The sequence below is a fragment of the Acinetobacter lwoffii genome (genome assembly GCF_019048525.1).
Taxonomy (GTDB): domain Bacteria; phylum Pseudomonadota; class Gammaproteobacteria; order Pseudomonadales; family Moraxellaceae; genus Acinetobacter; species Acinetobacter lwoffii_K.
In genome coordinates, this window is sequence record NZ_CP077369.1 from 2,189,499 (window position 1) to 2,247,169 (window position 57,671).

General features: G+C 43.3%; 49 protein-coding genes, 1 tRNA gene and 1 pseudogene (1 of these 51 only partly in view). 21 read left to right on the forward strand and 30 right to left on the reverse strand.

Annotated elements, in window-relative coordinates:
* Window positions 1–190 precede the first annotated feature (190 nt).
* Window positions 191–535, reverse strand: a complete 345-nt coding sequence (locus I6L24_RS10310; RefSeq protein WP_004729887.1) for a hypothetical protein — start codon at window positions 533–535, stop codon at window positions 191–193.
* A 251-nt stretch (window positions 536–786) separates the two neighbouring features.
* Between I6L24_RS10310 and I6L24_RS10315 the strand changes: the two genes are divergently transcribed.
* A complete protein-coding gene (locus tag I6L24_RS10315; protein ID WP_086044323.1) occupies window positions 787–1,812 on the forward strand; it encodes an IS30-like element ISAba125 family transposase in 1,026 nt (341 codons plus the stop codon).
* Between the two features lie 144 nt (window positions 1,813–1,956).
* Here I6L24_RS10315 and metK read toward each other — a convergent pair whose 3' ends face one another.
* A complete protein-coding gene (metK, locus tag I6L24_RS10320; protein WP_004729886.1) occupies window positions 1,957–3,123 on the reverse strand; it encodes a methionine adenosyltransferase in 1,167 nt (388 codons plus the stop codon).
* A 471-nt stretch (window positions 3,124–3,594) separates the two neighbouring features.
* Here metK and I6L24_RS10325 point away from each other — a divergent pair, with 471 nt between their 5' ends.
* The 5 genes from I6L24_RS10325 to I6L24_RS10345 all read left to right on the forward strand — a co-directional run bounded on the left by I6L24_RS10325 (window position 3,595) and on the right by I6L24_RS10345 (window position 8,098).
* The gene (locus I6L24_RS10325; RefSeq protein ID WP_004729885.1) at window positions 3,595–3,978 is read left to right on the forward strand and encodes a prepilin-type N-terminal cleavage/methylation domain-containing protein; all 384 of its coding nucleotides are present in this window, start codon (window positions 3,595–3,597) and stop codon (window positions 3,976–3,978) included.
* Window positions 3,979–4,411: 433 nt separating this feature from the next.
* Complete coding sequence (gene tkt / locus I6L24_RS10330) at window positions 4,412–6,400, forward strand: transketolase (RefSeq protein WP_004729884.1); 1,989 nt, start codon at window positions 4,412–4,414, stop codon at window positions 6,398–6,400.
* A gap of 134 nt (window positions 6,401–6,534) precedes the next feature.
* The gene (locus I6L24_RS10335; protein WP_004729883.1) at window positions 6,535–6,750 is read left to right on the forward strand and encodes a hypothetical protein; all 216 of its coding nucleotides are present in this window, start codon (window positions 6,535–6,537) and stop codon (window positions 6,748–6,750) included.
* Between the two features lie 175 nt (window positions 6,751–6,925).
* Entirely contained in the window at window positions 6,926–7,381 is a 456-nt protein-coding gene (locus I6L24_RS10340; RefSeq protein ID WP_004729882.1) for a GNAT family N-acetyltransferase, read from the forward strand.
* Window positions 7,382–7,510: 129 nt separating this feature from the next.
* Window positions 7,511–8,098 carry a YceI family protein gene (locus I6L24_RS10345; RefSeq protein WP_004729881.1) on the forward strand — a complete coding sequence of 196 codons (588 nt, stop codon included), beginning with the start codon at window positions 7,511–7,513 and terminating at the stop codon, window positions 8,096–8,098.
* 47 nt (window positions 8,099–8,145) lie between these two features.
* Here the strand turns inward: I6L24_RS10345 and I6L24_RS10350 are convergent, their stop codons facing one another.
* Window positions 8,146–8,862, reverse strand: a complete 717-nt coding sequence (locus I6L24_RS10350; RefSeq protein WP_216985960.1) for a glutamine amidotransferase — start codon at window positions 8,860–8,862, stop codon at window positions 8,146–8,148.
* Between the two features lie 239 nt (window positions 8,863–9,101).
* Here I6L24_RS10350 and yfcF point away from each other — a divergent pair, with 239 nt between their 5' ends.
* The gene (gene yfcF, locus I6L24_RS10355) at window positions 9,102–9,743 is read left to right on the forward strand and encodes a glutathione transferase (protein WP_004729879.1); all 642 of its coding nucleotides are present in this window, start codon (window positions 9,102–9,104) and stop codon (window positions 9,741–9,743) included.
* A gap of 131 nt (window positions 9,744–9,874) precedes the next feature.
* Window positions 9,875–10,816: a cation diffusion facilitator family transporter gene (locus tag I6L24_RS10360; RefSeq protein ID WP_004729878.1), complete on the forward strand. Its 942-nt coding sequence runs from the start codon at window positions 9,875–9,877 to the stop codon at window positions 10,814–10,816.
* A 31-nt stretch (window positions 10,817–10,847) separates the two neighbouring features.
* On the opposite strand, the gene I6L24_RS10365 is transcribed toward I6L24_RS10360, so the two are convergent.
* The 4 genes from I6L24_RS10365 to cysS all read right to left on the reverse strand — a co-directional run bounded on the left by I6L24_RS10365 (window position 10,848) and on the right by cysS (window position 14,458).
* Window positions 10,848–11,825: a fatty acid desaturase family protein gene (locus I6L24_RS10365; RefSeq protein ID WP_004729877.1), complete on the reverse strand. Its 978-nt coding sequence runs from the start codon at window positions 11,823–11,825 to the stop codon at window positions 10,848–10,850.
* A gap of 93 nt (window positions 11,826–11,918) precedes the next feature.
* Complete coding sequence (locus I6L24_RS10370; RefSeq protein WP_004729876.1) at window positions 11,919–12,707, reverse strand: PaaX family transcriptional regulator C-terminal domain-containing protein; 789 nt, start codon at window positions 12,705–12,707, stop codon at window positions 11,919–11,921.
* Between the two features lie 191 nt (window positions 12,708–12,898).
* Window positions 12,899–12,974: transfer RNA gene (locus I6L24_RS10375), tRNA-Gly, on the reverse strand.
* Between the two features lie 62 nt (window positions 12,975–13,036).
* On the reverse strand, window positions 13,037–14,458 hold the full coding sequence (gene cysS / locus I6L24_RS10380; RefSeq protein WP_216985961.1) for a cysteine--tRNA ligase: 1,422 nt from the start codon (window positions 14,456–14,458) through the stop codon (window positions 13,037–13,039).
* Window positions 14,459–14,890: 432 nt separating this feature from the next.
* Here cysS and I6L24_RS10385 point away from each other — a divergent pair, with 432 nt between their 5' ends.
* From I6L24_RS10385 to I6L24_RS10420, 8 genes and pseudogenes are all read left to right on the forward strand, one after another.
* A complete protein-coding gene (locus I6L24_RS10385) occupies window positions 14,891–15,934 on the forward strand; it encodes a KpsF/GutQ family sugar-phosphate isomerase (protein WP_004279959.1) in 1,044 nt (347 codons plus the stop codon).
* Window positions 15,935–15,937: 3 nt separating this feature from the next.
* Window positions 15,938–16,477 carry a KdsC family phosphatase gene (locus I6L24_RS10390; protein WP_004279958.1) on the forward strand — a complete coding sequence of 180 codons (540 nt, stop codon included), beginning with the start codon at window positions 15,938–15,940 and terminating at the stop codon, window positions 16,475–16,477.
* 33 nt (window positions 16,478–16,510) lie between these two features.
* Window positions 16,511–17,059, forward strand: coding sequence for an LPS export ABC transporter periplasmic protein LptC (gene lptC, locus I6L24_RS10395; protein WP_004729873.1), 549 nt, complete (start codon window positions 16,511–16,513; stop codon window positions 17,057–17,059).
* Window positions 17,043–17,609 (forward strand): lipopolysaccharide transport periplasmic protein LptA, encoded by a 567-nt coding sequence (gene lptA / locus I6L24_RS10400; protein ID WP_004646679.1) that lies wholly within the window; start codon window positions 17,043–17,045, stop codon window positions 17,607–17,609. The genes lptC and lptA overlap by 17 nt, the downstream gene beginning before the upstream one ends.
* The gene (lptB, locus tag I6L24_RS10405) at window positions 17,609–18,352 is read left to right on the forward strand and encodes an LPS export ABC transporter ATP-binding protein (protein WP_005104345.1); all 744 of its coding nucleotides are present in this window, start codon (window positions 17,609–17,611) and stop codon (window positions 18,350–18,352) included. Before lptA ends, lptB begins: the two co-directional genes overlap by 1 nt.
* Before the next feature lie 142 nt (window positions 18,353–18,494).
* A pseudogene (locus I6L24_RS10410) lies at window positions 18,495–20,039 on the forward strand (TolC family outer membrane protein).
* Complete coding sequence (locus tag I6L24_RS10415; protein WP_005263095.1) at window positions 20,036–22,159, forward strand: type I secretion system permease/ATPase; 2,124 nt, start codon at window positions 20,036–20,038, stop codon at window positions 22,157–22,159. The pseudogene I6L24_RS10410 and the gene I6L24_RS10415 overlap by 4 nt, the downstream one beginning before the upstream one ends.
* Entirely contained in the window at window positions 22,156–23,343 is a 1,188-nt protein-coding gene (locus I6L24_RS10420) for an HlyD family efflux transporter periplasmic adaptor subunit (RefSeq protein WP_005263094.1), read from the forward strand. Before I6L24_RS10415 ends, I6L24_RS10420 begins: the two co-directional genes overlap by 4 nt.
* Window positions 23,344–23,411: 68 nt before the next feature.
* Here the strand turns inward: I6L24_RS10420 and I6L24_RS10425 are convergent, their stop codons facing one another.
* Entirely contained in the window at window positions 23,412–24,716 is a 1,305-nt protein-coding gene (locus I6L24_RS10425; RefSeq protein WP_004729329.1) for an IS4 family transposase, read from the reverse strand.
* 149 nt (window positions 24,717–24,865) lie between these two features.
* On the opposite strand from I6L24_RS10425, the gene I6L24_RS10430 reads away from it, so the two are divergent.
* The 3 genes from I6L24_RS10430 (at window position 24,866) to I6L24_RS10440 (ending at window position 27,111) form a co-directional block, all read left to right on the forward strand.
* The gene (locus I6L24_RS10430; protein WP_005263092.1) at window positions 24,866–25,465 is read left to right on the forward strand and encodes an IMPACT family protein; all 600 of its coding nucleotides are present in this window, start codon (window positions 24,866–24,868) and stop codon (window positions 25,463–25,465) included.
* The gene (locus I6L24_RS10435; RefSeq protein WP_005263090.1) at window positions 25,458–26,075 is read left to right on the forward strand and encodes an acyltransferase; all 618 of its coding nucleotides are present in this window, start codon (window positions 25,458–25,460) and stop codon (window positions 26,073–26,075) included. Before I6L24_RS10430 ends, I6L24_RS10435 begins: the two co-directional genes overlap by 8 nt.
* A 193-nt stretch (window positions 26,076–26,268) precedes the next feature.
* A complete protein-coding gene (locus I6L24_RS10440; RefSeq protein WP_004279943.1) occupies window positions 26,269–27,111 on the forward strand; it encodes a universal stress protein in 843 nt (280 codons plus the stop codon).
* 168 nt (window positions 27,112–27,279) lie between these two features.
* Here the strand turns inward: I6L24_RS10440 and I6L24_RS10445 are convergent, their stop codons facing one another.
* From I6L24_RS10445 to I6L24_RS10550, 22 genes are all read right to left on the reverse strand, one after another.
* The gene (locus I6L24_RS10445) at window positions 27,280–27,945 is read right to left on the reverse strand and encodes an O-methyltransferase (protein WP_004729865.1); all 666 of its coding nucleotides are present in this window, start codon (window positions 27,943–27,945) and stop codon (window positions 27,280–27,282) included.
* 132 nt (window positions 27,946–28,077) lie between these two features.
* On the reverse strand, window positions 28,078–28,797 hold the full coding sequence (locus tag I6L24_RS10450; protein ID WP_216985962.1) for a D-Ala-D-Ala carboxypeptidase family metallohydrolase: 720 nt from the start codon (window positions 28,795–28,797) through the stop codon (window positions 28,078–28,080).
* A 137-nt stretch (window positions 28,798–28,934) separates the two neighbouring features.
* Window positions 28,935–29,258, reverse strand: a complete 324-nt coding sequence (gene fdxA / locus I6L24_RS10455) for a ferredoxin FdxA (RefSeq protein WP_004279936.1) — start codon at window positions 29,256–29,258, stop codon at window positions 28,935–28,937.
* A gap of 204 nt (window positions 29,259–29,462) precedes the next feature.
* Window positions 29,463–32,096: a DNA mismatch repair protein MutS gene (mutS, locus tag I6L24_RS10460; protein ID WP_005251491.1), complete on the reverse strand. Its 2,634-nt coding sequence runs from the start codon at window positions 32,094–32,096 to the stop codon at window positions 29,463–29,465.
* A 335-nt stretch (window positions 32,097–32,431) separates the two neighbouring features.
* Entirely contained in the window at window positions 32,432–34,438 is a 2,007-nt protein-coding gene (locus I6L24_RS10465; RefSeq protein WP_034436086.1) for an esterase/lipase family protein, read from the reverse strand.
* A gap of 120 nt (window positions 34,439–34,558) precedes the next feature.
* Entirely contained in the window at window positions 34,559–35,509 is a 951-nt protein-coding gene (locus I6L24_RS10470; protein ID WP_005263089.1) for an ABUW_2363 family tetratricopeptide repeat lipoprotein, read from the reverse strand.
* A gap of 117 nt (window positions 35,510–35,626) precedes the next feature.
* Window positions 35,627–36,460 (reverse strand): serine O-acetyltransferase, encoded by an 834-nt coding sequence (cysE, locus tag I6L24_RS10475; protein WP_228127940.1) that lies wholly within the window; start codon window positions 36,458–36,460, stop codon window positions 35,627–35,629.
* Window positions 36,436–37,284, reverse strand: a complete 849-nt coding sequence (locus tag I6L24_RS10480; protein ID WP_005263088.1) for an RNA methyltransferase — start codon at window positions 37,282–37,284, stop codon at window positions 36,436–36,438. Before I6L24_RS10480 ends, cysE begins: the two co-directional genes overlap by 25 nt.
* A 37-nt stretch (window positions 37,285–37,321) precedes the next feature.
* The gene (gene dnaE / locus I6L24_RS10485; protein WP_005263087.1) at window positions 37,322–40,894 is read right to left on the reverse strand and encodes a DNA polymerase III subunit alpha; all 3,573 of its coding nucleotides are present in this window, start codon (window positions 40,892–40,894) and stop codon (window positions 37,322–37,324) included.
* Window positions 40,895–41,250: 356 nt separating this feature from the next.
* Window positions 41,251–41,946, reverse strand: coding sequence for a methionine ABC transporter permease (locus tag I6L24_RS10490; RefSeq protein ID WP_004279923.1), 696 nt, complete (start codon window positions 41,944–41,946; stop codon window positions 41,251–41,253).
* The gene (locus tag I6L24_RS10495; protein ID WP_005100878.1) at window positions 41,943–42,968 is read right to left on the reverse strand and encodes a methionine ABC transporter ATP-binding protein; all 1,026 of its coding nucleotides are present in this window, start codon (window positions 42,966–42,968) and stop codon (window positions 41,943–41,945) included. The genes I6L24_RS10490 and I6L24_RS10495 overlap by 4 nt, the downstream gene beginning before the upstream one ends.
* A 76-nt stretch (window positions 42,969–43,044) precedes the next feature.
* Window positions 43,045–43,920 carry a MetQ/NlpA family ABC transporter substrate-binding protein gene (locus tag I6L24_RS10500; RefSeq protein ID WP_005263086.1) on the reverse strand — a complete coding sequence of 292 codons (876 nt, stop codon included), beginning with the start codon at window positions 43,918–43,920 and terminating at the stop codon, window positions 43,045–43,047.
* Window positions 43,921–44,522: 602 nt separating this feature from the next.
* Window positions 44,523–45,080 (reverse strand): GNAT family N-acetyltransferase, encoded by a 558-nt coding sequence (locus tag I6L24_RS10505; protein WP_005263084.1) that lies wholly within the window; start codon window positions 45,078–45,080, stop codon window positions 44,523–44,525.
* Window positions 45,081–45,107: 27 nt separating this feature from the next.
* Entirely contained in the window at window positions 45,108–45,497 is a 390-nt protein-coding gene (locus I6L24_RS16580) for a DUF4145 domain-containing protein (protein ID WP_005263082.1), read from the reverse strand.
* A gap of 465 nt (window positions 45,498–45,962) precedes the next feature.
* Window positions 45,963–47,246 carry a phosphoribosylamine--glycine ligase gene (gene purD / locus I6L24_RS10515; protein WP_005263077.1) on the reverse strand — a complete coding sequence of 428 codons (1,284 nt, stop codon included), beginning with the start codon at window positions 47,244–47,246 and terminating at the stop codon, window positions 45,963–45,965.
* 127 nt (window positions 47,247–47,373) lie between these two features.
* Complete coding sequence (purH, locus tag I6L24_RS10520) at window positions 47,374–48,948, reverse strand: bifunctional phosphoribosylaminoimidazolecarboxamide formyltransferase/IMP cyclohydrolase (protein ID WP_004646700.1); 1,575 nt, start codon at window positions 48,946–48,948, stop codon at window positions 47,374–47,376.
* A gap of 95 nt (window positions 48,949–49,043) precedes the next feature.
* Window positions 49,044–49,313, reverse strand: a complete 270-nt coding sequence (gene fis / locus I6L24_RS10525) for a DNA-binding transcriptional regulator Fis (protein WP_001086304.1) — start codon at window positions 49,311–49,313, stop codon at window positions 49,044–49,046.
* A gap of 398 nt (window positions 49,314–49,711) precedes the next feature.
* The gene (locus I6L24_RS10530) at window positions 49,712–50,587 is read right to left on the reverse strand and encodes a DUF3426 domain-containing protein (RefSeq protein ID WP_004279897.1); all 876 of its coding nucleotides are present in this window, start codon (window positions 50,585–50,587) and stop codon (window positions 49,712–49,714) included.
* A gap of 15 nt (window positions 50,588–50,602) precedes the next feature.
* The gene (gene prmA, locus I6L24_RS10535; RefSeq protein WP_004279896.1) at window positions 50,603–51,508 is read right to left on the reverse strand and encodes a 50S ribosomal protein L11 methyltransferase; all 906 of its coding nucleotides are present in this window, start codon (window positions 51,506–51,508) and stop codon (window positions 50,603–50,605) included.
* 131 nt (window positions 51,509–51,639) lie between these two features.
* Entirely contained in the window at window positions 51,640–52,527 is an 888-nt protein-coding gene (locus I6L24_RS10540) for a bile acid:sodium symporter family protein (RefSeq protein ID WP_004646703.1), read from the reverse strand.
* A gap of 87 nt (window positions 52,528–52,614) precedes the next feature.
* A complete protein-coding gene (locus tag I6L24_RS10545; RefSeq protein WP_005263073.1) occupies window positions 52,615–53,502 on the reverse strand; it encodes a bile acid:sodium symporter family protein in 888 nt (295 codons plus the stop codon).
* Window positions 53,503–53,646: 144 nt separating this feature from the next.
* Window positions 53,647–54,141, reverse strand: coding sequence for a hypothetical protein (locus I6L24_RS10550; protein WP_005263072.1), 495 nt, complete (start codon window positions 54,139–54,141; stop codon window positions 53,647–53,649).
* Window positions 54,142–54,395: 254 nt separating this feature from the next.
* Between I6L24_RS10550 and mnmG the strand changes: the two genes are divergently transcribed.
* Window positions 54,396–56,276 (forward strand): tRNA uridine-5-carboxymethylaminomethyl(34) synthesis enzyme MnmG, encoded by a 1,881-nt coding sequence (mnmG, locus tag I6L24_RS10555; RefSeq protein ID WP_004279892.1) that lies wholly within the window; start codon window positions 54,396–54,398, stop codon window positions 56,274–56,276.
* A 314-nt stretch (window positions 56,277–56,590) separates the two neighbouring features.
* A protein-coding gene (gene mhpT, locus I6L24_RS10560) for a 3-(3-hydroxy-phenyl)propionate transporter MhpT (RefSeq protein WP_005263070.1) crosses the window boundary here: on the forward strand, window positions 56,591–57,671 show its 5' portion. The gene runs 125 nt beyond the window's last position; only the first 1,081 of its 1,206 coding nucleotides appear in the window; it begins with the start codon at window positions 56,591–56,593; its stop codon lies beyond the right edge, outside the window.

Sequence of the window (57,671 nt, forward strand, 5' to 3'; positions counted from 1 at the left end):
TCACAATTAAGTCATTCTAATACTTGATAAGTTTTATCAATTTATCTGATTTTATCCAATTGTTTAGATAAAAGATTGATCCCATCAAGAAATAATATAATTTCAATTTAGATCATTCGATATTTAAAATCATCGCTGATAAAAAAAGCCTGCAATCGCAGGCTTTTAAACATCAAACTGAATGCTAAAATCAGTTTTCAGCTTTTTCCCGAACTTCTCCGGCACCTTCTTCAACTGCCGCTGCAGTTGCTGCAGTTGCTTTACGTGCTGCTTCCGCAGTGGCATCTGCTGCTCTAGACGTTGCAGCAGCTGCTTCGTCCGCTGCCTGAGCAGTATTTTCTGCGGCATTATTCATTGCTCGTTCGGTTTCTACCGCAGCCTCACGGCTGGCATCTTCCATATCATGACCGGCTTGATTGGCTGCATTTTCTAAATGCTCACCTGTGGTTGCACCAGTTTCAGGCGCTTCTTCTTTACTACAGCCGACTAAGGCAACAGTGGTCGCCAAACCTAAAGCAATTAGTAATTTATTCATCGAGTAATATCCTTTTGTTGTTGTAGAGCTGCAATCTAATTTAGCAGCCATTTATTTAGATTTATGCTAGCAAATAGATCAACATTTGTTGATTAACTGTAACTTTTTTCGATACTTATACTGTAATGGCTTAGTCGGAAGTTATTTTAAGTTTCATGGAATAGCGATATTCAAAGAGAGGGGAGTTTCAAAAGTATGGCAGAGTAAAACTTGAAGTGCGACATAAACCACCTAATTAATTTAAAGGGTTTATGGAGTATATAAAATTGTCATACCATCATCTTAACTTTGAAGATCGTACTGCATTAATGCTTGAGTCAAGAAAAGAAGGCTTTTCAGCCAGAAAATTTGCTGAACTCATTAAAAGACATCCTAGTACGATCTATCGTGAGCTTAAAAGAAATAGCATCAATGACGTTTATCAAGCTCGATATGCTTCTGATAACACCTTCGCTAGACGTAGACGTGGTTACAGAAAACTCAAAATTGATTCAATCCTCTGGAAATTTATTGTTGAAGCGATTCGTTGTTTATGGTCTCCTCAGCAAATAGCAAAGCGTTTAAAGATATTTCCTGATTTGGATCAAACAATGAATGTAAGCCATACAACGATTTATTCAACGATACGAGCATTACCAAAGGGTGAGTTGAAAAAAGACTTATTATCCTGTCTGCGTCATGAAAATAAAAAGCGAAAAGCTAACGGTGAACCTAAAAAAGATTCTATATTACAGGATATTAAAACTATTCATGAGCGCCCAACCGAAGTTCAAGAAAGAAAAATACCGGGTCATTGGGAAGCCGATTTAATTAAAGGTAAAGACAATAAAAGTTCGATAGCAACACTTATTGAACGAAATACACGACTCTGTATCTTGGCAACATTACCTGATGCAAAGGCAGAATCAGTGCGCAAGGCTTTAACTGAAGCTCTGAAATATTTACCTGCAGAACTGCGTAAAACGTTGACCTATGACCGTGGACGTGAGATGTCAGAACATAAAATACTCGAAGAAGATTTAGGCATAGATGTATATTTTTGTGACCCACATTCACCCTGGCAAAAAGGCACATGCGAAAATATGAATGGTTTAATTAGGCAATATTTACCTAAAGGGATTGATTTAAATCAGGCAGATCAGCATTATTTAAATCAAGTTGCCATGTCACTGAATACTCGTCCTAGAAAAGCGTTAGATTGGCTTACACCATTAGAGAAATTTGCTCAGCTTGTTGATTATCATAAGACTTTTGAAACTGTCGCACCTCATGTTTGAATTCGCCTATCATTCTAAAGGCAGGTTATAGTATGAAGCTTGGCATTTAAATATTTGTCATCAGGACCTAGAGATAATTCTAAAAATGAAAAAATAAAAGACATAAAAAAAGCCTGCATGATGCAGGCTTTTTTTAAGAAAAACTTATAGACCAGCAGACGCTTTAAGCGCTTCCACTTTGTCAGTTTTTTCCCAGGTAAATGCAGTATCTGAACCTTCACGACCGAAGTGACCATAAGCAGCAGTTTGCTTATACATCGGTTGGATCAGGTCAAGCATACGGGTAATGCCATATGGACGTAAGTCGAAATGTTCACGAACCAGTGCAATAATCAATTCTTCAGAGACTTTTGCAGTATTGAAGGTATTGATTGAAATTGAAGTTGGCTCAGCAACACCAATCGCGTAAGACACCTGAATTTCACACTTGTCAGCCAGGCCAGCAGCAACGATGTTTTTCGCTACATAACGACCTGCATATGCAGCAGAGCGGTCAACTTTAGATGGATCTTTACCAGAGAAAGCACCACCGCCGTGACGTGCCATACCACCGTAGGTATCTACGATAATTTTACGTCCAGTCAAACCACAGTCACCCACAGGACCACCGATCACAAACATACCCGTTGGGTTGATGTGGAATTTGGTCTCTGCATGGAACATGTCAGCAGGAATGATTTTCTTCACGATTTCTTCAATCACAGCTTCTTTCAGGTTTGCTTGAGTGATTTCAGGATCATGTTGAGTCGAAAGAACGACTGCATCTAAACGAACTGGTACGCCATTTTCATAAGCAAAAGTTACCTGGCTTTTTGCATCTGGGCGTAACCATGGCAAGGTGCCATTACGGCGTAATTCAGCCTGCTTTTCCATTAAACGATGCGCATATGAAATCGGCGCAGGCATTAATACATCAGTTTCGCGGCTTGCATAACCGAACATCAAGCCCTGGTCACCGGCACCCTGATCTTCAGGTTTCTGGCGGTCGACACCCTGAGCAATTTCAGGTGACTGTTTACCAATCATATTGATCACGGCACAGGTCGAACCATCAAAACCAAGATCAGAATGGTGATAACCAATTCCGTTTACGGTATGACGTACAATTGCCTCAAAATCAACATTTGCTGTCGTTGTGATTTCACCGGCAAGTACAACCGCACCTGTTTTTACAAGCGTTTCACAAGCAACCCGTGCATATGGGTCTTCTTTTAAGATTGCATCCAAAATAGCGTCACTGATTTGGTCAGCCATTTTATCTGGATGGCCTTCGCTTACAGATTCCGAAGTAAATACAGCGTACTCGCGCATAGTCCTATCACAGTTAATTTTAAAGACCCGATATGTTACATCGAGTTGCGCTCTAGGACTAGCTTAACACGACAAAATTGGTCGAAATTGTTTCAAATTATTGTGTTTTTAATTGATTAATAGAATTAAAAAAATTGATATATCTATTTAGACAGCATTATTGATTGAGGAATATGAAGCAACAATATTTTAATCCATCAGACTGTCATAAAATTAAATGCTTAGATTTCCGATTAAATCTTAAAAAATAGACGATAGAAAAAATACAAAGCTCAAAATTCAAAATTTACTTAAGCAAGTGATCATTACACCAATAAAGCAGATTCAGACTGTGCGCCTTGCGACCAACTGTCTTGTCGATGTTCGGGGATATCTTCATATTAGCCTAAGTCTTCCACATTAGCTGGTTAGGAATTGCGACATCTTTTGCTATGGACTTCTTGGAGCAAGACTGTAAGGAGATCAGAAATCATGTATCAAAAGGCATTTACCCTGATTGAAGCGCTGATCGTGCTTATCATCATCGCGATTTTAGTGACGATGGCTTTTATGAGCTATCAAGCTTATGTCGTGCGGAATCAACTAACAGAAGTGTTTGAACAAGCTGGAGCATATCGAACCCAGTTTATTGCTTCGGATCAGCACTGTGATGCCGGACGCCAGATTGGTGGGCATGGTCAATATATCGAAAAAGTCATTATTAATGCCGCTTGCCGGATAGAGTTCAAGATACGAGAGCAGGGAGTCGATATGGCCATTCGCGGGAAATCGGTTGCTTTTGATGTTCATAGTGGCAAATGTTATTCCACTGATATTCAGCAGCGCTATTTGCCTAAAGACTGTCAGGGACATTAAGTCTACCGAAGTTGAAAATTAGCCTAAGCAAATTTGATTTCACCTGTATATCAAACAATCCTGCCAATATTTTATAAAATTTAGTAAAAATTACATTATGAATGGATCAGTGAATTGTATAGATTTTCTTTAAAAATAATGATGTGAGACATATAAAATAGAAATAAAATCAGCATAAATTCAATCCTGTTTATCAGCTTAGAATCCAGATACAGACAAGAAAGTTAATTAGAAAATGCGGGATAATTCAATCTGAAGAACCGAAGCCGAAGAAGAAATGTGGAATAATTGTACGATAAGGCAAGAGACACTCAATAAACTGATAAATATTGTTGGTTAGTCTTTACCCCTCGCTGTTTTTTTAAGACAATAGACAACAGTTTTGAAAGTCTTTTCATCATTTCCTATTTCTGAATATTTTGGACTCTGATTTATGACAACCCCGCTTAATGAACGTCGTATTGCAAACGCAATTCGTGTATTGGCAATGGATGCTGTGCAAAAAGCAAACTCAGGACATCCAGGTGCTCCAATGGGGATGGCAGATATCGCTGATGTGGTTTGGCGTGAATTCATGAACCATAACCCGACCAACCCGAATTGGGCAAACCGTGACCGTTTTGTATTATCAAATGGCCATGGCTCTATGCTTCAATATGCGCTTCTTCATTTATCGGGCTACGATCTTTCGATTGAAGATCTTAAAGCATTCCGTCAACTTCATTCTAAAACACCTGGTCACCCGGAGTTGGGCTATGCACCAGGGATTGAAACGACGACTGGTCCTTTAGGTCAAGGCATCGCGAATGCTGTCGGTTTTGCACTGGCTGAAAAAACTCTAGCTGCGCAATTCAACAAAGACGACATCCAAGTTGTAGATCACTTCACTTATTGCTTCCTCGGCGATGGCTGTTTGATGGAAGGTGTTTCTCACGAAGCATGTTCTTTGGCGGGTACATTGGGTCTGGGCAAATTGATTGCTTACTATGACGACAATGGCATCTCGATTGATGGCGAAGTGGAAGGCTGGTTCTCTGACGATACAGAACAACGCTTCTTGGCGTACGGCTGGCAAGTGATTAAAGTTGATGGTCACGATGCAGATGCAATCCGTCAGGCAACTGTTGAGGCGAAAGCTGAAACTGCTAAACCAACCATCATTATCTGTAAAACCGTGATTGGTTTGGGTTCACCAAACAAGCAAGGTAAAGAAGACAGTCATGGTGCACCACTCGGTCATGACGAAATCGTCTTGACTCGTGAAGCACTAGGCTGGACTGATGAAGCATTTGTAATTCCTGAAGATGTTTATGCAGCTTGGGATGCGAAAGCCAAAGGTGCTGAATCAGAAGCAGCTTGGAACGAAACATTTGCTGCTTATGCTGCAAAATATCCAACTGAAGCAGCTGAGCTTAAACGTCGTTTATCTGGTGAATTACCGGCTGACTTCGTTGCAAAAGCGGATGCTTATATTGCAGAAGTGAATGCCAAAGCTGAAACGATCGCAACGCGTAAAGCGAGCCAAAATGCATTACAAGCACTTGTTCCATTATTGCCAGAAGTTCTAGGTGGTTCTGCGGATCTTGCAGGTTCTAACCTGACCCTTTGGAAAGGCGCGCAAGGCGTACAGGACAATCCGGCAGGTAACTACGTACACTATGGCGTACGTGAATTCGGTATGACTGCAATCGCGAATGGTGTTGCACTGCATGGCGGTTTTATCCCTTACGTAGCAACATTCCTGATGTTTATGGAATATGCACGTAATGCCGTACGTATGTCTGCATTGATGAAACAGCGCGTGATCCATGTGTATACGCATGACTCAATTGGTCTAGGTGAAGATGGTCCAACGCATCAACCTGTTGAGCAGATCGCATCCCTTCGTGGTACGCCAAATCTAAACACATGGCGTCCATGTGACACGGTTGAAGCGGCAATTTCTTGGAAATCTGCATTAACGCGTGCTGAAGGTCCAACCGCATTGATCTTCTCCCGTCAGAATTTGCCATTCCAAACCCGTACTCAAGCTCAAATTGAGAACGCTGCGAAAGGTGGTTATGTACTGGCTCAAGAAAAAGGCGAATTGAAAGCCATCATTATTGCAACTGGTTCTGAAGTATCTCTGGCAATGGAAGCTTATGCACAGCTTGAAGGCGTGCGTGTCGTGTCTATGCCATGTGCTGAAGAATTCATGAAGCAAGATGCAGCTTATCGTGAAGCGGTTCTTCCATCAAATATTCGTGCACGTGTTGCTGTTGAGGCTGCACATGTTGATTACTGGTGGAAATTTGTGGGTCTTGATGGTCGCGTAATCGGTATGACCACTTATGGCGAATCTGCACCTGCAAAAGATCTGTTCCAGTTCTTCGGTATTACTACTGAAGCAGTGGTTGCAGCTGTAAAAGAGATTACTGCATAATCAACTGATTAAGCAGTTTTTTAAAAGACGCTCCATTTTTGGGGCGTCTTTTATTTTTTCGCTTTTTAGCGTTGTTTTCATGTGGCAATCGTTAGAAAGTTCTCCCATAGTCGAAATGAAAGAGTGAGATGAACATGAGCTTGTATGAACAAATTAACGATGAAATTACTTTAATGGATGCAGGCGAACTCAAGTGGATCGGACAGGAATTACCTCTTGAAGCGATGGTTGCAGTTGATTTAATGCTGCAAGAATTAGCCGAAGAAAAGGTCATTAAAGTGCGTCGTAAAAATCATGAAAAGACGACTGGCCTAAAACAGGTTGATCGTATTCTGGTTGAAAAACTTTAAACATAATGCATGAAAAGTCCCTGATTGGGACTTTTTTTATGCCGGATGATTTTCATCTGACAGGTTGCTTATGAGCACCAGATGAGATAAAGCTAAGTTTAGGCCGCTATAAAAATTCAGCGACCACTATTGAAACGACTTAAATTAAAGAAATAAGCCAAAGAAGCAGTTAAACATGAATATACAGTGCCAGATCCAGATCAAATCTCTAGAGCAAATATCACAGCCGGAATGGCTATTTTTATGGCAAGACTATCAACGCTTTTATCAGACCCAAATTTCGGATGAGGTAAGTAAAAATACCTGGGATAAATTAACTAATTATGAGTTAGATTCAATGTACGGTTTTGCGGCCTTGATTGATGGAAAGGTCGTAGGGATTGTGCATGTCATCGAACATAACAGTAGCTGGACAGTAAGACCCTATGCCTATTTGCAGGATCTATTTACCCATCCTGATTATCGCGGACAGGGTGTGGCGCGCAAGCTGATTCAGCATGTCTATCAGGTCGCGCAGCAGCGTAATTGCGACCGGGTTTACTGGCTGACTCATGAATTAAACCATCAGGCACAAGCGTTGTATAACAAAGTCGCCAAGAAAACTGGATTCATCCAGTACCGTATGGATTAAAGCTCAAAAATTAAAAAAATAACTTACAATTTTATCGTTTCATCGCTGCAACAAAACGTTTTATCTTTAGGGCTGTAAACAGTTCCAGATTCTATACACTTAATAACATCCAAAACGTGAGATAAAAACATGAATTTCAAAACATTAGCATTAGGCTTGGCGGTCGCATCTGTAGCAACAGTTTCTATGGCAAAACCAGTGGCCTATACGATTGACCCGACTCATTCAGCAACGGTGTTCTCTTGGAGCCACTTTGGTTTCTCTACACCATCTGCAAACTTCAGTGACATCCAGGGTACGATTAATGTTGATAATGTAAAACCTGCGAATTCTTCGGTCAATGTGAATATCCCGGTTGCAAGCATTAATACGAATGTGAAAGCGCTGGATGACCATATTAAGACAGCAGAATTTTTTGATGCTGCCAAATATCCGAATATCACTTTTAAAAGTACTAAAGTTCAGGCTTTAGGCAAAAACAAATACAAAATCACCGGTAACTTAACCGTAAAAGATGTCACTAAACCTGTGGTACTGGACGCAGTTTTAAATAAACAAGGCGTGCACCCAATGACAAAATTACAAACGATTGGTTTCAATGCAACCACTTCATTTAACCGTTCAGCCTTTGGGGTAGGCGGTTATGTTCCAAATGTGGGCGATAAAATTACAGTAAACATTACTACCGAGGCTTCTGTACCTGCTCCGAAAAAATAAGCATGACAAATTAAAAAAGCACCCAATTGGGTGCTTTTTTATTACGGTTATTTAAGTTGCAGGTTTTCTAAATAATGCATCAATACCGAACTGGCTGCCTGTTCAAGTGCGGGCGCATAGCTTTGATGATCCACACGCAATGCAGGGATATTGATCTGGGCTTTGCGTAACTCACAGGTATGTCCAATCAGCCATTTTTCTAGACTTTCACTGGCCACTTCAGCATGGAATTGTAGTGCTAGAATATTCTGTCCTACCTGAAAAGCCTGATTTGGATAAAGGTCAGAGCTGGCCAGTAATTCTGCCTGTTCAGGTAGGTCAAATGTATCACCATGCCAATGCAGGACGTCGATATTTTCGAGAGCTTTTAGTGGATTATTTTCAATAGAAGCAAGACTGAGTTTAGACCAGCCAATTTCCTTCACATCTCCTGGATAGACTCTGGCATCCAATGCAGCAGCAATTAACTGCGCACCTAAACAAATGCCTAAAGTCGGTAAATTCTTTTCTAAGCGAACTTTAAGTAAGTCTATTTCTTGTTGTAAAAAAGGATAATCCTCTGTTCCATAGACTGCAATCGGGCCACCGAGAATGACCGTTAAGCCGGAGTGTTCAAAAGCCTTGCTGAGATCATCGATACCAGCTTCGAAATAACGCACACGTAAGCCGAGCTGATAAAAAATATCTTCCCAAGCGCCTAAGTCTTCAAAAGCCAGATGTTGAATGGCATACACGGTATCGGGGAGGTGGGCTAAGTTCAGCATAGTTTTTTGATATCAAGAGAATGATTTAATTTAACGTGAATCAAAAGCAAAATAAAAGGCTTTATCTACCGATCCTGTGCAAAATAGAAAATAATGAATATCGCTTCGCTATCGGCAACTGTATAAACATTTTTGTGTGATCGCTACATGAAGTGGGTCATTTTCCTTTTGTATAGGAAAGAGAGTAGAGTAAGACTGCCGTACTGAATAAAAACAACAAGCCTATCAGGAACAAGGATATGCAAAATATACGTTTATATGTCGATAAAAATAGAATCAGCCCTTATGCCATGTCGGTCTATGTTGCCTTAAAAGAAAAGGGTTTAGATTTTCAGGAAATCGTGATTGATTTAGATCAGCAGCAACAGAAATCTGCGGCTTATCAAGCCATTTGTCCAAGTGCTAAAGTTCCGTGTTTAATAGTAGATAACTTTAGCCTGTTTGAATCATGGGCGATCACTGAATACTTGGAAGATGCCTTTCCAGCACCTAATTATCCAGCCTTATATCCTAAGGAAATTTATGCTAGAGCTAAATGTCGGGCCATACAAGCCTTGGTCAAAACCGATTTTATGCAAATCCGCCAGCAGATGCCTTCCGATTCGGTATTTCATCTAGCAAAAATGTCTATACCTCTTACAGCTCCGATCACTGAAGAAATTCAGCGCTTGGTGAATGTGGCAGAATATATGCTGGAGGACATATGGTTGACTGAACACTGGTCAATTGCAGACTTTGATCTGGCCTTTATGTTGCATCGTTTGTTGAGCCATCAGGTGAAACTTCCTGTGAAAATAATAGAATATGTCGAGCGTAATTTTAAGCGTGCTTCGGTACAGGCCTGGCTGGCAGAACATGAAAAAGCTAAAACTTTAATCTAATGTCGACTGATAAAACAGTTCATAAAAAACCTACTTAAATAGGTAAAATTCAAGCGTAATATGAATCAGAACAAAACTTGAAAAGATGCTGAGGATACAGTCCTCGTTGAATAAGAAGGAGGGAGGGGCCGGTGGGGAATTCACATCATCATGAACATAGTCATGTCGCCGTGACTGCAAAAAATGCCAAAAAATTATCAATAGCGTTGGCATTAACCACGACTTTTTTAATTGTGGAAGTGATTGCTGGTTTTCTAACTCAAAGTTTGGCCCTACTTTCTGATGCTGCACATATGTTTACCGATGCTGCTGCACTGGCTATCGCTTTAGTCGCTATCAAAATTGGGCAAAAACCGGCAGACAATAAACGGACATTTGGTTATCAGCGCTTTGAGATTTTGGCTGCCCTGTTTAATGCCGTGATGCTGTTTGTGGTTGCGATTTATATTTTGTTTGAAGCTTATCAGCGTTTGAGTTATCCGCCAGAAATCCAGAGCTTGGGCATGATGATCGTGGCCACCTTGGGGCTGTTCATTAACCTGATTTCCATGAAAATTCTGGTGTCTAGCAGTCAAGAAAGTCTCAATGTCAAAGGCGCTTATCTGGAAGTGCTCAGTGATGCACTGGGATCAGTCGGGGTGATCATTGGGGCGCTGGTGATTTATTTGACTGGCTGGATGTGGGTGGATACGCTGATTGCGGTATTGATCGGATTTTGGGTGTTGCCAAGAACCTGGATTTTGCTGAAACAGAGCATCAATATTCTGCTTGAAGGTGTGCCGGATGAAATTGATATTGAAAAATTACGCCACGATCTTTTGGCGCTCGAAGGGGTTCAGGACATTCATCAGCTCAAGGTTTGGGCAATTACCTCCAAAAAAGTCATGCTGACTGTGCATCTGGTTGCGCCGAATGTGGATTATCAGAAACTGCGGCATCAGGCCTTTGAGATGCTCCACCATGAGCATCATATTACCGAGATGACCTTGCAGATCGAAGCGGAAGACTGCCCACTAGAACATCGGGGACAATCCTCACATCCGCATTTACATGCCGAAAGCCATCCACATTGAAATTGAATAGTCTCAACCGCAGAAATATTTTTTATTTTTTTAAAAGTGAGCGAATCACATCCAGATAACTTGGCGGAGCATCGACATACTGACGCTCCCTTAACATCTGATGCATTTTCGCCAGCTTTTGATGCGGCACAGAGGCCATCAAATGATGTTCAATATGATAGTTCACATGAATTGGGGCTACAAAAGCACGTGCCAGCCAGTCTGCACGGGTGGTGCGGGTATTGCTAAGGGCAGAATGACTGGTTTCTAATCCGGCATGCTCAGCCATGGCTCGGATGCGGATGAACAAAGGAAATGGAGTGATATAGGCGAGAGGCCATAATAAATACAGTTTGGGATGCCCACTGGCCCAAAGAGCAGAAAAAATTGCTGCATTTGAGATGAGCATACCGGAACTGTTCTTAAATAGATTCTTTGCTAACTCTAAATTGCTGCGATCACCACGCGGAATTGGCTTGGGGTCATTGGAAACACTCCATTCCAGTAATTCAAGATCCATCAATATCCGACCAGCGAGAAATTTAAGCCCAGATTGCCCATTCAGGTCACGGAAGAATTTCCTGAATAGTGAGCTTTGAGTAATAGGGAAATTCTTCACCAACCCCAAGTCAGGATCATCAGGCTGCGAGGTTTTAGCATGATGTTTCAAATGGTAAGGACGATACTTGCTGACATCATTCCAGATCGGGCGTGCACAGAGCCAATCAGTCAGATGGGTATTTAACCATTTGGTTTTGAACAGGCTATGGTGCGAGGCATCATGCATCAAAATAGCCATCGCAAGCTGGCGTCCAGCAAGAATAGCCAATGCCAATGCACATATCAGTATTTTTCCCCACGTAGGTAAATATTCCCAGCTATAGGCTACCGTGCCAAAGGTCATGACAATTACAGTCCAGGTTGAACCTACTGCCCAGGCACCGTGCAAGTTTGAGGTCGTGGTGAGTTCTTTAATTTCATCACGACTAAAAAGTTCTGTGACACTGACCTTGCTGTTCATTCTTCTGCCTATATTTAGTTCTTATTGCTTTATTCAATATATTTGGATGAAATATTACAGTCAATTTATTTTTGTGTATAAAAAAGAAATAAATTAGACCCCTTGGTCTTTAAAATAGTGTTGCCATAAAAGTTGACCCTGTTTTTCTAATTTGCGGACCGCGAGCTCAAATTGTTGTCGGGCATCTGTGTCTATCCATTCTGCAGGAAGCAAAGGATCAGCACGTAAACTAAACAGGGCAGACTTACCTAGATAAAAGGCACTTTTTGCAGCATCTGCTAAAGTCAGATTTTGGTAATTTTCAAACCAGTCGTTGATAGCATGCTGTACTGCATGATAGGTCTGATGTAGCTCTTCGATATCCCATAAATCACGAACTTCGGTTTCACTTTCCAGTTGACTGACTTGGAAAAAACGTGCGTCAGGATCTAATCCAAACTGGATTACAGCTGTTTTTAATGGACTTAGGTTTAGCGTTAAATTATCGGGACGAATAAAAACATTTTGCTCTAGTTCCTGAAAACCATAATAACGCAGCGCTTTTTCTCTTTTAGATAAGGCAGTACGGTCTACACGTCCCAAAGTGCCGGTATAGACCAATACATATTTTCCGTTCCATGTGGTCGCCGTTTGCATATCAGGGTGTTTGTTTAAGCTGATAAAAGAAGTATCGAATTTTTTCTCTAGCAATTGATATACGCCGCGCTCTACAGCTTGAATGACATTTTCCTGATTTAATCGGGCTACAGCGACACGGATACCATTGTCAGATATACCCAATAATTCAGCAGCAGTTAATATCCGCTTAATAGACAGGGTGGAGTTTTTAGAAGCGTAGAGAAGGTCTAAAACAAGATGACGTGCATTCAGTTTATAAGTCATGAAACGATATCGTAATTAAAAGAATTGAAAGTTTTGAAGTTTATTTACAATAGCACTTTGTCATGAATAACCCAAAAAAATGTCAGGGTGAAAGAGAATGAATAAGTGATTTGAGATATGCATTTTATTAATAAATTTTTTTCAAACACAATAAAAAAACCCTTATCTTTCGATAAGGGTTTTTCGTATTCTGGAGCGGGAAAGGAGACTCGAACTCCCGACCCCAACCTTGGCAAGGTTATGCTCTACCAACTGAGCTATTCCCGCAATGAGGTGAATTATAGAGAATTCCACAGCAGTGTCAACTCTCTATAAATCTGTTTGATTAATTAATCAGCACGGCGCCAAACCGTACCTTGACGGGTATCCTCAAGAACAACACCTTGATCAAGTAAAGATTGACGAATCTCATCCGCACGTGCGAATTCTTTGGCTTTCTTGGCATCCTGACGCTGTTGAATTAAATCTTCAATTTGTTCAGGTGACAACCCTAGAGCTTCCTGACCAATGTCAGACTTGAGGAACTCTTCTACATCCTGCTGTACCAGACCGAGAATATTGGTCAGGTGACGTAAAGTTGCATAATAAATCGCTGCCTGTTCCGCATTTTCTTCTTTCACGGCACGATTCAGTTCTTTATTGATTTCGAACAATACCGCAATCGCTTCAGGCGTATTGAAATCATCACACATAGCGGTATTAAAACGTTCAACAAAAGCCTCATCCAGAGTTTCAATCAGATGATCACCATAAACCGCCTGATAGGTTTTAAACGAGTGATAGAAACGAGATAAGGTATTTTTTGCTTCTTTTAAAGCAACATCCGAGTAATTCACCGGGCTACGATAATGGGAAGAAACAATGAAATAACGCACCACTTCCGGATGGAATTTTTCAATCACGTCGCGAATAGTGAAGAAATTGCCTAAAGACTTCGACATTTTCTCGCCATCGACATTAATAAATCCGGCATGCATCCAGTAATTGACATACTGTTCACCAGTAGAAGCTTCAGATTGTGCAATTTCATTTTCATGGTGCGGGAAGGTCAAATCAGCACCGCCGCCATGAATATCGAAATGATTGCCTAGGCAGCAGGTCGACATTGCTGAACATTCAATATGCCAACCCGGACGGCCATTGCCCCAAGGAGATGCCCATGACGGTTCATTTTCCTTGGCATGTTTCCACAGTACAAAGTCAAACGGGTGTTTCTTTTCGACTTCAACATCGACACGTTCAGACGCGCCGGCTTGCATATCTTCTAATTTACGGCCAGACAGACGACCATATTTGGCAAACTTCTCGACCTCAAAGTAGACATCGCCATTATTGGAAGGATAAGCCGTACCTTTGTCGACCAGGTTGCCGATCATATCTTGCATCTGATCGATATAATCTGTTGCTTTAGGTGCAACATCAGGTGCAAGGCAGCCCAGTTTGGCAAAGTCTTCATTCATCGCATCAATAAAGCGACCTGTTAATTCTGAGATACTTTCGCCATTTTCATTGGCACGTTTAATAATTTTGTCGTCAATATCCGTAATATTACGCACATATTTGACTTTCCAGCCTTGGCTACGCAGGAAGCGGATAATATAGTCAAATGCAACCACTGTACGTGCATGTCCAATATGACAGTAGTCATAAACCGTCATTCCACAGACATACAGGTCAATCTGACCTTCAACACGAGGTACGAATTCTACTTTTTTGCGTTGCTCTGAGTTATATAGAACAAATGGTTGCATAGCTGTTCAAAAGACTTCAAATAAAAGGATGAATCATCTTAACCTAAGCATAATTATTCATAAAGATAAAAGCGTAAAAAGCCTCAGTTATTTAGGGGAGTTAGGCAACAAGAGTGATTTAGGAAGAAGAGGTTTAGGAAGTGAAATGGCGATATTGAGCTTACATTTTCAGAGGCAGTGTTTGCCAGTATGATTGAATTATATTTGAATGAGTCTGGTCTGATTTGAATCAAACCTATTTTGGATAGCGTAAGCGTGTTCCCCTAAAAAATAAAAATAAGTACATTCTATAGTTTTAAAAATGGAGCGAATGTAGAGGTGGAGATACCAGATTGCGCAAGTTGAATACAATCTGAATATATTAAAAATCCGTCGAATCTTCTACATTTAGAAAGCTTACAATTGCATAGCTATGCTAAAATTGCGAAAATTATGCCCATCAAACCAGAGTTTTTCTCTGTCCTTAGCGTAGGTAAACAGGCTTTGAATCCACAAAAAACAGCGAATCAACTAGATTTCCAGAAAGTCGCACTTGAAACACTTCGCATCGAAGAAAATGCACTACAGATTTTAGCAACACAGATTGATGACCGTTTTAGCCGGGCATGTGAAATTATTCTACAGTGTACTGGCCGTCTGGTGATTACCGGAATGGGCAAGTCAGGTCATATTGGCCGTAAAATGGCGGCGACCTTTGCTTCGACCGGAACACCGTCGTTCTTTATGCATCCGGGCGAAGCCGGTCATGGCGACTTGGGTATGCTGGTGGCTGGTGATGTGCTGATTGCAATTTCAAACTCGGGCAAGAGTGATGAAATCATGATGCTGATGCCGCTGATCAAGCATCTGGAAATTCCGCTGATTACCATCAGTGGTGATGATCGTGGTCCAATGCCACAAAATGCTGATGTAGCTTTGACGCTGGGTAATATTCAGGAGGCTTGTCCACTGGGTTTAGCGCCGACATCGTCAACGACGGCAACATTGGCTTTGGGCGATGCTTTGGCGGTAGCTTTATTGGATGCTCGCGGCTTTACCTCGGATGATTTTGCACGCTCACATCCTGCAGGTGCGCTGGGTAAGCGTCTGTTATTGCATGTGAAGCATCTGATGCGTACTGGCGCAGATTTACCTAAAGTCTCGCCAGATACCGCCATGAATAAAGTATTGTACGAAATTTCCAACAAGCGCTTGGGCTTAACCACAGTCGTCGATGAAAATGATGTGTTGCTGGGGATTTTTACCGATGGTGACTTGCGTCGCTTGATTGATAAGCAGCAAGGTTTTGATGTCAATCTGGCTATTCAGGACGTGATGACCAAAAATCCGTTGACCATTTCTCAGGAAGCACGTGCAGTGGTGGCACTGGAACGTATGAATGAGCATAAAATTAATCAATTTGTAGTTGTTGATGATGCCAATAAAGTCATTGGTGTGATTAGTATGCATGACCTGATTCAGGCTGGGGTAAATTAATAAATGGCATCTTATGTATTATTAGAGCAGGCACGTCATATTGCAGCACTGGTGCTTGATGTAGATGGTATTTTAAGTGATGGCTTTGTAACGCTGACCAATACTGGCGATGAGATCAAATCCTTTGATATTCGTGACGGTCTGGGCATGAAACTGGTTCAGCAAGCAGGGATCAAGGTGATTATTATCACCGGACGTAAAAGCAATATCGTAGAAAAGCGTATGTCGGATCTGGGTGTTGATCTGGTCTATCAGGGCCGTGAAGACAAAGGTACAGCACTTCGTGAAGCCTGCGCACAGCTCAACATTGATCCTGAAGATTGCCTGTACATGGGCGATGACTGGCCTGATCTGTCTGCTTTTGCCATTGCCGGCATGAAAGTGACCGTGCCTAATGGTCATGTTGAAGTTCGCCGCCGTGCCGATCTGGTGACTCAGGCCCAAGGTGGACGTGGTGCGGTGCGTGAAATCTGCGATATGCTGTTAATGTCCAAAGGCATGTACCAAGAGTTACTTGAAAAATATACTCGTGCGCCTTATTAATAAGTCATATCTTTTGGATTAAGTACACCGCTTATGGATACTAAAGTTTTATATATTACGGCTGTGATTATTGCCGCAATAAGTGGTGGTTATTACTATTACAGCGGCAAGGGCAACAAGCTGCAGGCAGATTCTGCGCGCAGCATGACCTATTCCGCTCAAAATATTAACTTAACCCAGACGGATGAAACAGGCCAGGTGTCGGTTCGTGCCCAAGTGGACCGACTTGAGCAGAACCTGCAGCTAGAAACTTCAAAGCTAGAAAATCTGCGAGCATCGACTTATGACAATGGCAAAGTCGATGCAACTTTCTTTGCCAAAATGGCGCATGGTTATGATGACAATACAAAAGTTGTACTCTCTCAAGAAGTGTTCGCCACCAAAATCATGCAAAATGGGAAAATGCAGTTTCGTACTGAAGAACTGACCGCTTTTCCGAAAACACGTGAAATTGAAACAGACAAGACAGTGATTGTGGAATCTCCACAGGCTGAATTTGTCAGCCAGGGTCTTAAAGCCAATCTTAATGATGGTCAATACGAATTCTTTAATATTCGAGGAAAGTATGAACCAAACTCCTAAAGCCAAAATGATGCACACTTTCCTGAAGCGTATGACGCTGGCGACTGTGGTTGGACTCGGTTCAATCGCTGCTTTTGCACTGCCATCTGACCGTAACCAGCCAATCACCTTGCTGGCTGACCGGGCGACTTTCAATGAGCGGACGGGTGTGACGACGTATTCGGGCAATGTCATCATTGAACAGGGCACCATGAAGCTGCAAGCCAATTCGATTGTGGCCAATCTGAACAATAAGCGTCAGATCAGCCTGATTACGGCTACTGGCAGCCCGGCACAGTTCCAGCAAAAAGTGGATCCGGCCAAAGGTCTTGCCAAAGGTCAGGCGCAGAAAATTGTCTACAATGCTGAAACCGGGATTATTACCTTGTCAGGCAATGCCTTCCTGCAACAGGACGGTGCCAGTATTCGTGGTGCGACTTTAAAATACAGCATGAACAAAGGCGATATCGAAGCCACCGGAACACCAAACAAAACCGGTTCATCGTCTGGTCGTGTACAAATCGTGATTCCACCCTCTAGTTCAACATCCTTCCCGGGAGCGCGTGATTAATGGAGCAATCGCAGCAGGTTCAAACCCTCACCATTAAACATCTGGCGAAAAACTATAATAAACGCTGGGTAGTGAAAGATGTATCGTTCAGCATGGAAAGTGGCCAGATTGTCGGGTTACTGGGACCAAATGGTGCCGGTAAAACCACCAGTTTTTATATGGTGGTTGGTCTGGTGCGGATGGATAAGGGAGAAATCTATCTCGATGATCTGGATCTTTCCGACCTCGCAATGCATGAACGGGCACGTAAGGGGATTGGTTATTTGCCGCAGGAAGCTTCAATTTTCCGAAAACTGACGATTTCAGAAAATATTATGGCAATTCTGGAAACCCGTAAAGATATGACCAAGGCACAACGTCAGCAACGTCTGGCGGAGTTACTGGCAGACTTTAAAATCACTCATATCAAAGATTCTTTGGGCATGAGTGTATCGGGAGGTGAGCGACGTCGTGCCGAGATTGCACGTGCACTTGCGGCCGACCCAAAATTTATGTTACTCGATGAGCCTTTTGCCGGTGTCGATCCGATTTCGGTTGGAGATATTAAGGATATTATTACGACCTTGAAAGATCGCGGAATTGGGGTGCTGATTACCGATCATAATGTGCGTGAAACGCTGGCGATTTGTGAGCATGCTTATATTGTCAGTGAGGGTGCATTGCTTGCTGAAGGTACACCAGAAGAAATCCTGGCGAATGAGACTGTGAGAAAAGTTTATCTGGGTGATGATTTCACTGTTTAAATAATCCTGCTTTCTATAAAAACCCTGCATCAGGCGCCAGTTGTCGAATGCAGGGTTTTTTTTGATCAAATCAAAGTGAAAAAGATTTCTTTTAAAGGGATTTGATATATTGTTAGGCTAAAACAAGAAACATTACATAATTATGCGATTTAGGGCAGAACACTTTAAAAAAAATCAGGGGAAAACAGATCAAAAAAGAAGGGGATTGATATTTCTTCTTTTGCCTTTATCTGTGTCTTTGGGGCATGCAGAAAGCTCACCCCATTATTTTGCCAATCTCAAGAATGGCTTGGGCCAGTTGATTGCACCCAAACCAACACGGTCAGCGCATACCATTGATATTACCTCGCTTGGTCATTATTCATTAGATACATCAAAAGTAGCTGAGCTGCCGCAAATTACCCGGCCACAGTCAGGACAGCCAGCTTTAAGTTCTACGATCACAGCTGGCATTCCACAGAAAATGAATCTGATGGAAGCCGTACATCGGGCGGTGCAGCGCCGTCCTGAAATCACCCAGAGTATTTCGACATTATCTGCGCAGGCCGCGAATATTGATGTGGCGAGATCGGGTTATTATCCGCAGTTATCCGGGGGTATCGGGACAGGTGACCTCACTTCCGGTGAACGTGGACGACAAATGGTTTCTTTGAATGCCACCCAGATGCTGTATGACTTTGGCAAAATTAAAACCAATGTCAATGTGGAAGAAGCCCGCTTGGCAGAACAACAGGCCAGGGTGCTGGTCAGTCTGGACCAGGTCGCATTTGAAGTGGCTGATGCAATAGTGAATATTAAGCGCTATCAGGAGATTACCAAGATTGCCCAGCAGCAGATTCAGGGCATTGCACGGATTGCAGAAATTGCCAATTTGCGTGCCCGCGCCGGAATCAGCAGTCAGGCCGACCCGATTCAGGCGCAGTCCAATCTGGAAGCAGCGCAATAAAATCTGATTGTACAGCAGACCCAACTCAGACAATATCAACAACGCTTGCGTACCTTGCTAGGATTTGATGTATCAGCTATTGAATGGGATATTCCTGAGCGCATTGTGGCACAGGCCGATCTTTATCAAGATCCGGAATTTACCCAGATTCCGAACATGATTCTGGCACACGCCGGGGTTAATATTGCCCGTTTGCAAAAAGATCAGGCGCGATTAAGTCCTTATCCGACTATTAGTGTTAAAGGCAGTCTAAGTCAGGCGATGAATGGACGGAATCCGAATAATAATGAAGATGATGGCTTCTATAATTCAGTCATGATTGAAGCCAGCAGTAATTTGTATCAGGGTGGTGCAACACGTTCACAGACTCGTGCCGCAAGCTATGCCGAAGAAGCTGCACGCGCACAGGTCAATACGGTCTATCTGGATGTACTGGATCAGGTGCGCTTGATCCGTGAGCAAATTGAAAATAAACAAAAGCAAATGGGGGTTTTATCCCAACGCCGAGCAACCACGGTACGCACCAAAGAGCTGTATCAAGAACAATATAAATTGGGTACCCGAACCGTAGTGGATTTGCTGAATGCAGAGCAAGCCATTCATAGTGCAGCGCAGGAAATTGAAGCGGCGCGCTATGACATTTATTCGGCGATCGTACAGTACATTCAGGTCACGGGCCGTACACGGGATATTTACGCGCTTAACAGCATTTCTATTCAGGGGTTTGAAGTTCAGCCATGAGTACTACAATAATAAATTATCAACCTTGGCTTCAGGCAGTTTTAAATATTGCCCGGCATTACCGTATTGAGCCTTCTGAGGAGCGAATTCGTCTGCAACTGGACTGGAATCAGCATCATGACATCGATGACATGCTCAAGATTGTCAGTCGTCAGATGGGTTTAAATCTCCGTAAAAATAAATTTGAGCGCAGCCTGCTGAATTCATGGCGTTTACCTTTACTGGTTGAATTCGATAGTGGTGATGTGGGCGTGATCGAACGCATCGACACACAGGGCAATGTCAGCATCCAGCTCAGTGGTGATGAAGGTTTATCTCAAAGCTTTACAGTTGAACACTTAGAGACTGGCATAAAGCATCTTTATGTGCTGCGTCCTGAATCTTCAGTGCCAGATGCGCGGGTGGATGAATATATCAAACCCTTTGAGAAAAACTGGTTCTGGTCAATTGTCCTGAATGACTGGAAGCGTTATATCGATGTGATGTTTGCGTCTTTAATTGCCAATATTCTAGCATTGGCCACGATAGTCTTCTCGATGAATGTCTATGACCGTGTCATTCCATCACAGTCCATTCCGACGTTATGGGTGTTGGCCGGTGGTGTGCTGATCGCCGCGATTTTTGAGTTTGTTTTACGTGTCTCGCGGATCTATCTGTCAGACATTATTGGTAAACGTGCGGATTTAAAAATTTCTGACCGGGTGTTTGGTCATTCATTACGGATTAAAAACAATGAACGTTCCAAATCAACAGGAACCTTCATTTCACAAATTCGCGAGCTGGTGACTTCAACCACAGTTACGGCCATTGCCGATCTGCCATTTTTCTTCCTGTTCTTGGGCATCTTCTGGGTGATCGGTGGCAATCTGTTCTGGGTCATGTTACTCGTTGTGCCCTTAATGATTCTTCCAGGGATTCTGGCGCAGAAAAAACTGGCACAGCTGGCCCAGTTGGGGATGCGCGAATCTGCCATCCGCAATGCCTTGCTGGTAGAAGCTGTAGAAGGAATTGAAGACATCAAGCTGTTAAGAGCTGAAACGCGTTTCCAGAATCAGTGGAATCATATGAATGAAGTATCAGCCGATGTCAGCATACAGCAACGTAAAATTGTCGGCTTGATGACCGCCTGGACTCAAAAAATTCAGGGGCTGACCTTTGCGATTGTGGTTTTAGTCGGGGCCTTTGCGGTGATGGAGGGTGACATGACCACAGGCGCACTGGTGGCCTGTTCGATTCTATCTTCACGCATGCTGGCACCAATTTCACAAATTACGGGTGTACTGGGTCGCTTGCAACAGGCTAAAGTCGCCAAGGCTGGTCTGGATGAACTCATGAAAAAACCAGTGGATCAGCCGGATTATTCGCACCTGATTCATCGTCCGGCACTGGATGGGCATTATGAGCTCAACGGGGTGGTGTTTAAATATGGCGATGATGATCCGAAACCGAGTTTGATGATTCCCAAGCTGGAAATCAAGCCGGGGGAGAAAATCGCGATTCTGGGCCGTAATGGTGCAGGAAAATCGACCTTGTTACAGCTTTTGTCTGGGATGCAGACACCGTTACAGGGCAAGGTCAAGCTGGATGGTATTGATCTGACCCTGATTGATCCGTCAGATGTGCGGCGTGATATGAGTTTGCTAAATCAGAACTCGCAGTTATTTTATGGTTCAATTCGTGAAAACCTGACTTTGGGTGCACCTTTGGCCACCGATCAGCAAATTCTGGAAGCCTTGCAAATTACCGGTGCACTGGGATTTGTACAGGAGAAAAAAGAAGGACTGGATCATATCCTTTTAGAGGGTGGTGTCGGCTTTTCTGGTGGGCAGCGTCAAGCCTTGTTATTGGCACGGTTATTGATCCGTCAACCAAAAAATTTGCTACTGGATGAACCGACCGCTGCCATTGATGATGTGTCAGAAAAACAGTTGATTGATCATCTTAAAGGTTATTTAACCCATCGTACGATGATCGTTGCGACCCATCGCCGTGCGGTATTGGAACTGGTGGATCGTATTCTGGTGGTCAATGATGGCAGGATTGTGATGGATGGACCAAGGGATCAGATCCTGAATCAGTCGCAAGGTGGTAATAAGCGGGTTGTGGGAGCAAGTGCATGAGTGAACTACAACAACTAAAACGTTCCAGCAAGGTCAGCTTTCAGGAGCCGCCCTTACCGAAATCAAGTATCATCATCTGGATTATCGGCATTGGCCTATTGGTATTGCTGAGCTGGGCCTGGTTATTCAAATTGGAAGAAGTATCTACCGGTACTGGAAAAATAATTCCATCATCCAAAGAGCAGGTGATTCAGTCTCTGGATGGCGGTATTTTGACTAAACTTAATGTCAAAGAAGGTGAGATTGTCGAGCGTGGGCAAGTATTGGCCCAGCTTGATCCGACCCGCTTTGAATCCAACGTCGGTGAATCAGAATCCTTGCTGGTGTCATCACGTGCCACTTCAGCCCGTTTACGTGCGGAAGTCACCGGCGCACCGTTGGTCTTTCCTGAAGAAGTGTTGAAATACCCCAAATTGGTTAAAGAAGAAACGGCCCTGTATCAGTCGCGTCGAGCCAATTTGCAAGAATCTGTTGCAGGCCTGGAACAGGCTTTGTTACTGGTGCAGCAAGAACTGGAAATGACCGCTCCCTTGGTCGCCAAAGGGGCAGCCAGTGAAGTTGAAGTGTTGCGTCTAAAACGTGAAGCCAATGACCTGCGTAATCAGATGAATGATATCCGTAATCAATATTATGTAAATGCGCGGCAAGAGCTGTCCAAAGCCAATACCGATGTGGAAACTCAGCAACAGGTGGTACGTGGCAAGTCGGATACTTTGAGCCGAACTGTTTTTAAATCACCGGTTCGCGGTGTGGTCAAAGAGATTGATGTGATGACGCTGGGCGGCGTGATTCCACAAAATGGCAAGTTGATAACCATCGTGCCACTAGATGAAAAATTACTGGTTGAAGCTCGAATTTCGCCGCGTGATATTGCCTTTATTCGCCCTGATCAGGAAGCGCTGGTCAAAATTAGCGCCTATGATTATTCAATTTATGGCGGGCTAAGCGGTAAAGTAACCATGATTTCACCGGATACCTTGCGTGATGAAGTCAAGCAGGATCAATTTTATTATTGGGTGTATATCCGTACCGATAGCGACAAGCTCAGCAATAATGCCGGGCAGGAGTTCAATATTACTCCAGGGATGGTGGCCACCGTGGATATTCGTACTGGTTCAAAAACCGTGATGGATTATCTGATCAAGCCATTTAATAAAGCCAAAGAAGCCTTGCGTGAACGGTAATATTTGCCAAGCAATTGAGTAAAACAATCGATCAAAATCAGGCCTCTCCGTGGAGTAATGCCAGTCAGTTAAGAAATTGACTGGCATTTTCTTGGGTATTTCTGTGGTTTTCCTTTCACAACTCGTGGGCAACTTCTAACCCTCCTCTCAGGCAACACATACCTCTTAGATTTCTCCAGTAAACTTTCTAGATGTTTGGGTAAATTCCCTGCGGAGTCTAAAGAGTCAAATCTTAATATATTCAGGATACCGATAGATGCAATATGAAAGCTGATTCTCAAAGGACTGACTTTTGCTCGTTGAGCCATATGTTTCATTTGTCTTCTTAGAATATTATAGGCAATGAAGACCCCCCATAATTCTTGATAAATTAAATCAGGTTGCTTGCTCCTCAAATGCTTGCCTTCCTGTAAATCACTTTTGATTTCTCGGTAACACATTTCTATTTCCCAGCGCTGGGCATAAAGCTTCGCCAAGCCTATCAGTGGATATGCCTTTGAATCCATTAATGAAGTGATATAACGTCTAATTTTCCCTGCCTGCTCAACTTCAATCAAACGCGCTTCCCAATATTCTCCTAATGATGGATTTAGCTTCCTGGCTCTAGCTGAAAGAGGCATTTTGATTTGAAAGTCATGCGGGGAATTACGTTTAATGATCTCATAGCGTAAATTATCTTTTGCTCTCATTAACCAATGACTGGCTTCTACTCGTGTTTGCCAGTCAATCAAGAAATCAGCAGAGAAATAGGCTCGATCAAACAAGGTAATACTATGCGATGGAGGACATAATCGATTTGCCAGTGTAAGTTCACCCTGATCCATGCTACCTATTTGGGCATCAATGATTTCATGGGTGCTGGTATTTACCAGGCAGGTTGCTCTCACTTGTGGATAAGGGGCTGCAGCGGTTTTACCCTTAGATGAGCCAAAGTGTTCAAAATTCTCGTCTGTATAAGGCATAGACCAAACCACCCCGTCAACAGCACATACACTAAGGCCATGAAAGTTTGAGTATTGCTGTTGGGATTCTTCAAACCAGGCTTGGCTGAGTAGAGAAAACAAGGTATTCAAGGGCTCTCGTCCTAAACGTTGTCGTGCTTGCACTGCTGCACTGGGGACACAATATTCTGTTGTACCAAACACAAGTTTTAGTTGCTCTACGACATACCCGATCGGTTGATCTCGAAATAGGGCAAGCCCAATTACCAGCCATACCACATGTTCGGCAGGTAATTTTCTTCTCCTGATAGAAGCCTTACCTGTTTGATGTAGGCTTTCTTTAATCCAGTTTAAATCAATGAGTTCACTGAAATGGCTGAGTGAAGGCAAAGAATGTTGAAGGGTGCAATCTAAATTTTCAGATAAAGTCATAAAAAAAATGAGCGTATTGGCATACACTCATTTTTACTACATTTTTCTAATGTCTGCTTAACTGACTGGCATTATCTCCGTGGAGAGGCTTTTTATTTGTCTGTGCAAAGCGGGTATACTGCAGCAGTGAGAGTTTAAAGCCTGAAGTTATGCCATTTACCATTGCCAGCCTGGTCAGTTTTGAGGAAGACATCAAAAAAAGCCGCTTTCAGGCCTTTGCCACACCTGTTGAAAATGAGCAGGACGTCAAAGATTTTCTGGAGGCTTATCGCGATCCAAGTACCACCCATCAATGCTGGGCCTGGAAAATTGGCCATCAGGTACGCTTTAATGATGATGGTGAACCTTCAGGTACTGCAGGACGCCCGATTCTGGCAACCATTGAAGGCAATGAGCTGACCAATGTGCTGGTGCTGGTCAATCGCTGGTATGGCGGGATCAAGCTGGGAACAGGGGGCTTGGTACGTGCCTATGGCGGCTGTGCTGGACAATGTTTGTTGTTAGCAGAAAAAATTGAACTGATTGAAAAGAAAAAGGTGCAATTTTCCTGTCAATTCAATGAGTGGGCCATCTTTCAATATGAGTTGAACCAGCAACAGATTGACTATCAGGAAGAATATACAGCTGAAGGAGTACAGGTCAGAGCCTTATTTCAGTTACATCAAATTCAACCTTTTGCCCTAAAAATTCAAGATGTGACCCGTGGCCGGGAACAGCTCAAAATCATAGAAGAAGCGACAGATGACTGACGTAGATCCATTACTGAAATATCGTGAGCAGCATAAACATCGCCTGAATTATATGCCTTGGCTGTACTGGTCCTTAAAGCCTAAAAATCGCGGTTGGGCAGAAGCGTGGCAAAAGGACTATCAGGCTTATCTGATGGAGATGGAAACCGTCGAGATTGGTGAAAACTGTTTTATTTCACCTCTTGCACATATTTTCGCGGAGCCGGGACGCAAAATCATTATTGGTGATAATACCTTTATTGCCGCAGATTGCACCTTGCATGGCCCTCTGGACATTGGTAATGAAGTGGCGATTAATCATCACTGTATTCTGGATGGCGGTCGGGTGGGGATTAAACTGCATGATCAGGTGCGTATCGCCGCTTATTGTCATCTTTATGCCTTTGATCATGGCATGGATTTGGAGCAGCCGATTTATCAGCAGCCAGTACGTTCGCAAGGCATCGAGATTGGTCGGGATGTGTGGCTCGGTGCGCATGTCGGTATCAAGGACGGAATTAAAATCGCAGATCAGGCCGTGGTGGGAATGAACAGTATGGTGACCAAGGATGTCGAGAAGCGTGCGATTGTCGCCGGTAATCCGGCCCAATTCATTCGCTATCGTGAATAAGCTTTTGGAAGTCAAGTGCTTGATGCAACAGCCTGACTCAGCAGATGGTTCGATATATTGATCTATATTTGTTCACATAAAAGTTAACATATTTCAAGTCAAGCCTTACAGATTTCGCTGCACATTTTTGAATGCTTATGCTAAGTTAAAAATAACTAAGAAATTTTTATCATAAATAGAAGAGAGGCTAAACATGAAACGTGTCATCGCCTGCATCGACTCATCACCATGTATAAACGCGCTGGCTGACGCGGCGGCATGGATTGCCAAACAGACTGGCCGTGAACTGGTCCTGTTACAGGTTTTGGATTATTACCCGGCCAGTTATCATCTGGGGGAAATCAGCGGAGTGATTGGCTTTGAAAGTAATGCCATGTTACTGAAAGAACTGGCTGAGCTTGAACAAAAACAAAGTGAAATTGCGCTGGATTATAGCAATAACCTGCTGCAACACATTTCCGAGCGGATTCTGGCAGAACACGGTATTCAAACCACACATATTCAGGAAAAGGGTGATTTTCTGGAGCAAAGCTTCCAGATCCTGCAGCCTGATGATATCGCGGTGATTGGATTGCTTGGTGAACGCTCGGCTGAAAAAAACAAACCGATCGGTACCAATGTGGAAAATTTTATTCGTGGGGCCAATTGTACCGTGATGACGGTCGGAGAACAGTTTAAGCCGCCGACACGATTTATTTTCGCCTATGAATATTCACCGACCTGTATCAAGATGATGAAACGGATTGCGGAAAGTGATCTGCTGCGCTTATTGCAATGCCATTTGTTATATATCGGTGATCATGCTGAGATTCTGAATGAGCCTTTGCAATATTTAAATCAGGCTGGTTTAGATGTGGTGCCACAATACCGCTATGGCGATGTCGCAGAAAATATTTTGACCTATCAGCAGGAACTCGGAATTCAGCTGATCGTGTTGGGTGCATTTAGTCACAGTAAAATTCACCAGTTCTTTTTGGGCAGTATTGCGACCACGATTTTCCGGAATTCAAAAGTGCCTTTACTGGTTGCGAAGTGAGAATTGCATATAATAGCCAAGCGCGAAGTCTAATCGTAAATTGTTACAGCTTGATTTAAAAATGACCAGAGTTATCCTCATATATTGTGGATAACTCTGTGGTTAATATTTATAAGTTAATGTTATTTATGGTAAATATGTCATTGGGTGATTTTTGTTCTTCTTGTTTTATTTCACAATCGCGAGTGCAAAACCATCATGTCCTTTGCTGCCAACCGTTTGTAAAGCAGTGCATGACAAGATACGTGGATGATTTTGAAGCGCTTTAAACATGTCACGAATGCCTTCAATACTTGGTTTATTATTGTCCGGGTTAATGATTTCGCCAGCACGAATCACATTGTCCAGAAAAATAAGTGTACCTGAGTGCGACAGGTTTAAACTGAGTTCCAGATATTCCGGATAACTCTGTTTGTCTGCATCAATAAAGATGAAATCGAAAGCTTCCGTATCTTCAGGCAGGGCTTTAAGCACATCTGCTGCACGGCCGCATTTCAGTTCGACGGTCTGTTTAAGCTGCGCGCGATCAATATTTTCCTGACCCATTGCCGCATGGGTATCACGTCCTTCAATCGTCAGGATATAGCCATCATCAGGCAAGGCACGTGCCAGCCACATGGTGCTATATGCTGCAAATGTGCCGAGTTCCAGTACACGTTTACACTGGTTCATCTGGATTAGCATCTGCAACAACATGCCTTGATTTGGTGCTACAGCCAGATGATCAGGAAAACCGTGCGCTGCGGTATTCTCAAGAGTTTGATTCAGAATGGGGTCTTCAGGAATTAAATGTGAATCAATGTAGTGATCAATGTCTGTCCACATTTGTTGCATAGTCTTAGCACCTCGATTGCGATGCGTGCATTTTAAACTTTTCGCGGCAGAGCGCAATTTATTGTTCTATAGGTGCTGATTTTTTAGGCTCTAAAAAGTCCTGGATGAACTTTGTAGAGCGGTTGTCATGACTTAGTAATTACACATCGAAGAATTACGGCCTAAATTCGGTCCCCAAGTACGATAACCTTGGGTATCGATGTGGATTTGGCCAGAAGCATACATGCCGAGTCCCATATTTAGGCTTTGACCATGCTGGACCCAGAACTGACACAATTTGAACTTGGTATTTTCAATATAGCTATAATCTTGTGCCTGAGGATATTCAGGCCCAATCCGGAAATCGATCGCAGAGTTGTAAAGATGGCGTGAAGAATTGGCACCACCGGCACACTGGTTCAAAGGCAGGTCACGATAGACTGATGTGACTTCAAAATCAGTCAGTACATTGGCTGCAACCAGATATTTAAAGACTTTTAAAGTTGGGATCTGATTGGCCCATAATTCACGGCTTGGAATCATGTATTGGGAACGGCCACACTTGGCCCAATCACGTGCAGTACGCATCAATTCGAAACTCGGAATGATATTGCCAACCCCATGACGTTCCAGAAAAACCTCATATTCACGCACGCGTGACAAATTATCCAGTGCCGATACCCAGTGGGTATACACATAAGGCACAGTTTTTGGGTGGGCTTTACGATCGTATTGAACACGTTCTTGTGGAATGTAAATCCGTTTTCCAGCAGGTGTGGTGGCCTGTCCAGGTTGTTTTGTGGTCGTGGTACAGCCCACAAAAACAAGAGGAATTATACAAAGACTCAATAATCCCTTTAACAAGTTCTTCATTTATAGAAATCAGATATTTACAAAATAGCGCTATTTTAGACTAAATATAGGGAGAAATTTGGAGAATATTGCAATGAAATGTGTGCGTTGAGTATAAAAAAGATCAGCATTTGCTGATCTTTTAAAGTTTAAACTAATTACTTTTCAAGGTATTGTAATTTGTCTGCTTTGCCATTCCATTCTTCACGGTCTGCTGGCTGGTCACCAATTTGTGTGATATTTGGCCATTTTTGTGACAGGTCAGCATTCAGTTCAATAAAGACTTCCTGACCTTCTGGTAATTCGTCTTCAGAGAAAATTGCATTTGCCGGGCATTCAGGTTCGCATAACGCACAGTCGATACATTCGTCCGGGTTAATCACAAGGAAGTTAGGACCTTCATAGAAACAGTCTACAGGGCAAACTTCAACACAGTCTTGATATTTACATTTAATACAATTTTCAGTGACAACGAAGGTCATGGCGACAGCTACCTAAAAAATATGGTTCTAATTACGAATGCTGTATTTTAGGCAAAAACAGGGGGAACTAACAATTCCTTTTATTGATATTTGTTATATATAGGGCTGTTAAATTTGAAAAAAGGTCGCATACCGATGAATTACAGCATTCATCGGTATGTTCAGGACATCGACCCTATGCCAGATGAGGTCTAGGACCGAGAATTAACTTGGCTGTTTGATCAGGTCTTTGAGCGCATATAACTGCTGCAAGGCTTCACGCGGAGTTAAACTATCTACATCAATATCTTCGAGTAAGTCCAGTGCAGGCGATTCTTTTTCAATTTCGATGATACGTTCTATAGGCTCCATAACTTCAGGCATTGCAAACAGATCATGCTGCGGGCTCAGTGGCTTGGCCTGATGCTGTTTTTCCAGAATCTTTAAGCGGTTTTGCGCTTCTTTAATCACCGCAGCCGGAATGCCTGCCAATTTCGCGACTTGCAAGCCATGACTTTGACTGGCCGGGCCATGTTGCACCTTATGCAATAAAATCAGATTACCATTCAGCTCTTTGGCCGTGACATGGTAGTTATTAATGCCACTTTCCTTATCCAGTTCAGTCAGTTCGAAATAATGGGTAGCAAATAGACATAAACATTGAATGCGTTTGGTCAGATCCAGCACACAGGCCCAAGCCAAAGACAAGCCATCATAGGTACTGGTTCCACGGCCAACTTCATCCATGAGTACCAAAGACTGGCTGGTGGCATGATGCAGGATTTGCGAGGTTTCGGTCATTTCCACCATAAAGGTTGATTTGCCGGTCGATAAATCATCGGCAGAACCAATACGGGTAAAGACACGGTCAACCGGACCTAAAGTTGCAGCTTGCGCTGGAACATAGGCACCACAATAAGCCAGCAACACGATCAATGCAGTCTGGCGCATAAAGGTGGATTTACCACCCATGTTGGGGCCGGTAATGATGGCCATGCGATGGGAAAAATCCAGTCGCGTATCGTTCGGAGTAAAGGCCGATTTACTGAGGGCTTCTACCACTGGATGTCGTCCAGCAGTGATACTTACACCGATTTCAGGGCTAAATTTTGGACGCGACCAGTTGCGTAAACGCGCCTGATGGGCAAAATTAGCAATCAGATCAATCTGGGCAATGGCGCTGCTCATCATCTGTAAACTGCCGATATCCTGACGCAGTTCATCCAGCAGCATTTCAAACAGCATTTTTTCACGGGCCAAGGCACGCGATTCGCTAGATAAGACTTTGTCTTCAAATGCTTTCAGTTCAGGCGTGATGTAGCGTTCGGCATTTTTCAGGGTTTGCCTGCGGATATAATGCTCGGGTGCCTGTTCGGCTTGTGCTCGGGTTAACTCAATATAATAGCCACTAACACGGTTATAGCCGATTTTCAGTCCCGGAATGCCGCTTTGTTCACGCTCTTTGATTTCCAGATCAATCAGGAACTGGCTGGCATGATCACGAATCTGACGCAGTTCATCCAGTTCACTGTCAAAACCTTCTGCAATGACATTACCATCACGCAGCAGGACGGGTGGATTTTCTACAATGGCTGACATCAGGCGTTGATGCAAACCATGGAAGTCGCCGAGTTCTTCATTGAGCTGCACCAAGAGCGTGGACTGTTGCTGACTCACAATCGGTTGCAGGGCATGACGTAAAAATGGAATTTGCGCACAGGCCTGACGCAGTTGTACCAGATCACGTGGGCGGGCACTGCCAAGCGCAATACGGCTCAGCACGCGTTCAATATCGCTAATCTCTTTAAGCACCAGACGTACAGGTGCTTCGTGGAAACCTTGCAGCAAGGCTTGAATGGCATCCAGGCGCTCATCCAGCAGCGCGGTATCGCGTAAAGGTTGCATCAGGGTGCGACTGAGCAAGCGTCCACCCATAGCAGTCTGACAGTCATTGATCAGTTGAAATAAGGATGTCCCATGTTCAAATAAAGGCTCAATCAGTTCAAGATTACGGCGTGTCACCGGATCCAAAGCAATAAAATCTGAACTTTGTTCTAGCTGAATCGTGCGGATATGCGGTAACGCAGTTTTCTGGGTTTCTTTTGCATAGTGAATCAGTGCCGCAGCCGCTGCTTTAGCCAAAGGTAAATGATCAATGCCGAAACCTGAAAGCGTGCTGACAGCAAACTGGTCGCATAAGGTTTTTTGCGCATTGTTCAGGTTGAAGTCGACATCGGGACGTTTGGTGACCGAGATATCCAGTTGCTGTTTGAGTTGTTCGGTCAATGTCGGATCAGTGATACTTTCATCCAGCAGAATTTCGCTTGGCATCAAACGCGCCAGTTCAATCATGAGCTGGTTAAGATCATAATCCTGCTGCTGGACTTTAAATAGGCCGGCGCTGAGATCAAGAAGTGCAATGCCGATCTGATTCTGCTGAATACATAAAGCCACCAGATTCGAGCTCTGATGTGCACCGAGCATGGCATCATCGGTCAGTGTGCCCGGCGTAATAATTCGAACTACACCACGCTCAACCGGTCCTTTGCCAGTAACCTCGCCGATCTGCTCGCAGATCACCACGGTTTCGCCTTTTTTGACCAGACGTGCCAGATAGCCCTCGGCTGCATGATAAGGCACGCCCGCCATAGGAATTGGCTGACCATTGGCTTTACCACGATGGGTCAGGGTAATGCCTAAAATCTTGGCTGCCTTGTGTGCATCTTCAAAGAACAGTTCATAAAAATCACCCATACGATAAAACATCAAAGAATGCGGATGCTGCATTTTCACCGACATGTATTGCTGCATCATGGGCGTTAAGGTAGAAAGATCAGCCATAATTTCTGAACTGGTCATTAAAAATAAATCCTTTCAACAAGAGATAAATGCAAATACTGCTCAATAGGCTATGCAGGAAAATTTAAAGCACATTTTCAATCAGGCCAATCCAACATGGTTGAGCACAGGAGATCGAAAATGTGAAATGAATCTGCTGATTCAATTCAGCTTTAAAGCTGTATTGCAGCAAGTCTATCAAATTTAATTTTTAGAAAGAAATGAAATTCCAGATGAATCTTTAAGTCAGCGCTCAGATCTGTCGCTATGGCTTCTTATTCAGCATTATTTGCAATTTTAAAAAATAAACCACCGGATGCGAACATGCGGTGGCAAGTCTCAATCAAGACGATAGTTTATTCCGGATCATAAAGACCAAGATCGGTCAGATGTAATCTGAGAATCCGGCGTAATTCCAGTACGGCTTCAGGCGTTTCCTGAATCGAGTGGCCACCCTTAATGACTTTGCTAGATACAGCACCATTTAGGTAAGCACTCTCATATGAAACGATATCATCGCTCATGAGCTTGGTGTCTTGCGTATCTACGGTATTGCCGATAATCGAGTGAAATTTGATATCTTTAGAAGGCTGAATATCCTGGGTCAACGCCGTGAATTTTGAATTTTCACTCAGATCGCTTGGGCCATTTTGAATCAGGTCATGCCCCAGTTCTTTGACAAACTCGTTTAACCCGATCTGGCCTTGCAGGGTATCGGCAAAGGCACCCAAAAATGCACCCGGTATACGGATAATTTTACGGGCCAGTTTGGTATGCCAGCGGTCGGCATATTCTGTCCCACGATGTGGTGTCGCTAAGAAAATGGCCCGAGTGAAATTTGGAATAGGCCGCATTTGCAGGCGTGCTTTAAAGAGCGGGTTATCCTTAAATTGTGCAATGCGGGTATTTTGTACCAGCTTGAATGCATCTTGGGTAATATCGGCCTGACTGACCATTAAACGGGCAATCACACCTCCCATGCTATGTCCGACCAGTACCGCATCTTTTTTGGCTGGTGCATTGTTCGCGACCTGGGCAAAGCCTTGCTGAACCAGTGCATTAATTTGAAAACGGCTTTCCAGAATCGGCATATTAGTAGAATAAAATACCTGCCAGACCTGGAAATTTTCTCTTAATACCGGATCACCCATAATGTCGTTGGTCAGACGAATCCAGGCTTCAGGACTACTGGCCAGGCCATGAATCAATACCAGCACTTTCTTGTCCGGATTATAAGGTTCCAGCATGTACAGGTGCGGCATGCTCAGACTGTCTTCGCGATTAATCAGCGTCAGATAGGCTAAACGCCCCAGATTGTTCTCGGCCAGCCATAAACCGTAAGGTGCGGAAAAGTTGGCGGCTAGCGCATATTCTTTCGAAGCTACTTTGATCTTTTCATGTTTATAAGGGTCATACAGTTTCAGGTGAAACTCCGAAGTAGATAAAATCTGTTCAGTCGAATTCGCGGATTTTGGTACAGCAGTAATGGTGGTCGCCAGATAGCGTGCTGAATGAATGTTAGGATTTTTACCATTTGGATAGTTGTGCTTGAGCGGATCGACAATATATTTTTTATCCTGCTCGGTTTGCTGTGCTTCAGGTAAAACCACTAAAAATTCTGAACCAAAACCATCACGGCGGGTGATGGAACGTAGGCCGGAAAAGTTCATGTTATAGGTAGACATCAGCTGTTCAATGGTCTGGTTTTTCAGCTGCGGAAAATTTTCCAGATCAATGGTGTATACACTGTCACCGACCTGAATGCGCTGGCCGGACTGTTTGGCTTCATAACGTTCAGCATAGCGTTGAATCAGATGAGCAATTGCCAGGTTATAAAAGTCACGAATCTGGACCTGGCGGTTATCAAAAATACGCTCTTGCGGCGCACGCTCGGTTTTAAATAGATAGGCATAGCTATAACGAATGCTTTTATCCAGCATAGTGAGCTGCTGATCCAGACATTTCTGGATGTTCTGCTTGTGTTGTTGCTGTTTTTCCGGTGATCGGGTTTTGTTTAAAATTCCGGTGTTACATTCAGCAGACTTGGCATTTTGTAAGGAGTTGGCTAGATATAATTCACTTGCTGTAGAAAGCAATTGTTCATCTAAAATCTGGGGAATACTTTTCAGATCTTCCACACATTCTTCGGGCTGATCAATACAGATCTGAGCTTCAAGACCTGTCATGGACAACACATTCAGACTGGCTTCGCTAAGCTTGTCGCGGGTCAAGATACTGTCACGCTCATTGTTCAGCGTGACATTAATCGCCTGTTCCTTAACACTGACCACCTGACAGCCGCTGAGTATGCTGGTGATGAGTAAAGTGCACAGCATTAATCTTTTATTTATTTTTTCGTGCATAAAACTTTTCACTGAATTCAAGTTATAAAGCGGGATAATGTTTTGTATTTTACTAATTTTTTCCCATAAAAATAGACCGCCGTAGCAGTCTATTTGTAATCAAATTGAAGCGAATCTTGATTATGGGGTCACCGGTGCTGTTGCTGGGTCTGTAGCCGGAGCAGGTGTTGAGCTTTGCAGAATTTGCCAAACATTCCAGCGGCCATTTTTCTCAATTTCCTGAATCAGGCGGTCAGCCACTTCAGCTTCTTGCGGATATTTCACCTTATAGTTCGCCAAGGTTTGAGTGGCATTTTTCTTCTGTTCCAATGCAATATAGTTATTGGCTGCAGAAAGATAAGCCTCCTGAACGCCAGCTTTCATGGCTTTGTCCAGATAAGCGATGGCTTCACGTTGACCACCGCCTTCAGACAGACCAAAACCAAACCAGAAGTTGACCTCAGGATCTTCTGGATTAATTTTGAGAATACGCTGGGCATAGGTCAGGGAATTGGTGGTATAAACTGAACCCAGATCCAGGTTACGTGCCATCACGCTGGCTTTAAAAGCACGCATCAACACATCAAAAGAGGCATTTGGACGGGCCGCTAAAGTATCCAGTTGTCGGGTGACTTCACGCAATTTGGCTTCAAAACCACGGCGTTCCTGACGATCGCTGAAACGTGGTGGATAATGACGTGCCTTACCTTCGACCATTTGCAGGAAATCGTCAATTTCGGTGATATCGATTTCATTTGAATTGGCAAGTGCTGCATAACGCATTGCACGTGTATTGCTATCTACCACTGGAATAATCAGTTTATTCACATCCAGGGTCAGTTGCTTGGATGGATCATTAGGATCCGTCACCACCATCTTGGTTACAGGCTGCGCTGCAGCTTTTTTCAAATGCACTTCAAATTCAGGCGGTTCATTATAATTGAATGGATTTAAAGCATAAAATGGTGGGCTCAGTTCAGGCTCTACAAAAACCACTTGGTCCACAGGTTTCTCAGCAGATTTCTGAGGAGTGGTGGAACACGCAGTAATTGTGAATGCTAAGCAAGCAAGTGCCAAGGGCTTAAAGGTCATAATAGTCATCCATTCTGTTATTTTTAAAACATCTATTCAAAAATTGCATGATCGTCAGTCTATGAAAAGTATAACGATCATGCAAGTAAACCCGTGTTACAGAGTGAAGTGTGATATTCAGGCTTTGGATTGGCTGGTTTGCGCTTCACATTCACGGCGCGCTTCTTCCAGAATCTCCAACTCTTTTTTGCTCAAAGGCTGGCCATCCTGTTGCTGCTTGTTAAAGGTCGGATCTAACAAAGAAAGACGATTGCACAAGTTGTTCATGCGTTTTTCATTTTGCTGAATGCGATCCAGCAGAATCCGCATACCTTCTAAAATCGGATCAGACTGGTCTTCAGTCGCGGCATAGGGCTGGAAACCGATACTTTCGGCATAGTCACGACGACGGGCTTCAGCATCATCTTTGGGTTTGTCTTTAGTGATAAAACGTGCCGGGTTGCCCACCGCTGTGGCGTTCTCAGGAACCGCTTTGGTGACGACCGCATTAGAACCGACTTTGGCATTTTTACCCACGGTAAATGGCCCTAGAATCTTGGCACCAGCACCGACCACCACGCCATCTTCTAGGGTCGGATGACGTTTACCCTTATTCCAGGTCGTTCCGCCCAAAGTCACGCCGTGATAAAGCGTCACGTCATCGCCAATTTCAGCAGTTTCGCCAATGACCACACCCATACCGTGATCGATAAAGAAACGGCGGCCAATTTTTGCGCCGGGATGAATTTCAATGCCGGTGGCAAAGCGGCTAAACGAAGACAACGCACGCGCAGTTCCTTTACAGTCTTTATTCCATAGCTCATGTGCCATGCGATGCATGATCAGCGCATGAATGCCAGGGTAAGTGGTTAAGACTTCTAAGGTATTGCGTGCTGCAGGATCGCGCGCAAAGACAGCTTGTATATCTTCTTTGAGCTGTTTTAGCATTAGATTTGATCCTCGTCCTGTGATGATGTGTGTGAAGATTTTTTCCAGGTACCGTTGTTCAATGCCTGAACACGGCTGAAAATACCACGAAGTAAGTGATATTCCATACGATCTAATTGTATACGTCCAAAGAGGCGACGCAAGCGTAAAGGCAATAATCTTGGATTTTTTGGATCCATAAATTCAATTTCTGCCAGCATTTTTTCCAAATGCGGATAGAATTGTTCCATCTGGGCATGGTTGACCAAGGGTTCATCCCATTCCATTTCAATGCCATCAATGACTTGCATGGTCGCTTTAGCATCACGTGGCTGTTCAATTTGACTCATCGTCGCCATGCGCATCTCATAGCAGATCACCTGAATCGCCTGAGCTACATTCAGTACGCCATAATCAGTATTCACAGGAATAGTCAGGTGATAGTTGGCCATCGCCAGTTCTTCATTGGTCAGACCACGGTCTTCACGGCCAAATAAAATCGCAACTTCCTGCTGCTCTTGAACAACAGCGGTCATGGCTTTTTCTGCGGCAGGACGCACATCTAACAGCGGCCAGGGAATGGTACGGCTGCGTGCGCTGGTACCGAATACAATCTGACAGTCTTTAATGGCATCTTCCAGGCTTTCTACAATCTCGATCTGCTCGATCAGGTCAGTTGCACCCGCAGCCAGCGCATCAATATCCGGATGCGGATAGGTTTTCGGTGCCACCAGAACCAGTTTGGACAGGCCCATGGTTTTCATGGCACGTAAGGCACTGCCGATATTGGCAGGTAAAGTGGTATTGACCATGACAATACGCACATGGGAGAGATGTGCTGAAACAGCAGCATTGTCAATTTGACTCATGAGGATTCCAATTTTAAGGTGTTTTAAAGATCAGGATTTATGAATATTGCGGTTGGGATTCAGCCTGATACATTTCCAGTGCATCATCCATGCTCATGCCTGCAGGCGGCGGAGGAATATCCACCGGCTTGGCCTGTTCATAGAACACGGCTTTGGCAGCTTTGGACTTGACCTGGTATTCAATATGCAAGGCTTCTTTACCAAAATAATCACGCAATTTGGCTAGGAGCTCATCCAGTGGGGCGACTTTCCAGTTGAGACCCAGATGCAGTTCAGTCGTGGCATACGGATAGTCCAGATATAGAATCACCGGAATATGTGCGGACATATCGACATTGCAATAAGGAGTCAGAATTTGCTGCAGGTCACGGCTCAAGCTCTTACTGAAATGCTCGGCTGTGAGGGTGATCTTGATGCTATTGGCACGTTTCTGGCGAATTTCATTCAGGCTAAATGCCTTGGTGAGGCGTCCCATCGGACGGTCAAAGCCTTCACGCTCATAGATTTCGCCTTCAATCACCACCACTTTATCGAGCTGGATAATCTCTTTAAAGCGGTTGAAGCGTTCGTGATTGGCTGAAATCTCAATCCGTGCCGTACCATCATCTAGGGTCATCATCATCCGGTTCGGGAAGTTGGCAATATCTACCACCAGTCCTGCAAACACGGTGGTTACACCACGGCGGGTCGGCGTTAGCTCATTGATCTGACTAGGCACAAAGGCTTTCAGCTCATTGCGATACACATCAATCGGGTGGCCGGTCAGATACAGACCAAGTGTGTCTTTCTCACCTTTCAGGCGAACTTCATCCGCCCAAGGTTTGACGGGTTTAGATGGCTTGCGCTGAACTTCTTCCACTTCGCCAAACAAGTCCATGATGCCGGTTTCACGGTTGGAACGTGCCTGTTCCGCAGCTTGAACCGCTTCAGGCAGTTGCGCCATCAGGTCGGCACGATCAATGCCTAAGCAATCCAGTGCACCTGAGCGAATCAGTGCTTCCAGGGTGCGCTTATTGATTTTTTTCAGGTCAATACGATGACAGAAATCAAATAAGTCACGGAATGGACCTTCTTGCGCACGTGAGTCAATCACCGATTGCATCGCCGCTTCACCGACGCCTTTGATTGCCCCCAGACCATAGACAATAGTTTGCTCATCAGTGGCATGGAATTGATACAGCGACATATTCACTGACGGCGGCAAAACTTCCAGATTATTCTTGCGACAGTCATCAATCAGAAATACCACGTTGTCGGTGTTCTGCATCTCCGAGGTCAATACCGCAGACAGGAATTCCGCCGGATAATGCGCTTTTAGCCATGCAGTTTGGTAAGCAACCAAAGCATAGGCAGCCGCATGCGATTTGTTAAAACCATAGCCGGCGAACTTTTCCATATAGTCGAAGATATGGTTGGCGGTAGCTTCATCAATGTCTTTTTTCGATGCACCTTCAATAAAGATCTGGCGCTGTTTGACCATCTCTTCCGGTTTTTTCTTACCCATGGCCCGACGTAACAAGTCCGCGCCACCGAGGGTATAGCCAGCACAGTATTGTGCAGCCTGCATGACCTGTTCCTGATACACCATAATCCCGTAGGTGGGTTCTAGTACGCCTTCAAGTAATGGATGCAAATATTCAAAATCACCACCATGCATCCGGTGAATAAAGTCAGGAATCAGATCCATCGGGCCTGGACGGTACAGCGACACGAAAGCAATAATTTCTTCAAACTTGCTCGGGCGTGCCTCTTTCAGCATCTTTTTCATGCCCACGGATTCAAACTGGAATACCGCGGTGGTGTTAGCATTGGCAAAGACCAGATATGCGTCTTTATCCTCAAGCGGGATATAGGCAATATCTAAAGGTTTATCCGCTTTGATGCGTTTATTAATATTTTTAACCGCATCTTCAATCACCGTCAGGTTACGCAAACCCAAGAAGTCAAACTTCACCAGACCTGCAGATTCGACATCGTCTTTATCGAACTGTGCCACGCGTCCGGTACCATCGGCATCACACATGACCGCAGAGAAATCGGTAATTTTGGTTGGCGAGATCACCACACCACCGGCGTGTTTACCGGTGTTTCGGGTAATACCTTCCAGTTTCAGTGCCATTTCCCAGATTTCGGCTGCATCGTCATGGTCTGGATTGGATGGATTGGTGACGATATCTTTAAGCTGGGGTTCAGCTTCTAGTGACTCAAGCAGGCTTAGACCTAAAGGCTTGGTCGGAATCATTTTCGAGATACGATCCGCCAAGCCATAAGATTTACCCAAAACGCGCGCAACATCACGAATCGCACCTTTGGCCGCCATAGTGCCGAATGTTGCAATCTGGGAGACCGCATCACGGCCATAGGTACGTGCTACATAGTCAATCACGCGGTCACGGCCTGCGATACAGAAATCGACGTCGAAGTCGGGCATCGAAACACGTTCCGGGTTCAGGAAACGTTCGAACAGCAGTTCATAACGCAGCGGGTCAAGATCGGTAATTTTTAAGCTATAGGCGACCAGTGAGCCTGCACCCGAACCACGGCCCGGACCTACCGGGACGCCGTTACTTTTCGACCACTGAATGAAGTCCATCACGATCAGGAAGTAGCCGGGAAATCCCATCGAGTTAATGATATTAATCTCGTATTCGATTCGCTCATCATAAGGCTTGCGAATCTCTGGCCAGTCTTCATCACGTTGTTCAGGCGGATACAGGAAATTCAGACGTTCTTCCAGACCTTCTTTGGACAAGTGTGCAAAGAAAGTATCAATGGTATGACCTTCAGGAATCGGATAATCCGGCAGAAAGTATTGACCCAGTCGCAATGTGACATTACAGCGTTTGGCAATGTGGTAGGTGTTCTCAATCGCAGAGGGAATATCCGAGAACAGCGCCGTCATTTCTTCAGCAGATTTGAAATATTGTTCAGGTGAATAGGTTTTAGGGCGGCGATTATCACCGAGCACGTAACCATCGGCAATACATACCCGCGCTTCATGCGCTTCATAATCGTCACGGGTCATGAAGTGCACATCATTATGTGCAACCACACCGATATTGTATTTTTTTGCCAGCTTCACGGCTTCCAGAATGAAGTTGTCTTCATCCGGACGATTGGTGCGGGTCAGGGCAAGATAAACACGATTGCCAAATTTTTCGACCCATTCTTCTAGCAGCGGTTCCGCTTTTTGCGGATTTGAACTCATCAGCATTTTGCCGACATCGGAATGCATGCCGAGCAGGGCAATCATGTCCTCAGACTGATTTAAAATCCATTGTTTTTGAACGCAGGGGATATCCAGTTGCTGACCACTGATAAAGCCTTCAGATACCAGTTCAGTCAGGTTGCGCCAGCCGGTATTGGTCATGGCCAATAAGGTCATGCGATGTTCGGCATCATTCAGGCGAATTTCGGAACCCAGAATCGGCTTGATTCCTTTGCCCAAACATTTGCCATAGAACTTGACGGCAGCATGCAGGTTAGAAAGATCCGTGAGCGCAAGGGCAGGCATCTGTTCTTTTTCGGCAGCTTTGACCAGGTCAGGTATCCGTACGATGGATTCAGTAATCGAAAATTCTGTATGAATACCAAGATGAACAAAGTGCATAGATGAGTCCCTGCTAAAACCATTGAATAGTTTAACATGGGATTTATTGTTTCAGTTTGAAAATGAGGGGAAATGGCTAACTTTTAGGTCAAGTTTGAATTTGATTTTTTAAGCTGATTATTTAGTTAGTTGTTAGAAGATATTTTCTTTTACTTTTGACGGGGCAAAAGTAACAAAACCCCTTTGTTGATCTGATGGCACTTCCATGTGCCACAGACCAACGGGCGACTTCCTGTCGCCGTGGCACGTATCAAATAGTTGCCGGACTTTACTTTGAAATAATGAGAAAGGGTTTGTAAGTATTAAAAACAATAAAACCCTCAAAAAGAGGGATTTATTCATACATAAAAACTAGCTTAACGAAGTCGGGATAACCAGTCACCGAGGCTTTGTACAATCTGCACCAGAATCAGTAATACGATCACCGTCATGATGACAACAGAGGTATCAAAACGCTGATAACCATAAGAAATCGCTAAGTCACCAATACCACCCGCACCGACTGCACCCGCCATTGCCGTGGCACCAATCAAACTGATGGTGGCGGTGGTCAGGTTAAGAATCAGGGAACTACGCGCTTCCGGCAGAATAAACTTAAATATAATCTGCATTGGCGTCGCGCCCATGGCTTGGGCAGATTCGATAATACCTTCATTCACTTCAAGCAAAGATGTTTCAATCAGGCGACCAATGTATGGGCCGACATAAATGGTCAATGGAACAATTGCTGCCCATGTACCAATCGATGTACCAACGATTAACTTGGTCAGTGGAATGACTGCAATTAGCAGGATAATAAACGGCAGCGAACGCAGCGCATTCACAATAGGATTGAGACCGTGATAAATCACACGATTCGGCAGAATTCCATTCGGACGTGTCACCAGCAGAGTAATCGCCTGAATGAAGCCCCAGATACAGCCAAACAGCATCGCGAAGAACACCATATGAAAGGTTTCTTGCAATGCTGTCACAAACTGATCTATCGACAGGGAGCTTTTCCAGAACGGCGCCGTGATCGTTGTCAGCCACTGTACAATTAAATCTCTCATGCCTGTACTCCCGCCTGATCGACTTGTACGCCGTGTTGTTCAAGGAATTTTATTGCTGCTTGAATTTCTTGTGCATCACCCAGTAGCTGAATAAACATCTGGCCAATCACCGTGCCATTAATTTCGGTCATATTGGCAAACAGAATATTTAAACTGATATCAAACTGTTTAATCACCGCTTGAATCACGGTTTCCTGTGCCGAGCTACCAAGGAATTTCAGGCAATAAATACTGTTGTGGTTCTGGTTTTCCAGATTATTCAGAATATTGACTGGTAAATGCTGCTGTAATACGGTCTGAATAAAATTCTTGGTCGTCGGGTGCTGGGGCTGACTGAATATTTGTAAGGTACTGCCGGTTTCAATCACATCACCTTTTTCCATCACGGCGACATAATCACACACGGTTTCAATTACATCCATTTCATGGGTAACCATAACAATGGTGATGCCTTGTTCTTCATTAATTTTTTTAAGTAGCTGTAGAACAGATTTGGTGGTTTGTGGATCAAGTGCAGAAGTCGCTTCATCACAGAGTAAAATTTTTGGATGATTGGCAAGGGCACGGGCAATACCAACACGCTGCTTTTGACCGCCAGACAATTCATCTGGAAAAGCATGACGTTTATGTTTTAGGTCAATAAAGTCTAATAATTCTTCGAGGCGCTTTTCCCGTTCTGCCTTGCTCCAGCCTAGGAGTTTCATGGGCATTTCGATATTGGCTGCCACGGTTTTGGTTTGCATTAAATTGAAATGCTGGAAAATCATGCCGATGCTGGCACGTTCTTGACGCAATGCTTTGGCATCCAGTGCGGTAAAATCTGTTCCGTTAATGATAATCCGGCCTGAGCTTGGGCGCTCAAGCAGGTTGATCAGACGGATGAGGGTGCTTTTACCGGCACCACTATAACCGATGATGCCAAAAATACTGCCGGTTGGAATCTGAAGATTAATCTGATTCAAGGCATGCAAGGTTTGACCCTTAAGCTCATACTGTTTTGAAATATCTTTAAATTCAATCATAGTGTCAAAAACTGCATCACGGATAAAAAAACAGGCAAGAAATCGTCCTTGCCTGTTCTAAAAGTCTATTATAGTACTATTTTGATTCAGTTAAATACGTCACAGGTTTGTTTACCGCAACTTTCGTACCACCAAAATGTTCATCAACATATGCTTTTACTGCTGGCGTATGATACAACGCACCCACTTTTTGCAGGACTGGATCGTTTTGACGGTCTGCTGCAACAGCTAATACGTTGACATTCATTTTTGTGCTTTGATCGATTGGCTCATAGTAAATCGCATCTTTCAATACGTTTAAACCACCTTCCATTGCCAGGGTATTGCCCAGCACAATCGCATCAACTTCATCTTTTACACGTACTGCAGTCGCCATTTGAATTGGCTTAATCACGATTTGTTTTGCATTTTCGGTCACATCAGAAGTTGTACCTTTGACATTGTCAAAACCAGCTTTTAATTTAACTAGGCCTGCTGATTGTAAAAGTAATAATGCACGTGATTCGTTTGCGCCGTCGTTAGGAATAGCAATGGTTGCACCAGTTTTAAACTCGTTTAAAGATTTCACTTTGCTTGAGTAAATACCCATTGGCTCTAAATAAGTGGTAGATAGAGGTACAATTTTGGCTGTGTTGGCATCGTTGTAAGCCACCATATAGGCATAAGACTGGAATGCATTCACATCAATTTCTTTGTTGGCTACTGCCGTGTTCATTGACACATAGTCAGTAAAATTTTTCACATCAAGTTTGATACCGGCTGCTTTGGTTTCAGGCAGGGTCGCGATATAACGCCATACGTCTGCATCTGAACCGGTCGAAGCCATAGTTACAGTTTGAAGACCATTAGCATCTTTGCTTTGCGCTGCATCAGTGGCAGGCGCTTCTTGTTTACCACACCCAGTTAAAGTCAATACAGAGGCACTTAAGATAACGCCAAGTAACTTTTTCATGAAATTGTCCTAATTCTATTCTTGCCTAAAGTATAAGCATTTTTAAATCGTGTTAAATAAGAGTTTTATTACGATCTAAGTAGGTGGCTTGATCATTGCTGAGGAGGGCTTGAGATCGGAAGATGCAAGCGTGCAGCAACAGTTCTGGTGAACTTGATCAAGTCAGAGGCAGCCCAAATCTGATGTACTTGATCTATTTTGGAGAGAGAAAATAGATATTTTATAAGTACATGCCAAGGTTTATGTGCTCTGAAGTTGCGGATATCATAGCAATAAATCTATATTCGATATACTGGATAAAAAAGCCTTGCTTATCTCTTTAGTCGAATATAAAAAAAGATCTTTTAAAGAAAATATTAATTAAAACAATATATTATTTATATTGAAAATATAGTTTTAATAGATGTGTCTAAATAGTGATCTTTATAAGATTTTTTAAGATAGAAATATGAAAAATGCATATAGATAAATATAAAAAATATGTGATTTTTGGGAAATTAAGAAAATCCTATCATTAACGAGATAAATCTTTCCTTTATATTAACTTAAGCGAGTCAGTATCTGATCTTGGTTTCCTCTGGTCATGATATTACAAGCTTGTTTTAACAGAAGGGAATATGCAGATAATCCGAACGCTGTTTTTTGTAGAGTACGTGTCTACACAAGATATGATCGGCAGGTACAAGCGGATGATCAAACTCTCCCACTTTTTCTAAGCCAATGTTTTGCATGACACGTTCTGATGGCGTGTTGACGCATGCAGTAAAAGAAATGACTTTTTCAAGTCGTAGAGTTCTAAAGGCATATTTCAGTACCGCTTTGGCTCCTTCAGTGGCATAGCCTTGATTCCAGTATTGCGGTAGCAAGCGCCAGCCAATTTCAGGGGCATCGGCAATTTCAAGTTCAAATGGATGCACGTGTAAGCCGATAAAACCGATGAATTCGCCTGTAGCTTTGAGTTCTACGGCAAAGAGTCCCCATCCACGTGTTTCTATGGCAGTACGAATACGTTCAATAAATGCAGTTGCTTCAGTCGCATCGAGTTTTTTAGGGAAGTAGCGCATGACCTCGTCATCTGCACACATTTGGATAAATGGCGCAGTGTCGGAGTCTTGCCATTGGCGCAGGATCAGGCGAGGGGTTTGAAGGTGAATAGTCATTAGGTATCTTAATTTGGTTACGATTTTTTAGTTTCGTTTAGGGATTTGCTCTTTAAACTCATTAAACTGTTTCGTTTTATAGTCCAAAGATATTATATCCTCGACTACGTCTAAAAATGTTTTTACCATTTCCTCTTCAGGTCTAAAGCCTCTATGGTTAGAAGCATTTCCACCCTCAATAATCGTATTTAATATTTCATATTGTGTCTTACTAATATGTTTGTCCTCTAACATTTTTTTGAGCTTTCTTTCAAATCCTCCTATATCGCCTACTTTTTTTACTAAGTATCTATCTATTAGAGTTCGAATTCCTGAAAGAGCTAAAATAAATAATCCTTTTTCGTAGGCTGAAATGACTTCAAAGAAGAGCAACAGATCATCTTTAGGTAGATCGAAAGACCATTTTTTTTCATGCAATAATGATTTGTTGAATCTGGGAAAACTCGTACTTGATATCTAATAAGATTCGCATTTCCCTAAGTTCTCTAAATCAGATTTTATTGAAGCCCATTTTTGGCTAGTGTTCTCATCAATATCTTTTACATGAAATGAGTCTAAATGTAATGATGGCGCATTACATTTTTGACATTGGGTGAACTGGTAGGCATCAATGCTGTAAGTCCATAGTGAGGTTGCTTGATCAGTCGTTATATTTTTTGAAAAACCTTCGATAACTCTTGGGTGGATTGTTAAATTCAATCTATTTTGTGGAGTATCGTGCTTACATTCCCAGCAATATTTCCAAATATACATATATTCAACTTCTTATTTTAGTGATGTGCAAAAGAGTAAATTATTTATAGGCGTATGAATAGTTCTGTGGATTGTATAAGCAAATAAAAAAACCCCGAAAGAATCGGGGTTTTTTATACTTAAATAAAATTAAGCATTTTCACGCACAATCGCACGGTAACCAATGTCTTTACGATATTGAACGCCGTCGAACGTTACTTTTTGGCAAAGTTCTAAAGCTTTTGCTTGTGCTTCACCAATGGTATTACCCAGTGCAGTCACGCAAAGTACACGACCACCAGCAGTGACGATATCGCCATTTTCATTGGCTTTAGTACCTGCATGGAACACTTTCGCATCAGTCATTTCAGTGTCTAAGCCTGAAATCACATCACCATTGCTTGAAGTTTCTGGGTAGCCTTTTGACGCTAAAACGATACCAACAGTCTTGCGCTCATCCCATTCAGCTTCAGCAGGTAAGTTACCTGCAATACCAGCTTCAACGAGATCCACCAAAGATGATTTTAAACGCATCATGATCGGTTGAGTTTCAGGGTCACCAAAACGACAGTTAAACTCGATTACTTTTGGTTGACCTTTGTCGTCAATCATCAAGCCAGCGTATAAGAAACCAGTGTAAACGTGACCGTCTTTTTTCATACCTTCAACGGTAGGACGCATCACTTCATTCATGGTTTTTTCAAACACATCAGCAGTCACAACAGGTGCAGGAGAGTAAGCACCCATACCGCCGGTGTTCGGACCTTGGTCGCCTTCAAAAATACGCTTATGGTCTTGCGATGTTGCCATTGGCAAGATGTTGTCGCCATCAATCATACAAATGAAAGATGCTTCTTCACCCGCAAGGAATTCTTCGATCACAACGCGAGAACCTGCATCGCCAAACTTGTTACCTGCAAGCATGTCATCAATTGCTGCAAATGCTTCTTGATTGGTCATGGCAACGATTACGCCTTTACCTGCAGCAAGACCATCAGCCTTGATCACGATTGGCGCACCATTTTTCTCAACAAATGCTTTCGCAGCATCTACTTCAGTAAATACGTCATAGAAAGCCGTTGGAATGTTATGGCGTTTAAGGAAGTGTTTAGCGAATGCTTTAGAGCCTTCAAGCTGCGCAGCAAATTGAGTTGGACCCCAAATTTTAACGCCAGCTTCACGGCATGCATCTACAACACCATTTACAAGTGGTGCTTCAGGACCAACAACCACTAAATCAACCGCATTGCTTTTTGCAAAGTCGATAATCGCAGCATTGTCTAAAATATTTAAGGCAACATTTTCGCATTTATTTTCTGTTGCAGTACCTGCATTACCCGGTGCTACAAATACTTTTGCGACTTTATCATCTTGCGCGATTTTCCATGCAAGTGCATGTTCACGACCACCATTACCCAAAACTAAAATATTCATTAAAAAAAATCCTTCTGAAATAGAATCCCCCTAAATCCCCCTTTGATAAAAGGGGGACTCCCTTCGCTCTACTATGATATAGAAAACCCTCCTTTATTAAGGAGGGCTAGGGAGGATTTAAAATTAATTAGTGACGGAAGTGACGCATACCAGTAAACACCATTGCAATACCAGCTTCGTCAGCCGCAGCAATCGTTTCTTCATCACGCATAGAACCACCCGGTTGGATAATGCATTTGATACCCGCTTTCGCAGCGTTATCAATACCATCACGGAATGGGAAGAATGCGTCAGATGCCATTACCGCACCTTCAACTACTAAGCCAGCATGTTCAGCTTTGATTGCAGCAATACGAGCTGAGTTTACACGGCTCATTTGGCCAGCGCCGACACCAATGGTTTGACGGTTTTTAGCATACACAATCGCGTTAGATTTTACGTATTTCGCTACTTTCCAAGCGAAGATCATGTCATCGATTTCTTGTTCAGTCGGCGCACGTTTGGTGACTACTTTAAGATCATCTTTAGTGATCATGCCCAAGTCTTGATCTTGAACTAACAAACCACCGTTTACGCGTTTGTAGTCAAGTTGCGATTGACGCGCATCGATTGCTGGAAGTTCGCCACATACAAGTACGCGTACGTTTTTCTTCGCGCCTGTTACTTCAAGAACGCCTTCAGCAACGCTCGGTGCAATGATCACTTCAACGAATTGACGATCTACAATCGCTTGTGCAGTTGCAACGTCTAATTCACGGTTGAATGCAATGATACCACCGAAAGCAGATTCAGGATCTGTTGCATACGCAAGATCATAAGCTGCTTGAATACCGTCTAAAGATACTGCAACGCCACATGGGTTAGCGTGTTTAACGATCACACAAGCAGGCTTCGCAAATGATTTCACACATTCAAGTGCTGCATCAGTATCTGCGATGTTGTTATAAGAGAGTTCTTTACCTTGAAGCTGTTTCGCTGTTGAAACAGAAGCTTCAGTCGCTGTGTCTTCTACATAGAATGCAGCAGCTTGATGCGGGTTTTCACCGTAACGAAGGTCTTGAACTTTGTTCAATTGAGTATTGAAAGTACGTGCAAATTTGTCTGCCTGACCTTCTTCTTTACCTACGCGAGCGCCTAAGTAAGATGCGATCATGCCGTCATATTGAGCAGTATGTTCAAATGCTTTTACTGCTAGGTCAAAACGAGTTGCATGAGATAAAGCACCCTCAGCTTTAAGCTCGGCAACGACAGTTGCATAGTCAGAAGCATTTACGATGATACCTACAGATGCATGGTTTTTTGCTGCAGCACGAACCATGGTAGGACCACCGATGTCGATGTTTTCGATAGCATCAGCAAGTGAACAGTTTGGTTTGGCTACCGTTGCAGCAAATGGATAAAGGTTTACAACGACTAAATCAATAGCATCAATGTTGTGTTCAGCCATCACAGCTTCGTCTAGACCACGACGAGCCAGGATACCCCCATGAATTTTTGGATGTAGTGTTTTTACACGGCCGTCCATCATCTCTGGAAAACCTGTATGCTCCGAAACTTCAACTACAGCCACATTATTGTCTTTCAACAATTTGTAGGTACCACCTGTAGATAAAATTTCTACCCCTAGAGCAGCAAGTTCTTGTGCAAATTCAACAATACCAGTCTTGTCAGACACAGAGATTAAAGCGCGTTTAATAGTCATGATCTTCGTCACAGTTTTCAAGGAACAGAATAAAACAAAATCAGCAATTTACAGGTTAAAAAAAATGCCTGCGGAAGCCGCAAGCATTTTATCATTTATTCACTCATTAAACCGTGAGCTTTTAACTTTTTACGTAAAGTACCACGGTTGAGTCCGAGAATCTCGGCAGCACGTGTTTGGTTACCACGTGTATATTCTAGAACTACAGATAGAAGAGGTTTCTCCATTTCTGCTAGCACCATGTCGTATACCTGAGATGGTTGCTCGCCCTGCAGTTGTGCAAAATAGTGGCGAACTGCGCGATCTACGTGGATACGTAAAGCAACATCAGATTGTGCAGTAAAAATAGGAGATTTGCTATTCATGCGAATTAATCCGAAAAACAAATATCACTTGGGTAAAGTGATATATAAAAGTGGTCTAGAAATTGAAATGAACTCCATTTTAGATCCTAAAACGGAAGTTCTAAAACTTAGTCATTACATTGAGCCTGTAGCTTGACACATCTCTGCGATTTGGTCGAAAAATAAGCGTAACAATAGTTAAAGTTTTGTTACTGACCAAAATCAAAACAAAAAAATCTGCACGATACGCAATAAATTTTATAGCGCATTAGGCAAGACTGTATTTGTTGTGAAAAAGTCGCGAGGAGTTGCAGCACATAGCTTTCGTGGCGCGTATCATACCATTGTCTAAGCAAAAGTGAGCAAGAAAACTGCATTTTTTTTAACTTTTTTTAATTTTTTAATGCTTTCTCAGCAGATTAGGGGCGAATTATTTCCAAAGTATAGCGATCAAAGCTTTTACGATCGACTGGAAGCTTAAATTTGAATTTAAACGGGCTGTTTTTTGGGATGCGCTGAATATTGACCAGACTTTCAATCAGGTACTCTTCGGAGGACAGGTTATAAGTTGCAATCACTTCACCGCGATGTTCCAGATTGATTCTTAAAATCGGTAAGGCCAGGCTACGGTCATGAAAATTGATCAGCTCACCGCTAAACTCAGCTTCATTATTACCGGTTGCCTTGATTTTGACTTTATTGGCCTGAATCAGTGTGTAGTATTTTTCCAGATTGGAACAATTAAACACTTCACAGGCAGTGTTAAAGGCCAGGCTCATAACGTGACTGTTTTTGATGTATTGCGGATTGAACCAGAAGAATTGAAACATCAGCAGGCTGAACAGTGACAGATTGAGTAAACTCCAGCCTATATAGTACATTGGCCCGCGTTTAGTCTGTTTTTCTGCCTGATCTTCCCAATTCATGCTCGGTAATACTGAAATTGGCTCGGTACTGAAATAATTCAGGTTATTTAAATAGGTTTCCAGGTCAATATTGGAATGTTCAACTTTTTGATCAAAAATCTGTAGCAGGCTATGACGATTGTGCTGATCTGCGTGATAAACACCTGAGTTATTTTGAGTATCAGTTTCGCTGAATTCGCTGGAGTTCGACTGAGCCTGAGATATTGATGCGGTGACCGAATTCCGGGTTTCGGTCACCAAATGCGATAAGGCATTAAATGAAGTAGTACATTTGGGACAGCAAACCATACCCTGCGCAACGGTGAGTTGAGCAACTGTGACCTTATAGGTGGTGGAACAGGTAGGGCAATGGGTTCTTTTGTCACTCATGGATTATTTATAGGCTCATTCGTTCTTATGGCGTTTACCCGAGATACGGCACCAGTGCTCGTCTCGTTTTTCTACCTCTAATATATCAAAATAATTTGAGTAAATGCTAGTAACATCAGCAACTTGCTCTTCAATAACACCCGCAAGTGCGAACTGTCCCTCAGATTTAATTAAAGTTGCGAACTCAGGAGCCAGCATCATTAGTGGTGCTGCCAGAATATTGGCAACAAATACGTCAGCTTTGGTATTGCCGAGTTCATCTCTAAATTCTTCTGGCAGTCCGACATAAAGCTTGTCCAGTACGCCATTCAGTTCAGCGTTTTGCTGAGTCGCCAGTACAGCTTGTGGATCGATATCCGTGGCATATGCTTTTTTCGCACCTAATAAGAGTGCAGCTACCGCGAGAATGCCTGAGCCACAGCCATAATCGATGACAATTTTATCTTTCACATTAATTTTGCCGAGCCATTGTAAGCACAGGAAAGTTGAAGCGTGGTTGCCTGTTCCGAAAGCCAGCCCTGGATCAAGCTTGATGTTTACCGCATCGGCATCAGGTGCTTCCATCCATTCGGGTACGATCCAGTATTTATCAGCAATCTGAATTGGCTCATAGGCATCCATCCAGGTGCGTTCCCAAGCCTGATCTTCAATCAGTTCATGACGGATCGGAGCATCTGGCATTTGTGCACGAATAAAGGTTTCTAGTGCGGTAACATCAATTTCTTCGCCTTCTTCCTGCGCATAAATACCGGTCACAATCACTTTATTCCAGAGTGGTGTTTCACCTGGAAGTGGTTCCAGCAAATCCTGGTTTTCAGCATCATCCAAAGTCACACTCACTGCGCCTAGCGAGCTGAGTAATGTCTCAGTAAAATCAACCTGAGCCTGTTCAACCGTAATATGAATTTGTAACCACTTCACAGAAATAACCTTTATACATTTTTCAAAAAGCTATTGTAACGGAAGTTCAGACTCAACGCTGCTATCTTCTTGATCCATTCCCAAAATAAAAAGGATGCCTGAGGCATCCTTTGAACAGTTCCAGAGCTTATCTAGTCCAGATTCGTTAAAGGTGTTTGCGCCGGGAGTGGTGCAAGCCGGTTCAACAGACTGCCAAAAATTGCAGCAAAGATATACATAAAGATAGAATAAACCGCGGCTGGCATCGCCACAGCAGCACTGCCAATCACGGTCAGGGCAATGGTCATGGCGAGGGTGCTGTTATGAATGCCAATTTCAAATGCACTGGCACGGGCTTGAGCGCTATTAATATTCAGTAGTCGCGGAATCAGATAACCAATACTCAGGCTCAGGATGCAGAACAAGGCAGTCGCCAGACCCACCTGGGTCAAGTATTCACCGATATTGCTGCGCTCTTTGATGAGTGTGGCAATAATAATCAGCACCAAAAAGCCAATCGAAAAAATCCGCAGCGGCCGATTCAGTTTTGCTGTCACGCCTGGTGCATAGCGCCGAATCAACATGCCAATTCCCACCGGAATCAGGATGATCGCAAAGACTTGCAGAATCTTGCCGAATTGCAGGCCAACTTGCTGGCTATCCTGCATAAAATGCATGATCGAAAAATTAATAATTAAAGGTAAGGTAATCGCTGCGATGACTGAGTTGATAGCAGTCAAAGTGATATTGAGGGCTAAGTCACCTTTAAACAGATAGCTAAACAGGTTGGCTGTTGCACCCCCGGGCGAAGCCGCCAAGAGCATCAACCCGACTGAGAGTAATGGGGTTAAAGCGAATAGCTTGCAGAGTAAAAAGGCAATGCCAACCAGAATAACCAGTTGGCAGAACAATGCTATAAATACGGCTTTGGGGTGACGAGTGACACGGCTAAAGTCCCGAGGCGTCAGTTCAAGGCCCAGTCCCATCATGATGATTGCAAGTGCCAGCGGCAGTAATATCGTTATAAGGCCAGAATCCATCTGTATGCTCCTTGTCGAAAATTGTTTTAATACTTCTGATTTTCTTTAGAAAAGCATACAGCCTTATAGCAGAATCAGCCAAATAAATTACAAATCTGATAAACGACTTTTATTGCTATACACCACTTGCTGGCGACTAATCAGCACACCGAAAATAGTGGCGAAACTGTACATGAAAATTGTATAAATGCCTGCAGGAATAGCCATCGTGACATTATTTAAGACCGATATCGCAATGGTTAGGGCAATGGCTGTGTTATGAATGCCGATTTCAAAGGTACAAGCACGTGCCATTTTCTCTGGAATGCCCATGAGTAGAGGGATGCAATAGCCAATAAACAGGCTGGAAAAACATAAAATCGCAGTTGCTGTACCAATATTGGCAAAGTATTCGACCAAATTCGAACGTTCTCTGAAAATGGCGAATATGAATAGGATGGTTAGAAAACCGATAGAGAGTAAGCGCATGGGCCTGCTGACTGTAATCGACAGGTTTGGAAATTTGGCTCGAAGCAGCATACCCATGATCACGGGAATCAAGGTAATTAAAAAGACCTGCACAATCTTTTCAACTGGAAAAGTCACGTTTGAGTCATGACTCATAAAGTAGTGTAAGGACAGATTGATAATAAAGGGCAGAGTAAAAATAGAGATGATGGTATTAATGGCGGTTAGAGTAATATTCAGTGCTACATCACCTTTATATATGTAGCTAAACAGGTTTGCGGTTGGGCCACCAGGTGAGGCGGCTAGCAACATCAGACCTACAGCAAGCAAAGCGGGCAAGTCCAAAATCAGACAAATAAAAAAAGCAATACTGGGTAACAGCACTAACTGCGCAAATAAAGTAATAAAAATGACTTTAGGATAGCGACTTAAGCGCAGGAAATCTTTGATGGTGAGTTCTAGCCCCAGCCCCATCATCATGATTGCCAATGTAATTGGCAAAAAAACGCTAAAAAACCCCGAATCCATGAATTTGCCTTTTTATTATACATTTATAGATATATTTCGAGTTTAGCCTAGATGAATAAATAAGCAATAAAAAACGGGCAAAATGCAGTCACTTTGCCCGTCAAAGCTTTTACTTGAAATCTAAACTATTTAGATATATATCGGCTACATACCTGGCTGGCCTTGCATTGGTGAGTCAGGCTGTGCTGGCTGGTTCATCTGATGCTGCATTGGTTGATTTTGCATCGGTGGCTGCATAGGCTGACTTTGCATTTGCGGCTGCATTGGTTGGCTTTGCATCTGAGATTGTCCCTGAGGGCGTGGTGGCATAAAGCCTAATGCGCATTTACCTTTGACTTCGGTACCATTAATGGTGGCAGTGGTTGCACCACTGTTGCCGCTACAAGTACTCATGAGTTCGGCTTCATCGCCTTTGATTGAAGCGTTTTTGGATGAAGCGAAAAACTGCTGTTCACAGGTACCATTCCAGATAATGCCGCGATGGGCAAAACTGACTTGTGCACCTTGGGATTTGCCTTTACAAACCTGTTGGTACTTTTGTGCATTATAAATGGTTTCGACCTTATCATTCGCTGATGCAGCAAACGGCGCAAAACATAAACCACATAGAACGGTTGAGAGGAAAATATTCTTATTCATCTTTTATACCTTTGTTTGTAATGTAACCAACATATAGATTAAAAAATGCGCGAGATTAAACAATGCAAATCGAGTAAATTTCTCAGCTTATATGTTTAATTTATATAGTCCCTCTGCAAAGTTAAATTACAGTGCTTTAATGTTGTGCGAGTTAAGTGCGATTTATCTGAGGATAAATTCTACTGAATTTGTCTACTTTAGAGTGAAATTTGCTATAATGCTCAGCTATCCTTTTTTATCTCTCAATTACCACTATGCATTATCCTAAAGTATACGATGTTATTGTTATCGGTGGCGGTCACGCCGGTACGGAAGCGGCTCTGGCTGCAGCGCGTATGGGTCGACAGACTTTACTCTTAACTCATAACATTGAGACTTTAGGGCAGATGAGCTGTAACCCGGCCATCGGTGGTATTGGTAAATCGCATTTGGTGCGTGAAATTGATGCTTTGGGCGGTGCGATGGCACTGGCTGCCGATAAAGGCGGTATTCAATTCCGTATTTTGAACTCGCGTAAAGGTGCTGCAGTACGTGCAACACGTGCGCAGGCGGACCGTGTACGTTATAAAGCGGCTATTCGCGAAACATTAGAAAACCAAGCAAACCTTGATATTTTTCAGCAAGCCGCAGATGACCTGATTGTTGAAGGCGATACCGTTAAAGGTGTGGTTACCCAAATGGGTATCCGTTTTGATGCGAAAACTGTGGTGCTGACAGCAGGTACATTCTTAGGTGGTGTCATCCACGTTGGTCTGGAGAAATCTAGCGGTGGTCGTGCTGGTGATCCGCCATCTATTTCACTTGCACATCGTTTGCGTGAATTAAACTTGCCAGTAGGTCGTTTAAAAACAGGTACACCACCACGTATTGACGCGCGTTCAGTGGATTTCTCTGTGATGACACCACAGCCGGGTGATTTCCCATCTCCGACCATGTCATTCATGGGGGATGTGTCTATGCATCCTGAGCAGGTAAATTGCTATATCACGCATACCAATGAACGCACGCATGAAATCATTCGTGGCGGTTTAGACCGTTCACCGATGTACACGGGTGTGATCGAAGGTGTTGGACCACGTTATTGCCCATCGATTGAAGATAAGATTCACCGTTTTGCCGATAAAGATTCTCACCAAGTCTTCTTGGAGCCCGAAGGCTTGGATACACATGAGCTTTATCCAAATGGTATTTCGACTTCTTTACCGTTCGACGTTCAGTTTGAACTGGTTCGCTCGATCCGTGGTATGGAAAATGCGCACATTCTTCGTCCGGGCTATGCCATTGAATACGATTATTTCAACCCACAAGCGTTGAAATTTACCCTTGAAACCAAAGCAATTAATAACTTGTATTTCGCCGGTCAAATCAACGGCACAACCGGTTATGAAGAAGCGGGTGCGCAAGGTTTGCTTGCAGGCTTGAACGCTGCACGCCGTGCTTGGGATCAGGAGCAATGGACGCCAAAACGTGATGAAGCATACATGGGTGTTCTGGTTGATGACCTGATCACATTAGGTACCAAAGAACCATACCGTATGTTCACCTCACGTGCCGAATACCGTTTGATGCTGCGTGAAGATAACGCAGATCAGCGTTTAACAGCCATTGGTCGTGAAATGGGTCTGGTGGATGACGCGCGTTGGGCAGTGTACTGTGAGAAAATGGAAGCAGTGGAAAAAGAAACAGGCCGTTTGCAACACTTGTGGGCCGCACCAAATAACCCAATGGGTAAGAAATTCGTTGAGATGACCGGTGCAGACCTGTCTAAAGAATGTTCGGCGATTGATTTGTTGAAACGTCCAAACATTTCATTTGCTCAAATTGCAGAGTTAACCAATTCTGAAGTATCACCATTTGTCGGTGAGCAAATTGAAATTGCAGTGAAATATGCGGGTTATATTAATCGTCAGCATGAAGACGTCGCACAAATGAAACGTCTTGAAGAAACCCGTATTCCTGCGGATTTCGATTATGACATCGTGTCAGGTCTGTCCCGTGAAATTACCCTGAAACTGAAAGATGTTCGTCCTGAAACATTGGCGCAAGCCAGTCGTATTCCAGGTGTAACCCCTGCAGCAGTTCAACTGGTGATGATTACAATTCGTAAGAATGCACAAGCAAAGAAATCTGCTTAAGATTTTGCGCTAAAAAAGCCCGCATTAAGCGGGCTTTTTATCGGCTTGTAGTTTTGTATAAGTTTTGACTATCGTTGAATTAAAAATAACTACAATTAAATTAAGTATTTGATAAATATATATAATAAATATTATTAAGATGTGTTAAGTCTATAAATACAATCTTTTAGGTCTAATTTGGAGGGTATTTACACATGTTGATGTGCTTAAACCCGACTATTGTCGTGCTATTTCTCTATCAAGATTAGGTTAAGAATAATGCAACGGATCGTCACACTATCAAACGGTTTGTGAATTATTGATGGAGATCAGTCATGGCGCAGCCATATAGCGGAAAAGCCCAAAAAATATTAACCATATTCTTATGTTTTTGGGTCGCATTTTTTGAAGGTTTTGACTTTCAAGCTCCCGGGATTGCAGCGAAAGGAATTGCGGCAAGCTTTAGTTTAGATCAAATCCAAATGGGCTATGTATTTAGTCTGGGTGTCTTTGGAATGCTGTTTGGTGCATTCTTTGGCGGACGTATTGCAGATTATCTAGGACAAAAGAAAGTCCTGATGCTTTCTGTGACTATTTTTGGTCTGTTCATGTCGCTGACTGCAATTGCGCCCAGCATCGAAGTTTTATATGCAGCGCGTTTCTTTACTGGTCTGGGTTTAGGTGCGGCAATGCCAACCATGATTTCAGTCGTCGGTGATGAAGCAACCGAAGCCAACCGTGGCAAGCTAAATAGTCTGATGTATTGTGGTTTACCGGTAGGGGCGATCTTTGTTGCCGGTCTGGCCATGCTGCTTCCAGAGATTCAATGGCAAACCTTATTCCTGATTGGGGGATTAACACCTTTAGCACTGATTCCATTAATGGCGTTTATTCTTAAAGATAAGCCTAAAGTGAATGCGGAAGTACCGGTTTCTGGCGAAGCTGTGCCGGGAATGGCTGAGGTGTTGTTCAAGCAGCGACAGTATAAAAATACAGTGCCTCTTTGGGTTGGCTTCTTTTTTACCTTGATGATCAATTATATTTTGATTAGCTGGTTGCCAAATTTACTTATGGAACAAGGTTTGCAGAAACAGCAGGCATTTTTGGTGATGTTGGTGTTCCAGGTGGGCGCTGTCATTGGAACCCTGAGCCTAGGTTATTTACTGGATCGTTTAAAGCTTTGGCAAATGGCGACCATCATTTATAGTGGCTTGTTTGTTGCCTTGGTATTGTTATTCACCACAACTTCTATTCCGTTATTAATTTTGGCGGGAGTCATGGGTGGCATTTTCTCTACGGGTGGTCAATTTATTCTATATGGGATCTCACCGATTTTTTACTCAGGCGCAGGCAAAGTGACAGGCGTGGGCAGTGCGATCTCTTTAGGGCGTTTAGGGGCGATGACTGGACCATTAT

Coding starts and splice junctions, on each gene's coding strand:
- I6L24_RS10310 (WP_004729887.1), bottom strand. CDS start 535: ATGAATAAATTACTAATTGCTTTAGGTTTGGCGACCACTGTTGCCTTA.
- I6L24_RS10315 (WP_086044323.1), top strand. CDS start 787: ATGGAGTATATAAAATTGTCATACCATCATCTTAACTTTGAAGATCGT.
- metK (WP_004729886.1), bottom strand. CDS start 3,123: ATGCGCGAGTACGCTGTATTTACTTCGGAATCTGTAAGCGAAGGCCAT.
- I6L24_RS10325 (WP_004729885.1), top strand. CDS start 3,595: ATGTATCAAAAGGCATTTACCCTGATTGAAGCGCTGATCGTGCTTATC.
- tkt (WP_004729884.1), top strand. CDS start 4,412: ATGACAACCCCGCTTAATGAACGTCGTATTGCAAACGCAATTCGTGTA.
- I6L24_RS10335 (WP_004729883.1), top strand. CDS start 6,535: ATGAGCTTGTATGAACAAATTAACGATGAAATTACTTTAATGGATGCA.
- I6L24_RS10340 (WP_004729882.1), top strand. CDS start 6,926: ATGAATATACAGTGCCAGATCCAGATCAAATCTCTAGAGCAAATATCA.
- I6L24_RS10345 (WP_004729881.1), top strand. CDS start 7,511: ATGAATTTCAAAACATTAGCATTAGGCTTGGCGGTCGCATCTGTAGCA.
- I6L24_RS10350 (WP_216985960.1), bottom strand. CDS start 8,862: ATGCTGAACTTAGCCCACCTCCCCGATACCGTGTATGCCATTCAACAT.
- yfcF (WP_004729879.1), top strand. CDS start 9,102: ATGCAAAATATACGTTTATATGTCGATAAAAATAGAATCAGCCCTTAT.
- I6L24_RS10365 (WP_004729877.1), bottom strand. CDS start 11,825: ATGAACAGCAAGGTCAGTGTCACAGAACTTTTTAGTCGTGATGAAATT.
- I6L24_RS10370 (WP_004729876.1), bottom strand. CDS start 12,707: ATGACTTATAAACTGAATGCACGTCATCTTGTTTTAGACCTTCTCTAC.
- cysS (WP_216985961.1), bottom strand. CDS start 14,458: ATGCAACCATTTGTTCTATATAACTCAGAGCAACGCAAAAAAGTAGAA.
- I6L24_RS10385 (WP_004279959.1), top strand. CDS start 14,891: ATGCCCATCAAACCAGAGTTTTTCTCTGTCCTTAGCGTAGGTAAACAG.
- I6L24_RS10390 (WP_004279958.1), top strand. CDS start 15,938: ATGGCATCTTATGTATTATTAGAGCAGGCACGTCATATTGCAGCACTG.
- lptC (WP_004729873.1), top strand. CDS start 16,511: ATGGATACTAAAGTTTTATATATTACGGCTGTGATTATTGCCGCAATA.
- lptA (WP_004646679.1), top strand. CDS start 17,043: ATGAACCAAACTCCTAAAGCCAAAATGATGCACACTTTCCTGAAGCGT.
- lptB (WP_005104345.1), top strand. CDS start 17,609: ATGGAGCAATCGCAGCAGGTTCAAACCCTCACCATTAAACATCTGGCG.
- I6L24_RS10415 (WP_005263095.1), top strand. CDS start 20,036: ATGAGTACTACAATAATAAATTATCAACCTTGGCTTCAGGCAGTTTTA.
- I6L24_RS10420 (WP_005263094.1), top strand. CDS start 22,156: ATGAGTGAACTACAACAACTAAAACGTTCCAGCAAGGTCAGCTTTCAG.
- I6L24_RS10425 (WP_004729329.1), bottom strand. CDS start 24,716: ATGACTTTATCTGAAAATTTAGATTGCACCCTTCAACATTCTTTGCCT.
- I6L24_RS10430 (WP_005263092.1), top strand. CDS start 24,866: ATGCCATTTACCATTGCCAGCCTGGTCAGTTTTGAGGAAGACATCAAA.
- I6L24_RS10435 (WP_005263090.1), top strand. CDS start 25,458: ATGACTGACGTAGATCCATTACTGAAATATCGTGAGCAGCATAAACAT.
- I6L24_RS10440 (WP_004279943.1), top strand. CDS start 26,269: ATGAAACGTGTCATCGCCTGCATCGACTCATCACCATGTATAAACGCG.
- I6L24_RS10445 (WP_004729865.1), bottom strand. CDS start 27,945: ATGCAACAAATGTGGACAGACATTGATCACTACATTGATTCACATTTA.
- I6L24_RS10450 (WP_216985962.1), bottom strand. CDS start 28,797: ATGAAGAACTTGTTAAAGGGATTATTGAGTCTTTGTATAATTCCTCTT.
- fdxA (WP_004279936.1), bottom strand. CDS start 29,258: ATGACCTTCGTTGTCACTGAAAATTGTATTAAATGTAAATATCAAGAC.
- mutS (WP_005251491.1), bottom strand. CDS start 32,096: ATGACCAGTTCAGAAATTATGGCTGATCTTTCTACCTTAACGCCCATG.
- I6L24_RS10465 (WP_034436086.1), bottom strand. CDS start 34,438: ATGCACGAAAAAATAAATAAAAGATTAATGCTGTGCACTTTACTCATC.
- I6L24_RS10470 (WP_005263089.1), bottom strand. CDS start 35,509: ATGACCTTTAAGCCCTTGGCACTTGCTTGCTTAGCATTCACAATTACT.
- I6L24_RS10480 (WP_005263088.1), bottom strand. CDS start 37,284: ATGAGTCAAATTGACAATGCTGCTGTTTCAGCACATCTCTCCCATGTG.
- dnaE (WP_005263087.1), bottom strand. CDS start 40,894: ATGCACTTTGTTCATCTTGGTATTCATACAGAATTTTCGATTACTGAA.
- I6L24_RS10490 (WP_004279923.1), bottom strand. CDS start 41,946: ATGAGAGATTTAATTGTACAGTGGCTGACAACGATCACGGCGCCGTTC.
- I6L24_RS10495 (WP_005100878.1), bottom strand. CDS start 42,968: ATGATTGAATTTAAAGATATTTCAAAACAGTATGAGCTTAAGGGTCAA.
- I6L24_RS10500 (WP_005263086.1), bottom strand. CDS start 43,920: ATGAAAAAGTTACTTGGCGTTATCTTAAGTGCCTCTGTATTGACTTTA.
- I6L24_RS10505 (WP_005263084.1), bottom strand. CDS start 45,080: ATGACTATTCACCTTCAAACCCCTCGCCTGATCCTGCGCCAATGGCAA.
- purD (WP_005263077.1), bottom strand. CDS start 47,246: ATGAATATTTTAGTTTTGGGTAATGGTGGTCGTGAACATGCACTTGCA.
- purH (WP_004646700.1), bottom strand. CDS start 48,948: ATGACTATTAAACGCGCTTTAATCTCTGTGTCTGACAAGACTGGTATT.
- fis (WP_001086304.1), bottom strand. CDS start 49,313: ATGAATAGCAAATCTCCTATTTTTACTGCACAATCTGATGTTGCTTTA.
- I6L24_RS10530 (WP_004279897.1), bottom strand. CDS start 50,587: ATGAGTGACAAAAGAACCCATTGCCCTACCTGTTCCACCACCTATAAG.
- I6L24_RS10540 (WP_004646703.1), bottom strand. CDS start 52,527: ATGGATTCTGGCCTTATAACGATATTACTGCCGCTGGCACTTGCAATC.
- I6L24_RS10545 (WP_005263073.1), bottom strand. CDS start 53,502: ATGGATTCGGGGTTTTTTAGCGTTTTTTTGCCAATTACATTGGCAATC.
- I6L24_RS10550 (WP_005263072.1), bottom strand. CDS start 54,141: ATGAATAAGAATATTTTCCTCTCAACCGTTCTATGTGGTTTATGTTTT.
- mnmG (WP_004279892.1), top strand. CDS start 54,396: ATGCATTATCCTAAAGTATACGATGTTATTGTTATCGGTGGCGGTCAC.